Here is a 57,671-nt window from a genome sequence, read left to right as displayed (position 1 = left end):
AAATTATGCTCAGTTTTAAAATGATTGATCTCTTCAAAATCATGATCTTCGGTCGCCATCCAAAATATTGGTACAAATTGAGCTTCTGGAAATTTCTGAGAAAGAAAACTTGCAGTTTTTATGGTCTGCAAAATTTTATAAATAAAAAAAGCAGGACCAGAAAAGAGATTCAACTGGTGACCAGTCGTAATAGTAAATGTATTTTTCTTATTGAGCAGTTGTAAGTTTTCAGTCTGCTTTTCTCTTAAATGTACATTTGCCAATTGCTTTTTCAAACAATCTGCTAAAATTGATCTTTTTTCCGCGGAAAAGGAATTTTCTTTACGCTCTATTTTAGTTTGAAAGTTTTCTAAGGAAAACATATCGCTGGTAAAATCTGCCAAATCGCCCCGCAAAAAATCTTTAATTAATTGTGGAATATTATTTAAGTCTGTAAAGTTTATGTTTTCTAAAATTTTCAAATCGTAAATTTAATTGATGAGATACCATACGATACCAATATTTATTCTGAAATCTGTGTAGGGATAATTCGGTGCCGAATAAGTTTCATTTTTTATGAGCAGCGTATTGATGTGTTGACCCTCCAAAAATACGAAAAATCTTTTCACCTTCATATTAAAATAGGCATCAACAATTGGCTGTCCACCAATAGAAAAAGGACTAGAACCTGGCAAAATAAACTCATTTAAAACTGGAAAAAACTCTCTAGAATCAAATTTTGTAAAATAGTAAGCTTTTATACCTGTTTGAATTTCCGCAGCATCTTTGAAAGCCTTGGTTTGATAAAAAACATTGGCTCTTGCCACAACATCTGGAGCTGGAAAGAGCGCTTCATTATTTAGTGTATTTTGGAATTGCAATCTCGTGTTCAGTTTAAATTTTTTATAACTAAAAGTGGCATCACCTCCAAATTGAGCGATATTTACAGCTTCTTGGCTTTGTTTGGGAATACCTACATTATCAAAATAGGTAAAATTTTCTACCCGAAAATAATTTGCAAATAATTCTGTTTGAAACCACTTTAATTGAAGACTGCCACCAATTTCCGTTCGATTTTCATTTTTAAAATCTGTATTTTGGTAATTAAATTTTGTGAAAATTGAAGTATTTACCAGATAATTAAAGCTTGGAGAAGCGGTTTGAAAATTTACTTTTGCATTGATGAAATAATCTTTTATCGGTTCTAATTTTAAATTATTTGAAGATTTGAAAAAAGTTCCGAACTCTGTTCCATTAGAAAATTCTAGATTTGATTTAAGGTCAATTTTATCCCAGAGAAAAATCCCCAAATTTCCTACTGCACCTATTCTATTTTCATTTCGTTCGGTACCAATTTCAATATTATTAATGGTAATGGGATCCGAAACTCCTAATTTTATTTTCTGGTAACGAAGACCGCCATCCAACTTAAACTTTGCATTATCAAAAACTAAACTTACAGTATTGCTAAAATTTTTGGAAAATTTACTTGCCCCTAAAACGTAATTTTGCAAAGCATCTGTATTTGTATCTAAATAAAATGCCTCGGCACTCTCTTGTCCAAACTGATATCTGTTGGTTTGATGATAAACCGTGTAGCGAATTCTAAATGGATATTTTTCCGAATTGAAAGGAGTAAATTGACTGCTGAAATAATATCTTCGGTAGGCAAATTGTGAATTTGAACCTACAAGATTTGGAAGAAGGGAAATTCTGTTGCTGGTAGCTGTATTGTCTGAGAGAAAACTATCTCCGTTTTCTATACCGCCACTTTCTTCATTATTTATATTTTGATGAATAAAATGGGCAAAAGCCTCAAATTTTTTATTTTTAGAAATATAATTTCCGGAAAAAAGAGTCGTGTTGTTTGCTGCTAAAGTTCTTTGAAAATTTCCTGCAGACCTTAAGCCAAAATATTCTACAGCAAAGTTGATGCGATCTCCAATATTTTGAGTGTAGGTAGTTTGTAAAACAGCGCCATTGTTTACACCACTATGGTAGATAAATGAAGTTGTTGGTGTTTTTACATCATAATATTTAACGTCGTTAATAGAAAGGATATTATACGCTTTGTTTTCGGGTAATAGTGCAAGATTGGCTTCATCGTTATTTTTATATACTAACGGATTGTAACCACTACCCACATTTGCAAACTGTAATAATCCAAAATCATCTTCATTATTGTATTGAGTGTAGATGAACACTTTATTTTTTGATAAAACAGTATCTAATATTTTCTTTTCACTAAACTGTGTACGAAATTTATAATCTTGTATTGTTGGCTTGAAGATTTTAAGAGAATCTTTGGTGCCTGAATCTATTACCAAAGAATCATTTTTCCTCACTCTATTAGAGTCGGTTTTGTTTATTACTTGTGCAGATGCAAAAGTGGACCAAAGAGTAAGAATTAAAATAAAGTACTTCATTAAAATATGTTAAGTGCAAAAATAAGAAATTTAAGCAAATAAAAACCTCGCAAATTTGCGAGGTTTAAGATATAATTTAAGAAACTAATTACTAATATAAATTAGCTGGCCAGTTCTTTCCATCTGTTCTTGTTAATACAGTTGTACCATACTCACCATAAGATGTAGTCCAAGTAAATGTTAATTTAGTTCCATTTACAGATACGTTAGATATATTAAAAGAATCTCCGTACTGGTTGTTACCATCAAATGATAATTTACCACAGCTATCTTTTAATCTTACACCTGAAGCAAAATCTCCACCGTAGATTACATCATATGCTCCAAAACTTGCTTCTGAGATTAAATATAAACCATCAGATACATTTGTTAAAGTTCCAGTACCTGTTTTAGGTCCAGGATAATTAGATGCAGATGTTCCAAAATTTGTAGTTGAGAAAGAATATGCACCTGCTAAAGCAGATTCGCAACCAAAAATAAGGGACAAACTTGTTGTATTATTAAATTCTGCTTGAGTAATTGGAGAAGTTAAACTGAACACTAATGTTTTAGCAGCGTTTTGAGATAATGCTGCACCAAATACTTTGATTTTCACAAAACCTAAATTAGCACCTGCTGGAATAGTAACTGATCCACCATTTTCTACAGTATAATCTGTACCTTCAACTGCGTTACCACTAACTTTTGTAATTTTAAAAGTAGTAGCTGCACTAAGAGGAGCAATTGTACCAATTTGTACATTGTATTCTTTTGAACCAACATCCGGTCCTTTCACTACTGCGAACTTATCTAAAAAGTAAGCAGATGGTTCGCCATCGTAGCTAATAGTTTCTCTACTATCGTCGCAAGAACTTACAATGAAGAACAGTGCGAAAATAGAAAATAATTTTATAATATTTTTCATTTTATTTTATTTATTTGATTAATATCCTGGGTTTTGTACAATTGCAGTATTTACATTTACCTCAATGTTAGGGATTGGTAATGTAAATTTAAAGCTTGTTAAAGGCAAATTATTCGGGTTACCTCCTGGATAATTAGAAGTTAATGAACTATAATCTGCTGGATCTCTATCAATACCAGAGTTAGCTAATGTACCTAATCTTTTTAGATCTAAATATCTATAACCTTCGAAAGCGAATTCAATTCTTTTTTCGTCTAAGATCATTTTCCATGCAGCGACATCTGACGCAGGTGCAGCAAGTGTAGTAACCGCTCCATTTCTAGCATCTCTGATTGATTTGATTGCATCTCTAACACCGTTGTAATCACTTACTTTGGCTCTAGCTTCTGCTTTTATCGTATACATTTCTGCCAATCTCATGATTTTGAAAGAATTGTTATTACCGTTCGTAGATGTTCTTGCCCATGCAGATTCCGTTGCAGAGAATTTACCTCCATGTTTATTAATAATTAATCTGTCACCATTTCTATAATCAGGAGCATTCGTATAATTAGTATTAATAGATGAATCTGGTCCAATAATAAGATTAGCACGAACATCTGATAGAGAAGCTAAAGATGTTGCAGGCAAGTTACCTGGATTTAATTTATTATGCAAAGATCTACTTACCTCATACAATGGAGAACCAGCCGCTTGAGGACTAATAGAAAACCAAGCATTGTGCAAGTTTGAAGCTTGAGCATTTTGTTGAGCCGTTCTTTGAGCTCTAAAAATAACTTCAGAAACTACAGCATCTGTCCAAAAAATGGTGCGATATTGTGTTTTTGTAGCTAAAGTAAGACCACTGCTGATTACTTGATTTGCCCAAAGTTCAGCGTTTACATAATCTCCTTTATAAGAATATGCTCTTGCTTTTAAACCTCTTGCGAAATTTACATTTGCATAATTAGGATTTGCAGCAGCACCTTCTATAGCAAATGCAGCGATAGCATCTGTAAGATCTTTCTGGATAAATGCATACATTTCTCCATTGGTATTTCTTTTAAATGTATTTACATCTGCTGGCAAAATTTTATCAGCAATAATACCAGATAGTGCAGCGTCATTTTTCATATCAGTTGTGAAATATGACAATATTCTCAAATGATGGTAAGCTCTTAAAGTTAAAGCTTGTGCTTTAATACCTGCGATTACCTTTGCATTTGCAGCACTTGTAGGTACTACTCTATTATCTGCAGCATCAATAATTCTATTTAATCTAGAAATTGCTAAATAACCTTCCGCCCAAATAGCGGTTGGAAAATCTGAACCTGGATTAAGATTGAATACATATTCATCTGTAATACCTTGTCCACCGTTTGCAAATCCGATACCTACTTCATCAGTAAAAATAGATACATATTCGGATTCTGATCTACTGCTTCCAATTGCAAGAGCAGAATTCATAAGCAAACTCATATCTGCACTTGTATTAAGTGCATCTTCTTCAAATATAACTCCTGGTGCAAAAGGTTCAAATTGATCCCTATTACATGAGCTTGTAAAGAATAGCAATAAAGCTAAACCTGATATTTTAAATATATTCTTCATTTTATTATTTTATTTTAAATTAAAAATTCACGTCGATACCAAATGTGTAAATTCTTGGAGTTGGATAACCATATTGATCTCCTGTTCTTGTACTTTCTGCATCAAAACCTCTCCATCTAGACCATGTGTAAAGATTCTCTCCTTGTAGTCTTAATGTTAAACTTTTTACAAAAGTTCCAGCTAATACAGCTTTAGGTATAGAATATCCAATTTGTAAATTTCTAACTCTAAGGTAAGAAGCTTCTACTAAGAATCTATCAGATTGTGCTTCTACACCTCTATTTGACGCAGTGTTGGAAGGTACATTAGAATTGGTATTCGTAGGAGACCATGCATTTAACAAATCACTACTTACATTGAATGTACCAACATCATCTGGACTGTAATATCCTGATAAATCATAATCAAATCTGTAAATACCAGCAACATAATTAAATGTAGTACCGATAAAGAAATTACGATAATCTAAATCAAATCCAAATCCACCTACATATTTAGGAGTTCTGAATCCATATTCTAATTGTTTACGATCTGCATCTACTGGATTTTCAGTAACACCACCGTTTGCCGTTTCGAACAAAAGGTTACCATTATTTGCATTAACACCTAAATAGTGATAAGCAAAAGGTGCTTGATACATTTCTCCATTTCTAGATATTGTTTGTACCACATCTCCTGTTACATAAGGATCAGCATATAAATCATTCACCTCTTCTCTATTCAAAGCAACATTACCTCTTAGTGTAAAGTTTACACCTCTATCAGTTTTACTCTTTAATACATCGTATGCAAGATTAAGCTCTAAACCTTTATTTGTTAAATCTATTTGAGAGTTAGTCGTTAATGTTAACTGACCTAATTGCGGACTTTGAGGAATTGGGAAGAATGCATCTGTAGTTATTCTTTGGTAAGCATCAAACTGACCTCTTAAACGTCTGTTGAACATTTCAAAATCGAAACCTAAATTTGCAGATTTTGTTGTTTCCCATTGCGTATCTGGTGCACCGATATTAATACCTAGTCCATTACCAGTACCATAAACAGGAGTACTACCAATACTATACGTATTAAGGAATGGTTGTGGATTGATTCCTCCGAAAAGACTTCCAAAAGGTCTATCGTTACCTGCAAGACCATAAGAACCTCTTAATTTAAACTGGTTTACGAAAGCAACATCTTTCATGAAATCTTCTCTTTCAAGATTCCAAGCAGCACCAACTGACCAAAAGATTCCATCTTGATTGTCTCTAGAAAATCTACTAGTAGTATCAAAACGTGCGTTAGCAACAATTACATATTTGTTATCATAATCATATTGACCACTTACAAATGCAGACCCTTGATTTAATCTAGATTGACTAGCACTTACTCTTGGCAAGTATAAATCATTTGTACTTACAATATAACCTGTTCCAGTTCCCGGTACCCAAGTTCTTGCATTCAAACCATTTTGAGTTTGAGAAGTAGCTTGTGCCATATTGTTATTATATTCAAAATATGCAGTACCATCTACAGTAGATTTACCAAATCTTTTGTTATAATTTAAAGACACTAAATTATTAAAAGTGAAAATTCTCTGTTGACCGAATGTTTCAAAACCTAAAAATTCTTGTCCTGCACCAGCAAACAAAAGTGAATTAAATGCTCCAGGAGTCTGGTATACATTATCATTCAAGTTTCTGTTTGTCATGTTTACTCTTACAGAAGCAGTTAAATCATCCGTAAGTTCGTAAGATGCAGAAGTCGTGATATCTATCCTAGATTCATCAGTAGAAGATAAATACGTTTTAGTTTTATCGATTAAGAACAAAGGAGTAAACAAAAGCGTTTGATTAGCTACATATTTGTTAAAAAGTTGTAAACTGTTTTGATACTCATTTGGTGAGATATACGGAGCACTTTTCAAAGCACCTAAAGCTATATTTTGATTTACACCACCTGTATTTAAACTGGAAGCCTGTCTGTTTCTAGTTAAAGATAAAGCAGTACCAACAGAATATTTAAATCTTTTATCGTTAGATCTACCAGATAAATTATTTCTAAGTGTGAATCTTTTCAAATCAGTTGTTGCCAACAAACCTGCTTGGTCTAAATAACTAATACTTGTGTAGTTATTTAAATTTTCAGAACCTGCAGAAACTGATATATCATGAGATTGTAACGTAGAAGGCTGGAAGAAATAATCTAACCAATCTGTATTTACAGTAGTATCTGCAATTTGCTGATCAGTTAAAGTAAAACCTCTACCTTTTCCTAGTCTTTTTTCCAAAGTAAGCAATTGCTTGGAGTCTGCTAGATCATATCTATTCTTCTGCAAAGTTGAAACTCCATATTGAGTACTGTATGTAAAAGCTAAATCTTGATTAAACTTACCACGTTTTGTAGTAATAACTACAACACCGTTGGAACCTCTATTTCCATATTCTGCAATAGCAGATGCATCTTTCAACACATCAAATGTTGCAACATCATTAGGGTTTATATTTCTAAAACTCTCACTTGTACCAGGGAAACCATCTATTACATAAAGTGGTTCATTGTTTCCAAGTAAAGATCCTTTACCTCTAATATTGATACTAGGAGTAGAACCTGGTTGTCCAGTTCCAGTTTGAATATTAACACCAGCTAATTGACCTTGAGCAATATTTAAAACATTCGCGTTTGGACGATTGCTTATCGTTTCGCTACTGATTTGAGCTACAGAAGTAACTGCTTTTGGTTTTGCTACAGATTTATAACCTACAACTACTACCTCATCAATTACTTGAGTTTTGATAGGTTTTTTTGGAATAGTATCCTGTGCTTGCATGCTTTGAGCACCTAAAAAAAATAGTGCAGCTACACTTAGCACTTTTAAATTCACATTCATATTAACAAATTTTAATATTATTTATGTCACAAAGATGTTAAATTAATTTAACATTAGCAAATTATTTGTTATTTTATATTAAAATTTCTATTTTTTTATAAATTTCCAACTCTTTTCTTGATTTTTGTTATCTTTATATAATAACATGTAATTTCCAGCTTTTAGGGACTTGATGTTTATCTTTCCTTCTTTTGTTGTAGTATTTAATACTAGTCTTCCTGCCATGTCTAAAACCTTTAATTGTGCTTCTGCATTATTCGTGTTTTTGATAAAAATTACATCACTTGAAGGGTTTGGATATATTTGTAATTGATTTTCATCAATATTTGCTTCTGAGGTACCAAGTGTTGTTATATTTCTACCATTAGCTAGTAATGTAAAGTTTTGGCTACCATTAGTTAAAGTTCCTTTGTGCGAAACAGTAATTGTATAAGTTCCTGCAGTATTTGGGATATCAACTCTTTCAAAATTATCTACATTATTCGTAGAGTTATTGGTTGCGGATTGAAGTGTTCCTGCTAATCCTTGCAATTTCCATGGATAGTACACTGTTCCAGTTGCGGAAGTTACTTTTATATCCAAATCATTTACCAAATAAATCGTAGGTGGATCTATAGTTCCTGTATTTGCTACTGGAGCTGCTGGATCCGTCCAAGAAATAGAAATTCTTACTGGTGCATTACTCGTTGAAGTAAAAGTTTGGCTGTAAGTACCACCATTCGCTAAATTCCCTTCTCTAATGATGCTTCTACCTGTAGTTAAGTTTTTGTCTCTGATGATTTTTGCAGCTTCTGTTGCATTAACTAATCCCCAACCAAATCCGTAATCTGGACCAAGTGTTCCACCAGCTTCATCTGCAGAATGCATGATCAAACCTTTCACCGTTGCAGCTTTCATATAATTACCATAAAGAGAATTATAATATTGCTGCAGTAAGGTAACTACACCAGTAATACCTGGCGCAGACATAGATGTACCAGAACTGAAACCGGTAGACGTATCTGAATCGCTTGTTGTGGAAAGTACATTTACTCCTTTAGTAGAAATTTCTGGTTTTATTCTTCCATCATCTGAAGGACCATAGCTGCTAAAGCTAGACATCGTTACACTATCTTGATCTGTATATGTTGCTACATTATTAACTGCTGCAACTGTAAGTACATTTTTCCCAATAGCACTAGAAGCAACCAAATCGTAACCTAGCTTTTGAGTAATTTGTGTAGAGTAAGGTATATCTGTATCGTTTCTACTATTACCTGCGGACCAAACTGGAAGATAAAAAGGATTATTAAAACATATTTGATCTATTTGTTGTGCACTACTATTGTAAGCTCCTAGAACCCATAAACTCGCATTGCTCGTAAGACCAGGACCGTAGGAGTGGTTGGACATCAACAAACCTGCGGATGCTTCTAAAAGAATTTCTGGCATATCGTTGTTGAAATCGTACTCATTTATACTAGCATTAAATGCTAAACCTCTTACTAATGGATTGATACCCTGCGCTGCAATAGTACCAGAAACATGAGTAGCATGCCAAGAAGTTGGCAAACCAAAATTAAGAATATTAATTTTAGTAAAACCGTTAACTAAAAACTCTTGGTGCGAATCTCTAACTGGTCCACCATCCCAAACTCCTACCAACATCCCTTGACCTTGGATATTTAGACCTAGACTTCCTCCGCTATACAAACCTTTTGTTCTTGCTGTTGTTGCAGCTCCATCATTATAGGTTTCTGTATAAAATGGTTCTCCATTATCTAAAACATCTGTAAGTATTTCCGTACCTGCGTCTCCACTTCGTACTATTCTTTTTGCGGTAGGATTATCCTGCAAATATTTTGCAATACGAAATTCTTTGTCAGCACTAATTTGTTTAAATTCTTTAGCTAAAAGTTCATTTCCAGCTTTATTGGATTGACTTGCTATTATCTCTCTCTCTTCTTTCGTTTGCGAAAAGCATATTGCAGGAAGCAATAACGCTAAAAAGTAAGTTTTTTTCATTATATTATTTTTATCGAATTATTTTATTTTGTTTAAATTTTAATATTTTAAATACAAATATATAGTAAAATTAATTATTTTATATAATTTTATGGAAAATCACCATCAATAACAGAAATATCAACAATTGATATTCTCTATATTATAAAATAATTAAAACATAAATTATATTATATAAATATCTACGTTTTTAATATTATTTAGGATTTCTATTATTTACATTGCTGTAAAATACCATCTTTCGGCATCGATAGTAAAATATAACAAAAAAAAACTGCTCGCACAAATTTGTGCGAGCAGTTTTTTATATTAAGAAATTTATTTTATTTCAATTTTCTTTTGATAGAAACTTCTTCATAAACTTCCAAGATGTCTCCTTGTTCAATATCATTGTATCCTTTGATGTTTAAACCACATTCATAACCTTTTGTTACTTCTTTCACATCATCTTTGAAACGCTTCAAGCTTTCTAATTCTCCATCATGTTTTACGATACCGTCTCTTAAAATTCTTATTTTAGAGTTTCTAGTAATTTTACCAGAAGTTACCATACAACCTGCAATTGTACCTACTTTGGAAATTTTGAAAATTTCACGTATTTCTACATTACCAATTACTTGTTCTTTTATTTCTGCGGAAAGCATACCTTCCATCGCAGCTTTCACCTCATCAATTGCTGCGTAGATTACAGAATAAGTACGGATTTCAATTTCCTCTTTATCTGCTAATTCTTTTGCATTTACACCAGCTCTAACATTAAATCCTATAATAATAGCATCAGAAGCAGTTGCTAAATTCACATCAGATTCTGTGATTGGACCTACACCACTGTGTAAGATATTCACACTTATTTCTTCTGTAGATAATTTTTGTAACTGATTAGAAAGTGCTTCTACAGAACCATCTACATCTCCTTTTAAGATAATATTTAATTCTTTAAATTCACCTAATGCAATTCTTCTTCCTAGTTCTTCTAAAGTTGTATGTTTTGTAGTACGGATAGAAAGTTCTCTCTGCAACTGCTCTCTTTTTGTAGCAATTGTTTTAGCTTCACCTTCATCATTATAAACTTTAAATTTATCTCCGGCAGTTGGTGCACCATCAAGACCTAAAATCGTAATTGGAATGGAAGGTCCTGCTTCTGTAAGATTTTTACCTCTTTCATCTAGCATTGCTTTTATTTTACCGTGGTTTTTACCAGCTAGCAAATAATCTCCAATTTTTAATGTTCCTCTTTGTACAAGCATTGTTGCTACATAACCTCTACCTTTATCTAAAGATGCTTCTATAATAACACCTTGTGCATTTCTATCTGGATTTGCTTTTAAATCTAAGATTTCTGCTTGTAATAATACTTTTTCTAGAAGCTCATTTACATTCGTTCCTAATTTTGCAGAAATTTCTTGAGATTGTACATTTCCACCCCATTCTTCTACCAAAATATTCATTGCTGAAAGTTGTTGACGAATATTATCTGGGTTGGCGTTTGGCTTATCTACTTTATTGATAGCAATAATCATTGGAACTCCTGCAGCTTGTGCATGAGAAATTGCTTCCTTCGTTTGTGGCATCACATCATCATCTGCTGCAATTACGATAATCGCAATATCTGTAACTTGTGCTCCACGAGCTCTCATTGCCGTAAATGCTTCGTGACCTGGCGTATCTAAGAATGAAATTCTTTGCCCATTATCTAATTGTACATTGTATGCACCAATATGTTGTGTAATTCCACCAGATTCTCCAGCTATTACGTTTGTTTTTCTTACGTAATCTAGAAGCGATGTTTTACCGTGATCTACGTGTCCCATTACGGTAACGATAGGTGCTCTAGAAACCAAAGTATCTTCGGTATCTTCTTCTTCCACATCATCTACTTCAAGATCAGCATCTTGAAATTCTATTTTGAAACCAAATTCGTCTGCTACAAGCAATAATGTATCTGCTTCTAAACGTTGATTCATGGTTACCATTACTCCAAGAGAGAAGCAAACAGAAATAACTTCTGTAGGGCTTACGTTCATCAAACTGGCTAATTCGCCAACTGTAATAAATTCCGTAACCTTTAATGAAGTATCTTGAGCATCTTTTTCTTGTTGAATTTCATCTTGCTCTCTTCGGAAACTTCTTCTTTCTTTTCTATATTTAGAGCCTTTAGATTTACCACCTTTGTTGGTTAGTTTTTCTAATGTTTCTCTAATTTGATTTTTTACATCTTCTTCAGAAAGTTCTACTGGCATTACAGGACCATTTCTTCTTCCTTGTCCTGGTCTTGCTGGTCCTCTATTATTATTTCCTCCAGGTCCACCTGGTCTATTTCCACCTTGCGTTCCGGTTGCTGGAGTTGTAGTTCCAGGTTTTTTCGGTGCCGGTTTATCTATTCTTTTTCTCTTTTTGGCTTTTGGTTTCTCTGCAAATTTTGAAAGATCTACTGTTTCTTTCAATATTTTTATCCCTCCTAGTTTTTGATATACAGTTTTTATTACATCAGATTCTGGATTTTCTGTTTTTGCAACTTCTGGAGTTGGAGCAGGAACTGGAACTTCTACAGCTTTCGCTGCTGGTTCTATTCTTACAGATGTAACCGGCTTCACTTCTGGAGCTGGTATATCTTTTTTCTTTTCTTCTTCTTTTTTGGGAGTTGGTTTAGAAGATTTTCTACCAGAGGTTAATCCAGTAAGGTCTATCTTATCTAAAACTTTCAATTCTGATTTTTCTCCAGATGAAGCTTTTATAACTTCTGGCTCCGAAGGTTCTGCAGGTTTTTCAACAACTACCTCTTTAATTATTTCAGGTTTTTTTTCTTCAACAACTACAGGAGCAGGCTCTTCTTTCACTTCTGGCGCAGGTGCTGGTGCTGGCTTTTTCGCGTCGAGGTCTATTTTGCCCAAAACTTTCGTTTCGAGTGTTTCTGCCTTCGCTTTAATTACCACAGGTTCTGGTTCTTTCTGAATTACCAATTTTTCTTCTGGAATTTTAGAAATAACCACTTCATCAGAAGCTCTTTTTTGTTTACTGTCTTGGGCAAACTCATTTTCTAAAGCAACGTATGCTGCTTCATCTAACTGCGAATTGGGATTTGCTTCCACCTCAAATCCTTTAGATTGTAGAAATTCTACTAATCTTGAACTCGAAATATTAAATTCCTTTACCGCTTTGTTTAACCTGATCTTTTTTGGCATCTAAAAATTTACTTTATATTATAAGATATTTCAAAGTTAAAATAAAATTTAACTTTTCTATTAAGTATTTTGAATTAGTCTTCTAATTCGTCTCTTAAAATTTGTTTTACTTCATCAATTTGCTCCTCTTCAAGATCTACAAGATTCACCAAAGCCTCTGTATCTTTATCCAAAATACTTCTTGCCGTGTTCAATCCTATTTTTCTAAACTCTTGAATAATCCAATCTTGAATTTCATCTCCAAATTCCGTCAATTCTACATCTTCCCCTTCTACTTCTCTGTGCACATCTATTTCAAAACCAGATAGCCAAGAAGCCAAACGAATGTTCTGTCCTTGTTTTCCAATGACTCTAGAAATTTCTTCTATTGGAGTAAAAACCAATGCATAGTTTTTTTCTACGTTGATTTCTATTTTATTAATAGTAACATTCCCCAAAGCTCTTTTCACCATTATTTCAGGATTTTTAGACCATTGGATCACATCTATATTTTCGTTTCTTAACTCACGAACAACTCCGTGAATTCTAGAACCTTTCACCCCAACACAAGCTCCTACAGGATCTATTCTATCGTCATAGGCATCTACTGCAATTTTCGCTTTCTCACCTGGAATACGCACTACTTTTTTCAGCATTATCGTTCCATCTTGGATTTCTGGAATTTCTAATTCTAATAGTTTTTCCAAAAATACTGGCGATGTTCTAGAAATAATGATCACAGGTTTTGAACCTTTGAAATCTACTTTTTCTATGATTGCTCTTACGGTTTCTCCTTTTTTGTAAAAATCCGAAGGTATTTGATTTTCTTTTGGCAAGATAAATTCGTTTCCTTCTTCATCCAAAAGAATAGCATGTTGTTTTCTGATGTGGTGCACTTCTCCTAAAATAAGTTCACCGATTCTATCATGAAATTGATCGTACAAAAGACTATTATTATGCTCTTGTAATTTCGTGGAAAGTATTTGCTTTAAAGTTAAAATACTTCTTCTACCCAATTGTGCAATTGGAATTTCTACCGTATAATCTTCGCCAACTTCAAAACTTTCGTCTATTTTTTTTGCTTCAGAGATTTCTATTTCCAAATCATCATCTTCAGACATGTCGTCTTCTACGATTATTTTATTCAAAAATATTTGAAAATCTCCTTTGTCTGGATTCACAATTACATCAAAATGATCATCAGAGTCAAATCTTTTTCTCAAAAGAGTTTTCAAAGAATCTTCAATAATTGCCATAAGATCAATCTTGGAGATGCTTTTTTCATCTTTAAAATCGCCAAACGCTTCTATTAAGGCTAAACTATCCATCTATAATATCTTTTTATATGCTCAAAAGGTTTTTAATTAAAATTGAATTTTAACCAAAGCCTTTCTAATGTTTTTAATTTCTATTTCTTTCTCTTCCTCTACATCCATTTTCCCTTTGCCAATTTCTTTTGGCTTTCTATACCTCAACATCAACGTAATGGCATCATCTGTTACATTAAGTAATTCGCCAGTAATTTCTGAATCATCATTTAATACAAGCTCTAATTCTCTACCAACGTTCTTATGATATTGCCTATTATTTTGCAAGGGACCGGATAATCCGAAAGAATGAACTTGAAGACTAAAATCTTCTACTTCCCTATCCAAATTATTTTCTATAGCTCTACTCGCATCCAAACAATCTTGCAGCGTTACACCTTCATCACCATCTATTACCACGGTGATATCATTGGTAGGCGAAATTTTTAGTTCTATTAAAAATAGATCTTCTCTTTCTGCCAAAAAAACTTCTAAAAGTTGAGTTACTTTTGCTGTAAACGCCATAAATAGTAAAAAATTCAGTTACGAAAAAAGGCATCTCTTGCGAAAGCCTCCTTCTAATTTCCGTAAACAAGATGCAAATATACATTATTATTTTATTATTTACAAAATATGCTCTTCTTTGATAATATTATAAATAATATTAATGTAGAATTAATACAATTATTTTTCTAACCAATGGTATTTCAATCTTCAATAGTATAAAATATTTTATCTTTGCCAGAATTAAAAAACAAAGATTTTGAATATAACAATCGTTGGAACGGGATATGTAGGACTGGTAACAGGTACTACTTTGGCAGAATTAGGAAATTCTGTATTCTGTGTAGATATAGATGATAAGAAAGTAGAAGCAATGAAATTGGGCAAAGTTCCTATTTATGAGCCTAATTTAGAAGAAATGTTTCTGCGAAATATCCAAGCACAACGTTTATTTTTTACTACAAATTTAAAAGAAGCCTTAGATAAAAGTGATGTTATTTATCTTGCACTGCCTACTCCACCAGGAGAAGATGGTTCTGCAGATTTATCTTATATCTTAAAAGTTGCAAACGATATTGGAGAAATGATGACTTCCTATAAAGTGATCGTCAATAAATCTACCGTTCCTGTAGGTACCGCAGATAAAGTTCATGCTACCATCTCTGCAAAAACTACTGTAGAATTTGATGTAGTTTCTAATCCAGAATTTTTGCGTGAGGGTTTTGCTGTAGAAGATTCTATGAATCCGTCTCGTGTGGTGATTGGCTGCAGCTCGGAAAAAGCGAAAGATTTTATGTCTAAAATTTATCAACCCTTTACAAATACAGGAGTTCCTATTATCTTCATGGACGAAAAATCTTCGGAGCTTACAAAATATGCATCCAATTCTTTTCTTGCGGTGAAAATTACTTTTATGAATGAAATCGCTAATTATTGCGAAAAAGTAGGTGCAGATGTAGATAAAGTTCGTCTCGGAATGGGAAGTGATGATAGAATTGGGCACAGATTTTTGTTTCCCGGGATTGGATATGGCGGAAGTTGCTTCCCGAAAGATGTGAAAGCATTGATAAAATCTGGCAAACAAGAAGGTTTTAATTTCGAAATACTAGAAGCCACAGAAAAAGTAAACACATCACAAAAAGTAATTTTAATTTCAGAAATTGAAAAATATTTTGATGGAAATCTTCAAGGCAAAAAAATTGCACTTTGGGGCTTGGCTTTCAAGGCAAATACAGATGACATAAGAGAAGCATCTTCCTTAGATAATATAAAAATTCTACTAGAAAAAGGTGCAAAAATAGTTGCCTATGATGCAATTGCGGAAGAAAATATAAGAAAAATTTTGGGAGATACAATTTCTTACGCTCCAGATATGTATTCTGCTTTAGAAGATGCGGATTGTCTTTTGATAGCTACAGAATGGAGTGAATTTAAAAATCCAAATTTTAAATTGATGGCAGAAAAACTGACTAATAAAGTAATTTTTGATGGCAGAAATATGTTTGATCTAGAGACCGTGGAAAACGCGGGGTTCTTTTATAAATCTATTGGTAGAAAAACATTAGAAAAGCTTTAGGCTTTAGGAGTTAGGCTTTAGGCTTTAGGCTTTAGGCTTTAGGCTTTAGAGCAAATTATTTAAGTTAATTATAAAAAACCACTGTTTCATGAGAAATTTTCAAAATTATGATGTTTGGAAGTTAAGTCATTTATTTGTGCTTGATATTTATAAAGAAACAAGTAGATTTCCTGCATCAGAAAAATTTGGAATTATTTCTCAAATGCAAAGAGCAGCATATTCTATACCTTCAAATTTTAGTGAAGGATGTGGAAGAGGTTCAGATGCAGACTTCAATAGATTTGTTCAGATTGCTTTAGGTTCTGCTCATGAAATAGAATATTTTCTGATATTATCAAAGGATTTAGAATATTTGGAAGCAGAAAAATCTGAAAAATTACAAATAGACATCAATTTAATTAAAATGAAACTTTTTAATTTAAGTAAAAAATTAATATCAACATAGATCAATCTAGTAGCAGGTTCACGCAATTGCTTATTGCATAAAGCCTACCGCATAATGCTTTAAAAAAAATGAAAAACATAATAATAACAGGAGGAGCAGGTTTTATAGGCTCTCACGTCGTAAGAGAATTTGTAAAAAACAATCCAAATTCTAAAATCATCAATCTAGATGCTTTAACGTACGCTGGAAACCTTGAAAATTTAACAGATATTGAAAACGAACCGAATTACGTTTTCGAAAAAGCAGATATTACAAAACCTGAAGAACTTCGCAAAGTTTTTGAAAAATATAATCCAGACGCAATTGTGCATTTAGCAGCAGAATCTCATGTTGATAGAAGCATCACAGATCCAAACGCTTTCATCAACACCAACGTAAACGGAACTGCAAATTTGTTGAATTTAGCCAAAGAATTTTGGACTTTAAACCCCGATCATCAACACGGAAATTTCCCAGGAAATGAGAGAGATTTCTTGTTTTACCATGTTTCTACGGATGAAGTGTATGGAAGTTTGGGCGAAACAGGTTTCTTTTTAGAAGACACTGCTTATGATCCAAAATCCCCTTATTCTGCGAGCAAAGCAGCGAGTGATCATTTGGTAAGAGCTTACGGAAATACGTATGGAATGCCTTTTATCATTTCTAATTGTTCTAATAATTACGGTCCAAATCATTTTCCAGAAAAACTGATTCCGCTTTGTATTTCTAATATTTTGAACGGAAAACCTTTGCCAATCTACGGCGATGGGAAATACACTAGAGATTGGTTGTATGTGGTAGATCATGCAAAAGCAATTCATCAAATATTTAATGAAGCAAAAACCGGCGAAACCTATAATATCGGTGGTTGGAACGAATGGAAAAACATCGATTTAGTTAAGGAATTAATTAAACAAATGGATGCGAAATTAGGAAATCCAGCAGGGTTTTCTGAAGCATTAATCACTTATGTAAAAGATAGACCAGGTCACGATTTGCGTTATGCCATCGATGCTACAAAACTGAACAAAGAATTGGGATGGAAACCGAGTGTTACTTTTGAAGAAGGTCTCGGAAAAACGATAGATTGGTTTTTGGAGAATAAAGAATGGTTGGATAATGTAACGAGCGGGAACTATCAAGACTATTATGCTTCGCAATATGCGAATGACTCGAATTAAAACGAATTTCTCGAATTGTGGACGAAAAAATAATTTTTAAGGAAGAAAGCTATAGAATTGTAGGAATTTGTATGGAGATTCATTCTGGTTTGGGAAGTGGTTTTTTGGAAGCAGTTTATTCTGAAGTTTTAGCAAAGGAATTTATTAAACAGAAAATACCATTTGAACGAGAGAAAAAGTTAGATATCTATTACAATGGAGAAAAATTAAATAAGACATATCGAGTAGATTTTCTGTGTTTTGATGAAATTATAGTTGAAATAAAGTCCGCAGTATTTATGCATGACAATTTTTCAAAACAATTGCAAAATTATTTAAAGGCAACCAACAAAAAATTAGGAATTCTCGTCAATTTCGGCGAAAAATCTTTAAATTACAAACGTATTATTAATTTATAACAGTCGAATAATTCGAGGAAATTCGTTTTAATTCGCAAAATTCGCACAACTATGAAGGGAATTATATTAGCCGGAGGTTCCGGAACAAGATTGTATCCATTAACCATCGCTGTAAGCAAGCAATTGATGCCTGTTTACGATAAACCGATGATTTATTATCCACTTTCTACGCTGCTTTTGGCGGGAATTAAGGAGATTTTAATTATTTCTACACCACACGATATTGGTGGATTTGAAAAATTGTTAGGAGATGGATCTTCTATCGGCTGCAAAATTTCTTATAAAGTTCAACCAAGTCCAGATGGTTTGGCGCAAGCATTTGTGTTGGGTGAAGAATTTATTGGCGAAGATTCTGTGGCCTTAGTTTTGGGCGATAATATTTTTTATGGAGCCGGTTTGCCAGAACTTTTATCCAGTAAAACCACTGTGAAAGGAGGTTGCGTGTTCGCGTACCAAGTTTCTGATCCGGAAAGATATGGTGTGGTAGAATTTGATAAAAGTAACAAAGCCGTTTCTATTGAAGAAAAACCAGACGAACCAAAATCTAACTTTGCAGTTCCAGGCTTGTATTTTTACGATAATTCTGTAGTAGAAATTGCTAAAAACTTAAAACCTTCGCCTCGTGGAGAATTAGAAATTACCGATGTCAACAAAATTTATCTAGAAAAAGGACAATTAGAAGTGGGCGTAATGTCTCGCGGAACAGCTTGGCTAGACACAGGAACTTTCGATTCTTTGCATGATGCATCAGAATTTGTGAAAGTTTTGGAGAAAAGACAAGGTTTCAAAATTTCTTGTATAGAAGAAATAGCGTACAAGAAAGGCTTCATCAACAAAGAACAACTGCTAAAATCTGCCGAAAAGTATGGCAAAAGTGGCTACGGAGAATATTTGAAAGGCTTAGTTTAGATGGCAAACATTTCATTTTGGGGTAGATTATTTTTAATGATGGCAATCGCTTTTGTCATCAATACAATCATTTATTTTTCTTTCGCAAATGTATACTCTTCCTCAATTTTAAATATTCAAAGTTTTGAAAATCAGTTTAGTTCTGGCGTCTATCAATACCGGGTTTTAAGTGGGTATTTCTTTTTTTGGATCTATGATTTTCTCGGTACTTTAGACCTCAACTATCAAATTTTTAAATTAAAATTTTTAAACCCTGAAAGCGAATCTCAGGTTTATTTGGCTTTCTACAGTTTAAACACCATTTTTTTACTGGCAACTGTTTTCGTTTTAAATTTAATTTTAGAATGCGAGCAACTGATGATCAACGCGTCAGAAAAGCTATTCCTGAATTTTATTGTTATTTTCATCATCGGACTTACTCAATTCATCATCGTTCCTTATGATGTTTCTAGTTATTTTTTCTTGCTGCTTTTCTTTTTTGTATTCTTAAAATATCTGGAAAAAAAATCAGTTTTAAAATTAATTTTTTTATCAATTATCATCATCATATCAACTTTAAATAGAGAAACTGCGGCACTGTCTTTATCCTTGGCTGCATCACTTTTAATTTTCAAAGAAGGTATATCCATCAAAAGTATAAAACCGTTAGTTCCTCTGGTTTTAAGTTTTTTGTTGGTTTATGTTGGTTTACGCTATCTCAACAAAACATTTACAACCAACGATGGCAATTTATTATTGCAAAACTTCACAAATCCTAAAAATATTCTGGGAATAGTAGCTTGGTTGGTACTTTTCGCATTCAGTATGATGCTTTCAAAAAGCTCAGCAAATAGAAAACTAATTTTTTTATACCATGGTTTTGCGCTGCCCTATATTTTGATGTGTTTTTTTAGTGGGATTTTGTATGAGGTCAGATTGTATGTTCCATTATTTCTCGTTTCAATTTTATTAGCATTTATCAAAACAAATAATGTTACAAAATTTTAATTATTTATTTAGTATTTTTGCATGCTAAAACACAATAGTAACTTTGAAAACCGCAATTTATTCTTCAGATAAACAAACCCATTTTTTTCAAGAATTAAAAGGAATGTTTTCTGATATCAAATCTTCCAATTTTTTGGCCTATCAACTCGCTAAACGTGATTTGCAAGGACAATATCGTCAATCTTTTTTAGGATTTTTCTGGGCATTTGCACCCATAATCGTAAATTCCTTAGTTTGGATTTTTTTAAATAATTCTGGTACAGTGAATGTAAATGCAGATGGAAATATGCCTTATGTATTATTTGTAATAATTGGCACTACGGTCTGGAGTATTTTCACAGAAAGCATGTTGATACCACTAACCTCTGTAAATAGTGCCAAAGGAATTTTATCTAAAATAAATTTTCCAAAAGAAGCACTTTTAATGTCTGGGATTTATAAGATGGGATTTAATCTAATTTTAAAATTGGTACTTATTGCTATTTTTTTAGGAATTTATGGAGTACTGCCTAACCTAAATTTGCTATATTTCTTCCTATCATTAATTGTTATCATCTGTCTATCGATGTCGATTGGATTAATCCTCACACCTATTGGATTGATTTATACAGATGTTGCTAAAATTATCACAACAGCAGTTCCTTTTCTGATGTATTTTACTCCAGTAGTTTATGCAGTGCCTCACGCAGGATTTTTTAAAACTTTATTTGAGCTTAATCCACTTACATTTTTATTTAATGATGCAAGAAATACATTATTAGGCTACGCTCCAGAAAATGTGATATACGCAGTTGTCATTTTTGGGTTAAGTTTTTCACTACTACTAATAGGTTTGGTTATTTTTAGAAAATCTATGCCGATCATCATCGAAAAAATTGGAGGATAATGGAAGAGAATGAAGTACTTGTATCGGTAAAAAATGTATCTAAAAAGTTTTCTTTAGACTTAAAATCATCTTTAAAATATGGGGCATTAGATATTATCAAAAGTAGTTTTGGTGTACCTATAAAAAAAACATTGCGTCCAAAAGAATTTTGGGCGGTAAAAGATGTTAGTTTTGAATTAAGAAGAGGCGAATGCATTGGTTTAATTGGCCACAATGGCGCAGGAAAAAGCACCCTATTAAAGGTTTTAAACGGACTTTACAATCCAGATGAAGGAGAAATCATCATGAAAGGAAAAGTAGGTGCATTGATAGAATTGGGTGCAGGTTTTAATCCCATACTTTCTGGCAGAGAAAACATCTACAACAACGCTTCTATTTTGGGGTTTACTAAAAAGGAAGTAGAAGCAAAGATAGATTCTATTATTGCATTTTCTGAAATTGAAGAATTTATAGACATGCCAGTACAAAATTACTCTTCTGGAATGAAAGTTCGCTTAGGTTTTGCAGTTGCTTCTCATTTAGAACCAGATGTTTTAATTATAGATGAAGTTTTGGCAGTAGGAGATTTAGGGTTTACTTTAAAATGTTTCAACAAAATTGATAAACTTTTACCACATACCGCTGTAATATTCGTTTCGCATAGTATGCCAATGGTTTCTAGAATTTGTAACGAAATTATTTTAATGGACCATGGAAAAGTTTCCTATCAAGGAAAAGATACAGGAAAGGGAATAGATGCCTACTATGACATGTTTAAAACCGATGAAAACAGTGAAATTGTTTTTGATACCAAGGAAGTAAAATTACTCACTTCTCATATTGTTGATAATACTATAAGAAATAGCTGTTATGATGTGCAATGGAATACAGATTTTTTACTTGAAATAGAATTAGAGAATATAAATCTTCGTAAAATGCCTCATTTTTCTTTTGTTGTTTACGACAAAGAACAAAGAGCTATTGCTGAATTTATACCAGCAGATCAAGATATAACTGTGGATTATACACCAGGACAGAGAAAGAAATTTCAATTTAAAATTAAAAACTTCAACTTTTCTAAAGGTTCTTACACGATCACTATTACCCTACAAAAAAACTTTACAACTGAAGTATTTTATAAAGAACATCGCATAATAAATATTAATATTACGGGGTCAGATCAAATGTGGACGCCGATATTATTAGATTCAACCCAAATTTCGAACTAAAAACGGTGAAAAGCACTGCTAGAAAATGTTGCTATTTTAGAACAGATATTTATTATTAAAAATAAACATGCTCATATCCATTAAAAAATTTGTAAAAAGGCAGATAATAAAAAGAATTAACGTTCAAAAACATCTCAATAATTACACAATATCTACCATCCAAATTGCTATTCTAAATTTTTTACAATATCAACATAAAAGTGTTTATAAAGTTACAGGTTTAAAAAAGCTAAATCCTATTAAAAAAATCGTTTCAGGTTACAAATACATTAGTAAAAGTCAGAATAATGTTGAAGTTACAATTCCAGATTTAAATCTATATGAAATAAAAAACGCAATTATAAATTCAAGATCATCAGCAATTATTCAAGGTAAAAATATTTATTATGAAGCGATTAATGATAACGAACGTTTTAATGAGGGTTTTGTAGAATTTCACAATAACAAAAATGCTGTAGTAAATTTAAAAAGGACGGAAACAATAGAAGAAGGTTTTTTTTTAGCAGGAAATGGAAGTCACAATTGGTATCATTGGATGATAGAAATTATACCAAAAATAATGTATTTAAACGTCAACGACACCAAAACTATATTGGTAAACGAATCTTGTGAGAAAACGCAAAGTATGGCAGATTCCTTGCAGATTTTGACACGTAATTTAAACTTAAATATAATATACTTAAAAGAGGAAAATACGTATAAAATCAAAAAATTATATTTTGTAAATGAGGTTAATAAACTGATGTTCAATCCGCTTGATTCGAAAACTACTTCTCTACCACTGTACTACTTCAGAAAAGAAAGCTTGCAAAAGCTAAGTTCAGAGTTGCAAAAAGGATTTAATTATAAAAATACAAATGAAGTCAATATTTTTCTTGAAAGAAAAAACACGCATAGAATAGCTCAAAATGAAAGCGAAATTATTGAAACACTTAAACTAGCTAATTTCCGCAATATTGACATGACATCATTGTCGTTCGAAGAACAAATAAATCACTTTCAGAATGCTAAAATGATTGTTGGTACTACAGGTGCTGCATGGACGAATATTATTTTTTGCAAACCAAAAACAAAAATTATTATCTTTATGCCAGACAATTACAAAGACTATAATTTTTATGAAGAAATGGGAGAAATATTAAATATAGAAGTCCAATATTTATATTATAATAATGAGTATAAAGATCATGATGTAAGTGAATTCGTAATAAATATTGAAAGTCTAAAAAATCTACTAAGTACGTAATATGAACAAAGAACCTCACCTCACCTATTTCGACAAAATTGGTAGCCCAAATTTGGGGTACATTTCCGTCGCAGAAAATAATGAGAATATCCCTTTTGATATTCAAAGAGTTTATTGGACTTATTATACACCTCAAGACGTTACCAGAGGTGGGCATGCTCATTTAGAATTAGAGCAAGTGATTGTAGCTGTATCAGGAACAATTATTTTCACTACGGAAGATTTATTAGGAAACATACAAGAATTTGTTTTAAACAGTCCAGAAAAAGGTTTATTTATACCTCGGAAAATTTGGAGAGATATAAAATTCTCTCACAACGCCGTATTAATTTGTTTAGCCTCAGAAAAATATACTGAAAAAGATTATATCAGAGAATATGAAATATTTAAGAAGCTAAAAAATGGTATCTAACATCCATCCTTTAGCCGATGTTCAGTCAAAAAATATTGGAGAAAACACTTCTATATGGCAATTTTGTGTAATTTTGAAAAATGCCCAAATTGGAAAAAATTGCAATATTAATTGTCAAGTTTTCATTGAAAATGATGTAGTGATTGGTAACAATGTAACCATTAAGCCTGGTGTTCAAATTTGGGATGGGATGACAATAGAAGATAATGTTTTTATTGGTCCGAATGTTACTTTTACAAACGATCGATATCCGAAATCGCGGAATGTAAATTTTCATCTTCAAAAAACTATTATAAAGGAGAACGCGATTATAGGCGCGAATGCTACTATAATAGGTGGAATTATTATTGGTGAAAACTCTTTGATAGGAGCTGGAAGTGTGGTTACTAAAAATATTCCATCTAATGAAATTTGGGTTGGAAATCCCGCAAAATTCATTAAAGCAAATATTAACTAAATTAGAAATGATGATAGACTATTTAGGTAAAACAGCACATTTTAGCAAAACTGTAAGTGAGAGTGATGTGTATCTTTATGCAGGTATTACAGGTGATTTAAATCCAGTACATTGTGATGAGGAATATTCTAAACGTACAAAATTTGGAGCAAGAATCGCTCATGGATTACTAACAGCATCTTATATATGTATGCCTCTAGGAATGTATTTGCCTGGTCCAGGAACCATACAGATAAGTCAATATTTAGAATTTTTGAGACCTGTATTTATAGGTGATACCATTAATGTAAATCTTGAAGTAACTGATTTGTTGGAAAAAGGTAGGCTAAAAATTAGAACGCTTTTATTAAATCAAAATAATGAAGTTGTAATTGATGGCTATGCGATAGTTTTACCACCAAAAGAAAAATTATGAAGTTTAATAATAGAAACGTTTTTGTAGATCCATCGGTGAAAATTGGAGTTAATGTAAAGATTGGAGACAACTCAATAATTTATCCTAATGTTTTTATCGGTGATAATACTATCATATGCAATGATTGCATAATCGGAGAGCCTCCTTCTGTCTATTATAAAGATATGGACAATTATATTAATCCGCCAACTTACATTAGCGCAAATAGCATGATTAGGAGCCATTGTATTATATATGCAGGTTCAGAATTTGGGGAAGGCTTAATTACAGGACATCGCGCAACGATTAGGGAAAAATCCAAATTTGGCATCAATTGCTTAATAAGCACATTAGCAGATGTACAAGGAAATTGCGAAGTTGGGGATTATTCTAGATTATATAGTAATGTACATGTTGGGGAAAAGACAAAAATCGGTAAATATGTTTTTGTTTTTCCATATACAGTTTTTACAAATGACCCTTTACCACCATCCGATGTTTTACTAGGTGCGACAGTTGGAGATTATTCAATCATTACTATTCATTGCAATATCTTACCTGGAGTCCATATTGGAAGTAATTGTTTGGTAGGTGCAAATTCTGTAGTATCTAGAGATATTGAAGATTTTTCTTTTGCTATCGGTTCTCCCGCTAAAAGAAAAATGGATATACGTGAAATCCCTTCCAAAAAAGATTCATATACAAATTACTATCCTTGGCCTAACAATTTTGAAAGAGGAATGCCTTGGGAAAAAATAGGTTTCGAAGAATGGACTAAATTAAATACACAATCATGATCAAATTTCTAGACCTACAAAAAATAAATCTTCAACACCAAGAAGAAATAGAAGCCAAACTTTTAGAAACTTTCCGAAGTGGCTGGTATTTGATGGGAAGCCAAGTGAAAAATTTTGAAGAAAATCTATCTAAATACACCAGTTCGCCCAATGCAATAGGTGTTGCTAACGGTTTAGATGCTTTAAGATTAATTTTTAAAGCCTATTTAGAATTAGCACAAATGAAATTTGGAGATGAAGTGATTGTTCCTGCAAATACCTACATCGCTTCGCTTTTGGCAATTACAGACAATCGTTTGAAACCCGTTTTTGCAGAACCAAATATCGAAAATTATAATATTGATATTGCAAAAATAGAAGCTTTGATTACCCCAAAAACCAAAGCAATCATGGTTGTTCATTTATACGGACAAGTTTGTTGGTCAGAAGAATTAGAAACTTTGGCAAAAAAGCATGATTTAAAAATCATAGAAGACAATGCACAAGCAATTGGTGCAGAATGGAAGGGCATAAAAACTGGAAATTTGGGCGATGCTGCCGGTTTTTCATTCTATCCTGGGAAAAATTTAGGCGCTTTAGGTGATGCAGGTGCTGTAACATGCAAAGATGATCTTCTGGCAAGAACAATCCGAGCTTTAGCCAATTATGGTTCCGAAGAAAAATACGTGAATAAATACCAAGGATTAAATTCTCGTTTAGACGAAATACAAGCCGCAGTTTTAGATGTAAAACTGAAATATATAGATGCCGAAAACGGCAAAAGAAGAGAAATTGCAGAGCAATACAGCGCAGAAATAAAAAATGCGAAAATTATTCTTCCGCAATTGCCTTCAGATTCTAAAGAACATGTTTGGCATTTATTCGTAATCAGGACTTCAAATAGAGCTGAATTGCAAACCTATTTGCAAGAGAATGGCATCCAAACGCTAATTCATTATCCAATTCCGCCGCACAAGCAAAGAGCATACAAATATTGGAATAATTTATCTTTCCCGATTACAGAAAAAATCCATGAAGAAGTGTTGAGTTTGCCAGTAAGTCCGGTGATGGAAAATGAGGAAGTGCAAAAAGTAATTGAAGTTTTGAATAAATATTGATATGGAACAGCCATTAGTAAGTGTAGTTGTGGTTTCATACAACCAATCTAGATATATCGTAGAAATGCTAGATAGTTTGAAAAATCAAACCTACACCAATTGGGAATTGATTGTTGCTGATGATAAATCACAAGACAATTCTACAGAAATTTTTGAAAATTGGCTAACCGAACATAATGTAAACGCACAAAAAATTTTCCACGAGACAAATACAGGTTTGGCTACAACATTAAATGATTGTGTAGAACATTGTACTGGAAAATACATAAAACTAATAGCGGCAGATGATTTTCTTCATCCAGATTGTTTAGCGGAATCCGTCCAAATTTTAGAGGAAAAAGGTAAAAATTATGGAATGGTTTTCACTGATACTTTCTGTATTGATGATCAAAGTAAACTTCTACCAAATATTGCTGATTATAATGCATTAGGAGGAATACCCTCGGAAAATTTTAGAAAAGTATTAATAAAAGGAAATCGTATTGCAGCATTAACTGTGATGATGAGAACAGATGTTTTGAAAGAAACTGGTAAATATGATTCTAATTTCATAGTAGAAGATTACTACAGATGGCTGAAAATTAATGAAAAATATTTAATTGCCTACATCCCAAAAAAGTTAACATATTACAGATGCCATGATACAAATATTTCTGGTTTAAGAGCAGGAAAAATAGCTGAGGAAACTGTGATTTTACAAATGATGTTCGACAAGGATGGAATGGCAAAAACACAGATAGATAATTATTTTTACAAAGCTTATTTTCAGAATACACCTATCTCAAGGAAAGTAATAGATGATTATTACTGCTACCCTTTTAAAAATAGAAGATTACAACTATCCTTAAAATATAAAATCCCAATTGTATTTTATAAATTAATATCTAAAGTTGTTTAATAATGAGTTTATGAATTTGCCAGAAATCTCCATCATCGTTCCCTGCTACAACCAAGCTGAATATTTGGATGAGTGTTTGCAATCTGTTCTCAACCAAACTTTTCAAAATTGGGAATGCATTATTGTAAATGACGGTTCTCCCGATAATACAGAAGAAAAAGCAGAAAAATGGGCGCAAAAAGATGCGCGTTTTAAATATTTAAATAAAGAAAATGGTGGTCTTTCTTCTGCTAGGAATGCTGGGATAGAAATAGCAAAAGGAGAATGGATTTTACCTTTAGATAGTGACGATAAAATTGGAAATAAATACCTTGAACTGGCATCTCACGAATTCAACCATAATTACACCCTGATTTATTGTAAAGCAGAATTCTTTGGAGAAATGGAAGGACCTTGGGAATTAAGGAAATATTCTTATGCCGATTTACTCCTAAAAAATCATATTTTTTGCTCCGCATTTTACAAAAAAGAAGATTGGATCAAAGCGAACGGGTATGATTCTGCCTTTATTTATGGTATGGAAGATTGGGACTTTTGGCTTTCAATTTTAAATCCAAATTCGCAAGTACTTCAATTAAACTATAATGGTTTTTATTACCGAAGAAAGGAAGAGTCAATGGATATATTACTTTACGAATCGCAGAGAAAAATTTTATTTAGCTCTACATTAGTATACACTAAACATTTAACTAAATATTTACCCCTTAATAAAAATCCAATATCAAACTTTAACCTACAATTACAAAATGTAAAAAATATAGATAGAATCAAAAATGAAGTAAATAAAAATTATCTTACAAAACTATTATACAAATTTATTGAGAAATTAAATTCATGAATATCAGCATTTGCATCACCACATACAACCACGAAAAGTACATCGAAGAATGTTTGATGAGCATCTTTGCGCAAGAATTTTCCGGTAATTACGAAATAATAATTGGTAACGATAATTCTTCAGACGAAACAGAAAATATTATTCAAAAGCTTATTGCAAATCATCCAAAAGGAAACAAAATAAAATATTTTAAAAACGTTCCCAATTTGGGATACGTGAAAAATACACTCTTCACATTTTCTAATGCAAAAGGGAAATACATCGCTATTTTGGATGGAGACGATTCTTGGATAGATCATTTAAAACTTCAAAAGCAATTCGATTTTTTAGAAAAAAATTCAACTTATTCTGCAGTTGGCTGCAACTCAAAAACAGTGTATGCCGATTTATCAATTCTTCCTCATGCTTATTCAGAATTGCCTGATAGAAGTTTAGAGAAAGAAGATTTAACAGATATTTCGCTTTTCCAAACTTCTACTTTTTTCTTCAGAAAAGACATCTTAAAAAAAGATTTCCCCACGGATATTCTTTCTGCAGATCGTTGTTTGTATTTACTAGCAGGTTGTTTTGGTAAAATTTATTTTTTCTCAGACCAGATGGCAATTTACAGACAAATTGGTGAAAGCATCTCTAAAAATGTTTCTTTCGAAGTGATGAAAAAAGATTTCGCCATCATTCCTTTCATTAAAAAATATGGCGCAGATTATAAATTATCAAAATTAAAAACCTATTTCTATTATACTTTAATGACTTATCCGAAATCGGTATCCAAAAAGAATTTCGATTTCGCGGCTTTTGGTTATGCTTTCAACAATATTCTTTCTAAATTTACACTTCATCCTTTAAAATTATATTCCGCGATAAAATGGACCAAACATACCATACGTCAGAAATATGATTTTAAAAAAAATGAAAATCAATTTATTTAAAATATGATCATCGGAAACGGACTTATCGCACAATCCATGAAAAGCATCGATGCAGAATCTGTTCTGCTCTATGCTTCCGGCGTTTCAAATTCTTTAGAAACGAAAGAGAGTGAATTTCTGCGAGAAAAAAAATTAATTGAAAAATCCATCATAGAAAATCCAGAGAAATTATTTATTTATTTTTCTACTTGCAGCATCTACGATTCTTCAAAAAATAACAGTCCGTATGTATTGCACAAACTGAAAATGGAGCAATTGATTGCAGAGCAATGCAAAGATTACTTTATTTTAAGAATTAGCAACGCTGTTGGAAACGGTGGAAATGCAAATCTTTTGCTCAATTATTTGGTTAAAACGATTGAGAATAAAACCAAGATCACCGTACATACAAAAGCGACCAGAAACCTAATTGATGTTGAAGATATTGCGAAAATAACCCAAGAAGTCATGGAAGAATTTGCAAAAAATCAAATTGTAAATATCGCCTATCTTCAAAATTACACCATCATAGAAATCACCGAGAAAATTTCAAATATTTTGAACATTGAACCGGATTTACATTTAGAAAAAGAAGGATCTGGCTATCAAATTGAAACTTCAAAAATAGAAAATTACTTCAAAAAAAATAAATTAACAGATAAAGATCAATATCTTCAAAACCTGATTTCAAAATATTACACGCCTTAAAAAATGCCAAAAATCTACATCATCATCGTTACCTACAATGCCATGAAATGGGCAGAAAAATGTTTTTCTAGTTTGCGGAAATCATCTCTTCCTGTGCAAACTATTGTAATTGATAACGGCTCTACAGATGGTACTCAAGATTTTGTGAAAGCCAATTTTCCAGAGGTAGAATTCATTCAATCTCCAGAAAATCTAGGCTTCGGAAAAGCAAATAACATTGGCATAGAAAAAGCCTATAAACAAGGCGCAGATTTTTTTTATTTAATGAATCAAGATGCTTGGGTTTTTGAAAATTCTGTGCAGAAGCTAATCGATGTTTATAATCAGCTTCCGAATAAGAATGAAATAGGAATTCTAAGTCCGATGCATTTAGATGGAAGCGAAAAGAAATTAGATTTACATTTTGAAAACTATATAGGGAAATATGCAAAAACCAATAGACTGATATCTGACATTTTTCTAAAGCAGCAAAAACCTCATTATGAAATCGATTTTGTTAACGCAGCACATTGGTTCTTACCCAAAGACACCATAGAGCAAATTGGTGGTTTCAATCCTTTTTATTTCCATTACGGCGAAGATTATGATTATGTAAATCGCGTATTATTTTTTAAAAAAAAGCTCTTTGTCTGTACAGAAAGTCTTGTGGTTCACGATACAAAACAGACTTTTGCATCACCAAAAAACAATGATGATGCTTATAAAGAAAAATGGCTCTCATTACGACTGCAAAAGCAGACACAGTATATGAATCCTGCGCTGGATTTTGATCCGGTGAAGGAAAAAAAGAAACTTATGAGGGATTTTTATAAATTTCTTATTAAAGGCTATTCTAAAGAGCGTATTGAACAGCGTGAAATGATGAACTATTTTATACCACATTTAGATGAAATAAAGGAACATCGTGAGCAAATTTTGCAATCACCTCATCCTTTTTTAAATATTTAATAAATCTAAATGAGCAAAAAAATTCTTTTTGTATGCTACGGAGATTCTTCTTCACCTAAAGCATGGTCTAATGTACCGTTTCTTTTTTCTGAAAACTTGATGAATCAAGGTTTTGAAATTTTGCGACTAGACCTTTCTCCTAACGAAAAAAATGAAGCTTTATGGGACAAGTATCCAGGAAGAATTCTATCGCGTTTTTTTCCTAATCAACAATATAGTTTTGTTAAAACACCATTTGCCAGAAGAATTGCCTATCGAAAAATTAAAAATGCTGTTAAGAGTAATCCAGATCTTTACTTTACAATTTTTCTAAGTTTTGATTTTTATAATAAATTCAACAAAGTTCCATCATTAATCCTGCATGATTGGACTTATGATATGATTATTTTAGACAGACAAAAAAGAAAACCCTATTTTTTTGAAAAATGGTTTATCAACTATCAACATATTGCATTTCAAAATTCTGAAATAGTGATATCTCTTTTTAAAGATGCACAAAAACTTATTGCCGAACGACACGGTAAAGAAGTGCATCATTTAGGATCTAATGTAGTAAACGAAATCAATCCCAGTAAACCCACAACCAAAGAAATTTTAGCAAAGAAAAATAAATCTCAAGAATTACTTCTCATTGGATCAACAAAATATTTATTAGGTGCAAGAAAGTTAATACAAGCATTTAGAATTTTACAAAAAGAATTTCCAGATTTGGCACTCAACTTTATTAACCTACCAAAAGATAGACTCTTATTAGAGGAAACTGACCGGAATATAACGTGTTATAAATATTTAGACAAAGGAGATGTTGAAGAAAACAAGCAATATTATGAGCTCTTGACCAATGCTAAAATCTTGGTAAACCCTTCGGAGATTTGGGCCGCCTACTCCAGCACAATTGAATGTATGTTTTACTATACACCAATTATCATTGAACCTTATAAAGCATTTACTATGGATTACGGCGAAACAAATAATTTTGGCGTTTATTTACAGAATACCGAAATTTTTACCATTGTAGATAGTATAAGAGGAATTCTTACAATGAATGAAGAATCCTATACAGAGTTATGTATTAAAGCACATGAACTAGTAAAAGACCAAACTTGGGAAAATTATACTAAAAAAGTGGTAGACCTAATGGGCGATGTGAAAAATAAAAACAGCAACTAATTTTATGAAATCACTCCCAATCAGCATCGGAATTCTCGCTTGGAAAAGCACCAAAACACTAAGCAATACTTTGAAATCTTACCAGAAAAACGGTTTGCTAGATTTGGTGGAAGATATCACGATTTTGTTTCAAGAAGTTTCTACAGCTGACAAAAAATTAGCGGAAAAGTATTCTATAAAATACATTGGTTTACAAGAAAATATTGGTATCGGAAAAGGATTTATCCAACTGGCTGAAAATGCTAAATACAATGATATTCTATTTTTAGAACACGATTGGGAACTTATAGAAAACAAAGAAACCGTACAAAATCAATTACAAACTGGTCTCGATTTTTTGAATGAAGGATTTTCCGTAGTTCGGTATAGAAGCAGAAAAAAACCAGGTTTTCCACTCTATTCTTTGCAACATAAAGGCAACGAACTCAATTATTTTGATGATTGGCATCAAGTTACTTCGCCGCATTTATTGGAATCTTTACATTGGTTAGATCCCGCATCAGAATTTCCAGATAAAATTCAAAAAAAAGGTGATTTCTTTGTAACTACAAGTCGTTGGGCAAACTGGACAAACAATCCATTCTTCATCAAAAAAGATTTTTATTTAGAAAAAATTACTCCTTTTGCAGGAGAATCTGTTCATTTTGAAAAAAATATTGCAGCTTGGTGGGTGAAACAAAACTTCAAAATTGCGCAGGGTGAAGGTTTATTTATGCATAATGATTTGCAAAAACACCGCAAAGATTCTACTTTTACACAACTATTAAAAAGGATGAAAAGAAAAATACTAAAAACCTTCGGACAATGAAAATTCTTTTCCACGAGAACGAACTCAATTACCGAGGAACTTCTATTGCTCTTTTTGATTATGCAGATTTTAACGAAAAATATCTCGGCAACGAATCTGTGATTATTTATGATAAAACCTGCAAAACCAACCATCCTTTAGGTATAGAAAAATTTAAAAATAGATTTGAAGTTTTAGAATATACCAACTTTAAAGAAGTAGATTCTTTAATTTTAAAAAATAATATAGATTTGATGTATGCCATAAAAAATGGCGACAAAGACGGTGTAGAAACTAAAGAATGCAAAACTGCAATACATTCTGTGTTCAAACACTTTGAACCTCACGGCGATGTTTATGCCTACGTTTCTGAATGGCTTTCCCAAGAAATGACCAACGGAAAATCGCCTTTTATTCCACACATGGTGAATTTCACCGATGAAACTAAGGAAGATTTGCGGACAGAATTAAACATCCCGAAAAATGCAAAAGTATTTGGATATTATGGTGGTGCAACAAGTTTTAATATTGCTTTTGCGCAAAAAACCATAGAAGAAATTGCTCGGAAATACAAAGATTATTATTTTATTTTCATGGGTGTAACTTCATTTGTAAAAGAAAAATGGTGGAAATCTAACTTAAAAAATGTTCTATTTTTAGCACCAAGTGCAGATGTTTTGCAGAAATTAAAATTTATCAATACTTGTGACGCGCTTTTGCATGCAAGAGAACGCGGCGAAACTTTCGGGATTACTGTTGCAGAATTTGCCTTAAAAAATAAACCCATCATCACTTTTGCAGATTCCCCAGAGAAAGCTCACATAATGGAATTGAAAGAAAATGCGTATTATTACCGAAATCAAAAAGAATTGAAAACGATTATTTTAGATTCAGATTTAACATTAACGGCGCAAGAAAATTACCAGAAATTCTTGCCACATTCTGTGATGGATATTTTTAAGAAAGTGTTTATTGATGAGAAAAAACAAATTATAATTTAGCGACAATAATTAATTATGAACGTATTAAAATCACTTTCTTCCATTATTTTTGATGAGGGAATTATTAATTATGTCAAGCGGAAAAAAGATATTTACAATCTCCAAAATCATCAATTATTATATCCAATTCGCTATAATAATCAAATTACAAAGATTTATTTGCAAGAGAAATTCGGTTATGTAGATCTTTATATTTTTAAATTTGGTATTTATGAAAAATATATTATTGATGATATCCGAGCAACTTTAACCCACGAAAAAATACTTTTAGACATTGGTGGAAATATTGGCCAACACAGTTTGCTTCTTGCACCTTATTGCAAACAAATCTACGCTTTCGAACCCATTCCGGCGGTTTATCAATCTTTTGAAAAAAGCATTCACGCCAATAATTATAAAAATATCACGCTGCAAAACACGGCAATTGGAAGTAAAAAAGAGGTGAAAACTTTTAATTTCGTTTCAGATAATGCCGGTGCAAGTTCTTTTTCCGAAGTGAAAGGTAGAGAAACAACTTCATTGCAAGTGAAAATTGATACCTTAAAAAATGTATTGCCAGAAAATATTACATTTGATGTAGTGAAAATGGATGTTGAAGGACATGAGGCGGTGGTGATTTTGGGAAACAAAGAAATTTTCATAAAAAACAAGCCTATTTTCTTTATGGAATTTAGTCCAAGCAGTATAGAAGCAGAAGGAACGCACGATCCAAAAGAATTGGTGAATTTCTTCTTTGAAAATAATTATGAAATCTACAGTCAAAATTTAAATCAATCTTTTTACGAAGATCGTCCAGAACTTTATCAAAACGACAATTGGATTTTAAGACCTCAGAAAAAATAAATTATGTGCGGAATAGCCGGAATCATCTCTCCAAATGCCAGAAATTATTCTCAGGAATTACAAAAAATGACCGATGCAATTGCGCATCGCGGTCCAGATGCAGCACAGCATGAATTTTATGAAAATGCAGCTCTCGGACATCGCAGATTATCCATTGTAGATCTTTCCGAAACTGGGAAACAACCCATGTTTTCTTCTACGAAAAACGAATGCATCGTTTTGAATGGCGAAATTTATGGCTATCAAGATTTAAAGAAAAAATATGCGGATTATCCGTACCGCGGAACTTCCGACACCGAGGTTATTCTCGCAATGTATCAAGCAAAAGGGAAAAATTTACTAAAAGAACTTCCCGGTATGTTTGCGATTGCAATTTGGGACGAAGAAAAACAAGAATTATTCTGTGCAAGAGATCGCTTCGGCGAAAAACCCTTTTATTATTGCTTCGGAAAAAATGGCGAATTTATATTTGCTTCAGAAATTAAAGCAATTTTAGAATCAGGATTGATCACCCCAAAGGTTAATCGAGAAGCACTATATCATTTTTTACAATACGGCTACGTAAATGCACAGCAAACGATTTATTCTAATATTCACACCTTGCCTCCTGCACATTTTTTAGTTTTAAAAGACGGAAAGATTCACCAGGAAATATATTACAGCATACCAAAAGACGATGTGAAAATTAACCTTTCCGAGGCGAAAGAAAAATTTTCTCACTTATTGAAAAATGCTGTCGAAAAACAATTAATTGCAGATGTAGAAGTTGGAAGTTTTTTGAGTGGAGGTTTAGATTCCTCTACGATTGTAGCAATGGTTTCTGAATTTAAAGAAAAGCAAACCACTTTGAGTTTTGGATATTCAGGAGAAAATAGCGAGCTAAAATTTGCCGAAGAAATTGCAAATAAATACAAAACCAATCACATAGAAATTCACGAAAACAGAGGAGATATTGCCGCAGATTTGCAAAAAATTTCCCCCTTTTTTGATGAACCTTTCTCTGATATGAGTTATACTCCGCAATTTAAAATTTGCCAAGCCGCTTCTAGACATCTAAAAGTAGCTTTGGGCGGAGATGTTGGCGATGAATTGTTTGGTGGATATCATTTTTATACTGTTGAACAGCAACTGCGAAATCACTTTAGTTACAATAAAATTTTGCTAAAATTTGGTTTAAAACAATATGGCAAAATAAAAGAAACAACTTTTGTAACGCAACAAAATATTATCCATAAAAACATTTTAGATTTTCATCAAAATAAAGTTCGAAATTATTTTTCCTCCAAGGAAATGAAAGATTTAGGAATTACTTCTCCATTTCAGCAAGAATACAGTTTCAACATCAACCCAAATTCTGTGAATGATATGATGCGTGTAGATATGGAAAAATATGTTCCCGGAAATATGCTCGTAAAATCCGACAGAATGGCGATGGCAAATTCTCTAGAAGTGAGAACGCCTTTTTTGGATGTAGATTTTGCGGAATTTTGCATTCAGTTGCCAGAAAATTTGAAAATAAACTCTAGCCAAGACAAAATTATTTTGCGAGAAACAATGCAAAATTATTGGACAGACAGCATTAGAAATCGTGGAAAACAAGGTTTTGGATCTTCGGTAGAAAAATGGTTTGAAGAAGATTCTTTGATGAAATTATCTGATGATTTGCTAAAAAATAAGGAAAGTAAAGTTTTTGAATACATAGATTTTTCTACTTCTCAAAAATATTTAAATCAGGACAAAAAACATTGGAATTTGCTGCAATTGGCTTTGTGGGCAGAGAATTATAAAAAATATATTTAATTGAATTAATCCTTCAAGGATTTAAAATCCTTGAAGGATTGAATAAAAAATAATGGTAAACATTTCCGTGATTATACCAGTTTACAATGCTTCTGCTTTTTTAGAAAAAGCGGTAGCATCTGCATTGCAATTGGAAGAAGTGCAGGAAATTATTTTGGTTGAAGACAAATCCACCGATAATTCTTTAGAAATTTGCAAAAAATTAGCTGGGGAAAATTCAAAAATAAAACTTTTTCAACATCCAGACCAAGGAAATCATGGAGCTGGAGCAAGTAGAAATTTAGGTTTAGAAAAAGCTACGCAAGATTTCATTGCCTTTCTAGATGCGGACGATTATTATCTTCCCAACCGTTTTGAAGCGGAAAAAAAACTCTTTCAAAATTCAACAATAGAAGGAGTTTTTGGCGCAATCGGCACAGAATTTCTTTCGGAAAAAGGAAAGAAAGAATTCCAAGAAAAATTTAAAAATGTAGCATTAACTACTTTGAAAAAAGCTTGCGAAGGAAAAGAGATTTTTCGTGGATTAATTGGTTTAGACCCAGAAATCGGAACTTTTTTTCATTTGAATGCTTTAACAATCCGTCGAGAATCTTTAGCAAAAAACAAGTTGAAATTCAATGATCATTTGCGCGTTCATCAAGATTCTGATTTTATTACAAAATTATCTTATTATGTCCATTTAAAAAGTGGAATTATCGACAAAGCAATTGCCATTCGTGGCGTTCATGATGATAATCGGATTACGAAAATAAAACTGTATTCTGCAAAATATAATGAAAGGCAATTCTTACTTTGGAACTCACTTTTTGCTTGGTCTACAAATTTAAATTTGCCAAAAGAAGAACAAAATATTTTCTATTTAAATAAAAATGCTTTTCAACTTGCCACCGAAAATGGATTAAAAAAAGGTATTCATTTACTGAACGTATTTTTGAAAAACCCCTCTATTTTGAAAACTAAATATCGATTTACATATTTAAAAAGATGAGGCTGAACAACTTACAAATACTTCGAGGTATCTCTGCATTATTGGTTTGCTGCTTTCATTTTCGAGAGGAAATTAATTTTGAGCACTTAAAACTTGGCGATATTTTATTTAGCAGAGGAAGTATTGGTGTTCCTATTTTTTTTGTAATCAGTGGTTTCATCATGACTTTCACTACCAAAAAACTAAATTTTCAAGCAGGTAAAAATTTAAAAAAAACAATCGTAGATTTTTATAAAAAAAGAGCAATTAGAATTATTCCTTTATACTATTTCCTTACTATTTGCTGGATGATTTTGGATGGAAATTTCCTTTTATATTTTTCGGGAGATTTAGGTTATCGCCTTTTGCATTCCGTTTTATTTTTACCACAGAAAGACACATTTCCGGTTTTATATCTAGGTTGGTCGCTCAATTATGAGATGTTTTTCTATTTAATGTTTGGAATTTCTCTATTTTTTAAAAACAAAAGATATTATTTCCTTGTGCTTTTCTTCTTATGCACTTATGTATTGGGCTTATTTATCTCTTCAAAAAATGCTTTTTTAGAAATGATCTGCAGCAATCTCAATCTATATTTTGTAGCAGGTATTTTGCTTGCTCACTTTTTAGAAAAGGTGAAAGTGGCGAAAAAATGGTCTATTATACTCATCATTTTCGGGATTACTTCTTTCTGTTTGTTCTTTTTTAAAATATTGATGATAGAAAACCCCTTCATCATATTAGGTATTATCACGAGTTTGGTATTGGCATTTTTACTATTAGATTTCACTTTTCAAAAAGAAGGAAATAAATTTCTGGTATTTCTTGGCGACATTTCTTACTCTTTGTATTTATCGCATCCTTTCGTAGAAATTGTATTCCGTAGATTTCATGCAGATGGATATTTAAGCATTCCTTTTTTAGTTTTAAAATTGGCATTTGTGATCGCATTAGCTGCTTTTTTCTATTATGTAGTAGAAAAAAAAGTAACTGATTTTTTAAAAATTAAATTGAAAGTTTAAATGAAAATCTCCGTAATCATCCCAGTTTACAACGCCGAAAAATACATTGCACAAGCTGTAGAATCTTGCCTGCAATTTGAAGAAGTTTTCGAAATTATTTTAGTAGAAGATAAATCTCCTGATAATGCATTGCAAGTTTGTGAAAAATTAGTAGAAAAAAATAATCGCGTAAAATTATTTCAACATGCCGACAAAGGAAATCACGGAGCTGGAGCAAGTAGAAATTTAGGTTTAGAAAAAGCAACCGGAGATTTTATCGCTTTTCTGGATGCAGATGATTATTACCTTCCCAATCGATTTGACGCAGAGAAGGAACTCTTCAAAAATCCAGAAGTAGAAGGCGTTTATGGCGCAATTGGCGTTTATTATTATACGGAAAAAGCAAAACAACAATTCTATTCGCTTTTTGCAGATCGATTGACCACCGTTTACAAAAAACACGCACCAAAAGAAGTTTTCCGAGGGCAATTGGGAATGCTTGGAAGTTTTGGCTTGTTTAGTATTATTGCGTTAACCATCAGAAAATCTGCTTTAGATAAAAAACTTTCTCCGATGATGAAAATGCATTTAAGGCTTCATCAAGACACAGAATTTTTGTTCAGACTTTCCTATTATTTAGATCTTTATCCTGGGGTTTTAGAGGAAGCTGTAGCCAATCGTGGCGTACATGAAGACAACAGAATTACGCAAGTAGATAGCGGAAAGGTGAAAGCTTCTATTTCTAAAGTATTGCTGTGGACAGAAGTGAAAAATTGGGCAGAAAACGAGCCGAATTTCCCAAAAGAAGAGTTGCTTCACATCCAAAGAATGCAGCGCAGTTTTGATATAGCGAATTCCTCTTTTATAAAAAAATGGGGAAAGATTTTCAAATATTTAATTACAGATTTTCGAAGTATTCGTTCTGGTTTGTATAATATCAATTGGCGAAAAAGTTTATTTTAAATTTTTTCCAAGCAGGTATTTTTTCTCTAAAATTCCATTGATTTCAGAAACAGTTATGAAATTACTTTTTTTGTAAAAACCAAAAGCAGGATTGTTTTTCTCCACTTCTAATTCGTAATAATCAACCGTTTTTTTAGCTTCTTTTTCAAAAGCTTCTAAAAGAATTTTTCCTATTCCTTTTCCATTAAAATTTTGATCGACAACGATATAAACCAACTGACTTTGACATTGGTTTTCTATTTTTTGATGAAAAATTTTCCCTAATAAATGAATGAAATATACAGGATGTTTTACCAAGGCGACCATAGTTTCTTTGATGAAAAAACCTTTATTATTTTTCAAAAAATCATCAAATAAAAGGTCTAACTCATGGGTTCCAAAAACAAATCCTAATAATTTCCCTTCTTCAAATTTACCTAAAAATATACGGGTTCCCTTTTTGGCAAGTAAATGATTTTTATAAAACTTTTCGATAAATTCTACAGAATAATACGCGATGATACTCGGCAAAAACTTCTTGTGAATTTCGGCAACTTGTTTGAGGTCTATTTCTGTAATTTCTTGTATCATTTCAACACCTTATAAATGATTTTTGGTCCAAGAAAATTAGCAATTTTCAGTGGTAATTTTTTCCAAATTTGAATTAAAAATTGAACCATTTTATTTTCTTCCTCGTTTTGATGCGAAGACTTATTTAAATAATAATAATACAATTGAACTTGTACTGCTCCCCAAGATTTTTTGAAAGAGACGGTGCCCTGTTGCTTTTTACTGCGTCCTAAATCAAAAGTAGTGATCTTTTTTTCAATTGCGTGACAAATAATTTCCCAGTACATACCACTATTGAGCGATAGATGATTGTAATCTCTTAAAGTTGCAGCGTAAGGGTGATAAATAGAATGTGAATCTTGCACAAGGCAAGCCGCACCAGCTGGTTTTCCATCGATATACATTACGATAAATTCGGCGAAAAAATCTTTACTTTTACCTAATTCTACCACGATGTTTTTATAAAATTCCTTACCATGAGTTGGCGTTCCTAAATCTCGCCAAGCTGTAGAAATCACCGTGTAGAAATCATCTAACAAATCTAAAGTTCCAAATTTTACAGTATATCCAGATTTTTGAGCTTTTCGCACATGAGTACGTGCTTTTGCTTTTACAGAATTATTCCAAACTTCTTCTTTTCCAGCACTCAAATCTAAAGTAAAAGTGAAATAATCTTTTATCAAAACATTAGAAATATCATCTGATATATTTATTGGCGACCGGTATTTTAAAAGAATTGGAGTGGTAATTCCGTTCAAATCTTTTTTGGTTAAAGTAATGGTTTCGTCTAAAGTTCCACCATCGGTAATATAGGGCGAATTGACGAGCATTTCTTTGGTTCCGGAAAGTATGATTGTGTCTTTTCCGAAAGAAATTTCTTTGCTTTTCAGCGGATAAGTTTTCAATGCCATATCCTTCCAAGAATGAGAATCGGAAAACTTATTTTGTAATTTCATAAGTAACTATTATTTATTATTTGTCTTATGGTATCGCCCAAATTTTCCTATTATTTATTCGAAGACCTGTTAATGGCAATTTCATATTCTTTAAATTGAGTATTAAAGCATAAATCGAATTCAGATTTACGATGAGGATTTTCAAAAAACGCAACGAAACGTGGGTCTAAATTTTGGTAATATTCTGGTGAATCTAAATCGCTTAAAGCAGGGTGCAACATCACTTCTACGGTTTCATACGCCTTGCTTTTCTTTAAAAAACTGAACAAGTTTTCGCTATTTATTTCACAAGTATTTAACATTGAATAAAACCCAATTTTACCAGAATTATCGTTAAAAAAAGAAAGAAATTTTAATAATAGAAGTTTAATTACATTGCTTATTGAAGCAGTTTCTCCATTAAATTTCCAACTTTCAAAAAGACCTTCGTTGATTTCTCTAATTCTCGGGATCCCGTGTTTTTTGGCTAATTTTTTTACGATTTTATTGATGGACGGAATTACATGAACGTGTTCGTGCCCATCAATATGCGAAATTTCTATTCCGCTATTTTTAATTTTTAAAATCTGTAATTCAATCTCTTTTTCTATAGATTCCAGTACTTTTTTGCTTTTATTTTTAAAAAGTAAGCTTATAAAAGTATTATTAAGAATTCCTTTTTCTGATAGCATAGCACTGGGAAATAATGCTTTTGCGCAGGTTAAATTGACATGAACACCAATCTGAAGATTTTTAGCATTTGGAATTACATTTTTCACGGCATCTTCAAAATATTCTGTATTCGCCATCAAACTTGCGTGCGATAGAAAACCTTCCGTATTTGCTTTAAGAATGGCATGATTCACTCCCAAAGAAAATCCAAGATCGTCGGCATTGATAATGAGTTTTTTTACCATTATTTTTCTTTTATAGAGTGAAGATTGTAAAACAATTTCAGATTATTCTCTTCCGTAGTATCTTTTGCTGGGTCTTTATCAATGTAATCTTCACCAGATTCTAGAAAAATTTTCCTATTCAAATAATTTCCAAAACTTGATTGGAAATAATATAATTGATTATCCAATACGATGTCTTTGGATTGATTTCGCTTTTGCAAAATTTCCGTCACGATTAAATCATAATTCTGATTGGCTTTAAAGGTAAATAAAATACTGATGGTAGAAAATACGATAAGGAAACCGCATAAAAAAACATGCGCTGTATTTTTGAACTTCTCATTTCCTAGTTTTAATATAATTTGGTACACAACAATCAACAAAATACTGTTTGAAAAGAAAAGTAATCTTGTACCGATAAGTGGAGAAACCGCCACAATGCACAATGGGAGCACAAAAAGTAATATCCAGAATAAGATTTTCTCTCTTTCGTAGATTACTTTTTTAAATTTTGAATTCCAAACAACAATAGCTACAATTACAAAAAATACCAATCCTAGTAATTCTTGATTGTAATAAAAATAAGTCTTTAGAATCTTTACCCAATTTGCTATATAATCGCTAAATCCGATGTCCAAAACAGATTTTCCTACAAGCTCTTGCTTTATTTTATTTGAAGGTGCGAAAAACAATAGTGCGTACCCAACTATGATAAATAAAGGAGTAATCAATAATCTGAAATCCGGCAATTTCTTATTTTTTAGATAATATATTAGAGCAAAAAGGAAGGAAATTCCTACCAAAATTGGCGGCACATGTTCATTGCTCATTCCTATAAATACTCCAAAAATAGGTAGTACAAAATAGGATGTTTTTTTCAGCAAAGCTTTATTCCCGTGCAGAAAATACTCACTTAAAAGATAAACATACAGCAAATAAAAAACATGTGTAAAAGTGTAATTGGTACTAAAAGGAGTGTAATAAAACATTTCTCCAAAATAATTGATAAACAAAATAAAAAATCCTGCTATCCAAAGAAATTTTTTCACCATTTCTACATCTCTAAAATCTGGTAATTTGCGATAGATATTTAAAAATAATGCTGTTATAAATGCATTGAACAACAAAACGCCAAAAAGAACTTCTAAAAAAATATTTCTTGAAACCAAATTAGAGAAAAACTGACCGATTCGGGCATTTCCAAAGTAATACGAGATTATATACTCTTGTATTGCATTTGGATAATTTACTTTGTTCAAATAATAAAATTCGTCTCTAAAAACAGGATAAAAATAGCAACTTAGAGCAATTGCAATATTGACGAAAATTAAGACAAAATAGGGAATATTACTCTTTTTCATTCTTCAAAACTTCATTAAAATATAAGGGTCTATTTTTTACCTCGATATGTATTCTGCCGATATATTCTCCAATAATTCCTAAAAAGAAAATAATGAGCGAACAAAAGAAAATCATAACGGATAATAGCGTTAAAAACCCAGTTTTTGGCTCGTGATTGATGTAGCTGCTGTAAATAGAAAATGCCAGGAAAAAGATAGAAAATATACAACCTAGAATTCCAAAAAAAGTGGCTATTCTTAAGGGTTTTATAGAAAATTGTATCACACTATCTATGGCTAATTTATATAAATTGAAAAAATTATAATTGCTTTTACCAGCATTTCTTTTTGGCGCTACAAATGGAATGATGTGCGCATTTTGCAAACCTACCAAAGACAACATTCCGCGGAACATTCTATCCGTTTCGTTCAAACTATTGATCCACAGAACATATTTTTTATCTAGCAAGCGAAAATCTGGCATATTTCTCGGGATTTTCACATCAGAAAGGGTGTTTAAAATCCAATAATAGGTGTTTCCTAAAAAGCGATAGCGCAAACCTTTGTCTTCATTATCTGTTCTTTGGGTAAGAATTAATTTGTGCTTATTTTGCCATAGTTGCACCATTTCTATTGCAATTTCTGGTGGATGTTGCATATCTGCATCCATAAAAATAACCGCAAACTCGTGGTCTGCTTCTATATTTTGTTCTGCTACGTAATTTAATCCTGCCGTCATTGCAATTTCATGTCCAAAATTTTTGCTTTGGTTGATGATTACAATTCTATCTTCCTCTCTTTGAAGCTCTTGCAGCAGTGCTAAAGTTTTATCTTTGGATCCATCGTTTACAAATACAAGCTCAAAACTTTCGAATAAAATAGAATGCAATTCTTCCTTTAAACGTTCCGTAAGGATGAGCAAATTATCTTGCTCATTATAACAGGAAATGATAAAGTAAATTTTTTTCATAGTTAAATTCATTAAAAATATCTACCGATGCTTGGTTTTAATTTGCTTGACGGTTTGCTTTTTATGACTGCAAAAATACTGAAAAATACTTGATGCATGATTTGCAAATATTTTTTATTGTTTTCTTATCTCATTCAAATATATATTTACACTATCTGCAAATATTTTACTAAATTTTCTAGCACCAAGTTGGTTTAAATGTCCATTGTCTTGCGCATTTTTGCTGGTATAAAAATCTTTGAATTTCTTTCTAGCTGTAAAATCCAATACTTTTGTTTTAGAATTTTTTTTAAGGAAAGACATATCATAAGGTTCCGTAAAAAGTTGCGAAACAAGCACTAATTTTACACCTCTCTTGTCGCATTCTTTTATCAATAATTGAATGTCGTTTTCCCAAGCAGTATTCATTTTTTTGGGTTGCAATACAAAATTTCTTTGTGAATACAATTGCATGGTATCTTTTACGTAAGTATCTCTTTGTGTTTTCACGCTGGTAGATCTGTTGTATTCTTTTTCCAAAGGATAATAGCCATCTCTATAATCGGCAGAACCTTGATCAATAAAATAATCTGTTTGATCTAATTTTTTTAAATAAAAAATATTGATGAAGTAATGTTCCACTGCAGTGTAAACTCCCGCCCAATCTTTAGTCTCTGAATAATATTTGCTTTCAAAAATGGTAGAGGGAAGATCATGATAATACAAAGCTTTTGTAGATAATGCATTTCTTTCTAAGGGTAAAACACCTTGAATTTCAAAAAATACATACTTTATATTTTTATTCAGTTCTAGTTGTCTGAGAATATATCTGCTTTCTGTATAAAAACTTCCACCAGTAGCCATGTTGTATGCTTTTATTTGATGATGTGTTGCAGAATCTAAAACTACAGGATCTAAATGGCGGTACATTCTGCTGCTTCCCATAATAATAGCATTGTATTTTTCGCCATTTTTTTTGTAAAAGTCTACTTTCTGGCGAATTGTCCCATTTCCGTAAAATTTATATTTATTTGAAAATAAAAGACACAATCCTAAAATCAGAAATAAGCTGATCCATGCAACGAGTTTAAATACGAATTTTTTCATGTCTTAAAATTGAAAATATATAAATTCATTGTTGCCAAAATTCGCAAAAACTAAAATTAAAACCATGATAAAGGCATACAGAAATCTTCTTACCCAAGGATTCCACCTTTCAATTTCTAAACCATGGTTTTGCGCTCTATTGCTCCATTCTATACAAAGCATCACCAAAATAAGCGCAATTTCTTTTTTAGGAATTGGCTTTGGAAATTGCAAAATACTGCTGCTAAAAATATCGCCAATGTATTGCAAAGCAACCGTCATACTTTCTGCCCGAAAGAAAATCCACGCGAAGCAAACAAGTGCAAATGTGAGTACAATATTAAAGAAATCTCGGAAATTTGGTAACAATCTTCCCATTGCTACAACTTCTAAGTTATCTCTATTTTTATCTCTGATTAAAAGTGGTAGAAAAAATAAGGCATTCAAACCTCCCCAAACTATAAAAGTCCAGTTGGCGCCATGCCAAAATCCGCTCACTAAAAAGATGACGAAAGTATTGCGAATCTTCATCCACATTCCACCTCTACTTCCACCTAAAGGAAAATACACATAATCTCTAAACCAAGAAGACAGTGAGATGTGCCATCTTCGCCAAAATTCTGCAATATCTCTAGAAAAATAAGGGAAAGCAAAGTTTTTCAACAATTCCATCCCGAACAATCTGGATGTTCCTAATGCGATATCTGAATAGCCAGAAAAATCTCCATATATCTGGAAGGCAAATAATAGTACTCCTAAAACCAATCTGCTCGCAGGTTCTTGATCGTGGTTGGCAAAAATTTCATTTACAATTGGTGCACAATTATCTGCAATTACCATTTTTTTGAATAATCCCCACAAAATTTGTCGAATACCATTTGCGGCTTGTTCGTAATTGAATATTCGGATTTTTTTTACCTGAGGCAAAAGATGTGTGGCTCTTTCTATAGGACCAGCTACAAGCAAAGGAAAATAACTTACGAATAGTGCATAATCAATTGGGTTTTTCTCCGCTTTTATTTTTTTCTTGTACACATCTATAATGTAGGATAAACCATGGAACGTATAAAATGAAATACCAATAGGAAGTATAATTTTTAAAGTCCAAGGATGAATTACAAACCCAAAACCTCCTATTAAATCTGCAAAACTATCTATAAAAAAATTATAATATTTAAAAAAACCAAGGAAACCAAGATTTATAGCAATGCTAGTAACCAGCCAAAATTTTGCTGTTTTGTTGTTCTTACTTTTCTCTATTTGCAAACCCGAAAAATAATCTAAAGCTATAGAAAACATTAGTAAAAATAAAAAACGCCAATCCCAACAAGCATAAAAATAAAAGCTTGAGACTAAAAGCAAAATATTCTGCGCCTTCTTATTATTCTTAAATACAAACCAATACAGTAAGAATACAATGGGCAAAAAGATTGCAAAAGAAATAGAATTAAATAACATTTATATTTTTTTTGTTTTTAAATAAACTTCTTATTTGCTAATTTGAAATAATATCTTTCGCTAAAATTTCACAAAACTGATTCATTGATTTTGTATCCAAATGTACCTCATCTACATATTTAAAATTATTTTCAGAGAGGTTGTAATTTTTATAAGACACCTTTTTTTGCGAACAAATTTTATTCATTTGGGCATCAAAATCTGGATACGTATCGTTTTCAATATCATAAGGAACTTTCGCCATTGGTATTCTTAGAACCACAACTTTACCATGCTTTTTCAAAAAATCTATGGTTTTGGCCAAATATTGCAATCTAATTTTAGACGTTTTCAATCCTGCCATTTTAATCTTTAATAATTTCATGGCATTATCATTCCACTCTGCTCTGGTTTTATCTGAAACTTGCCTAATAATGGTAGTTTGTATTTTTCCATTATCTAGAATTTCCATTTTTCCGATAGGATCTTTTGGTGGTATAATTTTATTATTCAATTCTTTGGTGATAGAAAATTCAAAACTTTCCCATAAATATTCTACGTTGGGATTGATGGCAACCATAGAAGTTCTTGCCACAGATTTATCATTTTCTACAAAATTTTCTGGACGATCTGCTTGGCTTCTATCCACCATCAAAGCTGTGGGTTCTACGGTTACTATAAATAATCCATCCTTTGAATTCGGCTGAATTTTTTTCTCAATAGATTCCAAATATTTCGGACCAAACGGTGAATGCGCCCATGTAAAAGCATAATTGTACAATTTTACCTTCGGGAATTTACTTTTTGTAATGCTATCCAATATTGCAGGATTCATTCCAGCTGCTCTAGAACTACCAAGAATTAAAGAATTTTGCTGTGGCGATGTGAACCGCTTATAGAAATCGTCGGTTTTTTTTCCCGTAATGTATACGGCAAAACAAATTACCAAAAGTGGCAAAACCGAAAATAGCATCAAGCGCAAAATAGATTTTTTCATATTTAAAATTGTGCGTAAATAAAACCTTTTGGTGCAATATAAAATAGAAATACGAGAAAAATTAAAACGTAATAAAATCCCCATCTTAGGATAATACTTCGCTTCGCAAACAGCTCTTTTATGGCAAATTCCTTATCTCTTTGCAGCCATTCCAAAATCATCATCAAAAGAATTAGCAAAACAATTTCTTTCTGAATTGGGAAATTCGGAATTTGAAAAAATGATAAAGAAAAAATTCCTTTATAATAATTAACCGCCATTTCCATATCTGTGACAAAAAATAACACCGTAAGCAAAGAAAAAAGTACGAAAGTAATTGGAATATTCTTCATTTCTGAGAGGCTTGGAATGATGGTATGTTCAGATTTAATTTTTTTACTCATTTTTCCACGCCAAATAATAGGAATAAACATTATTCCACTTACCAAACCATGCACCACATAATGCCATTCTGCTCCGTGCCAAAATCCTACCGCTAGAAAATTGATGATAATTGCAGAAATTAGTCCGTATTTTCCATAATCTCTAAAGTTGATGGATAATGGTGTGAAAACATATTCCGTGAGCCAACCCGTTAAAGAAATATGCCATCTTCGCCAATAATCTGCAACGTTTTGCGCAAATAATGGATAATTAAAATTGGGTTGAATTTTGATGCCTAATATTTTAGATATTCCAATTGCCATATCGGTATAACCCGAAAAATCTGCATATAGTTGAATGAAATACAAAACGGCACCTACAAATAATGCACTTCCGTTTAAGGTATGATAGGTTTCGAAAAGTGGACCTGTAATCGTAGCAATATTATCTGCAACCACCAGTTTTTTAAATAATCCCCAAAGAATTTGCTTCAAACCATCGCTAAATTGCGATTGTGAAAAAGCTCTTTTTATTTCTAAATTTTTCAGGAAAGCTCCTGCTCTATCTATTGGACCAGCAATAATACATGGAAAAAAGGCGATAAATACGGCATAATTTATAAATGAAGGAATTTCTTTCAACTTATTATTTCGAATATCTAGCAAATAACCAATCATTCTAAAAGAATAAAAACTAATACCAATTGGTAAAATTAATTTCAAAACATTCAACTGATCTTGCATCCCGAAAACGTGCAATAAATCGTTAAAATTTTCTATAAAAAAATTAAAATATTTAAAATACAAAAGCTGGATAAGCACAAAAAAAACACCAAATCTCATCCAATTTCGTTTCGCGTTTCCTGCTGCTTCTTTTATCTTATTCCCAACAAAATAGGTGACTCCGGTGGAAAAAATAATAAGCGCAATAAATTCAAAACTCCAAGTACAATAGAAAATATAACTGGCAATAAGCAGCAGAATATTTTGCGCTTTGGATGTTTTGCACAGTAGAAAATATGCAAAAAAGAGAATGATGAAAAACAAAATGAAACTGTAGGAATTCAGCAGCATAAATAGATTCTATTTGGTTTGTAGCAAAGCGATTTCAGCTGAATTAGAGCATTTTTCGCATCATTTTTTAATTAGTGTATGTAATTTAATAAAGAATAAAAATACTGATCTACCCTCTTTTTAATCTTGTTTTTTAATAAATGCAGCGTACATCACAGGAACTTTAAATTTCGCAGCTTTTTCCGGTGTTATTTTTTCTGAAATCACTGTTTTTTCTTCAATTATTTCAAAACCAGCTTCATTGATTAAATTTCTAATTTCTTGCACGTTATTGAACAGGTAAATATGATCAATCATTGGCGCATTTACAGGCGTTGTCATATAACAAACTCCATCTTTCGCCAAATGTTTCCCAATTTTCATCAGCAATTCTTTAGGGTTTTCTACATGTTCTAGAACTTCCCCAATCGTTATAAAATCGTAGACATCATCATTAGCGAAATCGAAAATATTTTTTAAATAAAAATTAATTTTATCATTATTTAAAATTCCTTTGGCTATTTTCAATGAACTTTCGCTAATATCTACCAAATCAAATTTAGTAGCGATGGGCAAAATTTCTACCGCTTTATAAATATACAAACCGTGTCCTCCTCCAATTTCTAAATAATTTTTACCCGAAAGAAAATATTTATAAACATTATCTATGAAAAATTTTATCCGTTCGTATTGATCAAACCATAGAAATTGTGCTAAAACCAAACCGTGCATATGGTAAGACATCACTTCTGGCGTAGCATACACGTTTTTTTCTACCTCTTCAAAAGAAGTATTGGAATAGCGTCCATTTTGTATAAAAGCCAAACGCTCATCTAGCATCGCTTCTATCATTTTCAGATAAAAATCTACGCCATAATCTAAAGTTAATTGCTGAGATTTTAAATATTCCTCATACTTTTCGTAAAATGGATTGGCTAAATTAAAATACTCTTCACCCAAATCTTTCAGGTTTTCTTTTAATTTTTTGCTATGGCTCGGGTTTTTACGTTCTATGCTATCAATTATATATTCAATATAATTTTCCATCTAGTTCGTTTTGGCGGCAATAGAATTTATCATTTCACCTAGATTATTCCAACTTTGGATTTCTGCGGACGCAAAACGGATGCTGAAAGCTTTCTCTATAGCTACCACCAAATGAATATGCGACAAAGAATCCCATTCTTCTATATCTTCTGCGGTAGTTTCTTCGGAAAGTAAAATTTCTTCATTGTCTAATTCTTCTATGAAAATTGCGCTAAGTTTTGCTAAAATTTCTTCGTTGGTCATAATTTTTTTAGTTTTTTGTGGTTATATAGACTTCTGTTGGTTCAAAATTTTCTACTGTAAGTTTCCAATTATTTTCATCAACAGTAAATCCTAGTTTTTCGTAATGATTCTCTACCATTTGATTTTTTGCCGTTGGTAAATATTCTCCAATAATTTGTTCAAAACCATTCTTTTTAGCGAGTTCTACAATTTTATTTAAGGTAAAATTTTCCATTCCTCTTTTCAAAACACGGCAACTCATCAACCAAGTATTGATGAACAATGATTTTTCGTCTATTTTTTCTAAAATCACAGCGCAAATAAGTCCGTTTTCGCCGTATCTATCATTCAAAGTAAAAGAGAGCGAAAAATGATTTTCAGATTTCATCACCTCATCAATTTCTTGCTCCGTAAATCTTACAGTTCTTAAATTGAATTGATTAGAACGTTGCGTTAATTGTGAAACTCGTGGTTTAGAAAAATTGCTAAATGCTTCAACATCAGAAATCATTTCCAAATTTTTCAAGAAATCTTCTACGTTGGTAAAACTCTCAAATGCTACATTTCTTTCGGCTTCTATTTGGTATTGCTTGGTTCTTTCTGCATCATTTTCCGAGAAACTTGCCGTTTCAAAAAGATTTAATCCATAAATATATTCCAAATAATCTGCTGGATCTTCTGGCAATTCTGGTACGCAAACTTCTGGTAAATTTTCTCTTACCAAATTTCTTTCAAACGGATTGTCATCTAAAAAAACCATAGAATCTAACCCGATATTCAAAATATTTTGAATTTTTCTAATATTATCTGCTTTATTTTCCCAATTAGCCACAAAAACAGCAATATCTTCCATTTTCAAGACCATTTCTGGGTGCTTTTCAAAAGGTTCTTTAGCTTTGTCTTCATCATTTTTGCTACAAATCGCGAGAATTACGCCTCGTTTCTGCAATGCTTTTGCCCAATATTGAAATTCAGAAAATGCCTTCCCAATTCCCAAACTTCCGATTTGTATATTTTCTAAACCGTCATCACCAATAATTCCACCCCAAGTTGTATTGTCCAAATCTAAAATCAGACATTTTTTGAATTTCCCTTCCAAAGAAGAGATAATTCCCATCATATCTTGTGCAACAATTGGCAGAATATCTAGCGACAAAACCATTTCGGTATTGATGTAAATATTTGGCGAAAACATAGCGTTTCTTCCCCATTTATTCTGAATAGAAACCAAATCTACAATAAAAAGGTTTTCCTTTTTTAGGGCTAATTCAGATAGTAAATAATTAATTTTCTGCTGTTGAAAAACAAATGATGATTCTACTTTATGAGAAAAATTACCAAAAACTTGATTGTCAATTCCCGGAAAATTACAGAATAATATCCTGCTTTTTATTCTACTTTGTATCGTTTGATACATCTCTTCGATGTAGTGTATTTTGTTTTCTGCAAATGACAATTGAGAATCGTACTGTTTATAATACGAACTCAATAATTTATGAGAAGATTCAAAAATGATGGCATAATCGGCTTCAAATTCATAAAACTCCGAAGTAGGATCTAAAACTTGACGAGAAATTTGGCCGAAATCTGCTTCAAAAATTTCGAGTTCAAATCCAGAATTTATTGCAGTTCCTTTTAAAGCAACATTCAAAAATTGCGTTGCCGTATCTCCTAAAAGAGCAACTCTTATTTTTTTTAAACCTTCTGTGTTTTGTTTTAAAACTTTTTTAAGTTCAGAAAATGTTGGATGCATAGTATTTCTATTTTACAAAAATACCCACATATTTCCCCTCAAAATCTACAACTGTGGGTTGTATATTTTTAGACTCGCAAAAATCTTGAAATGCAGAATTGTCATTAATATCATCAGAAATAAAAACCCCACCTATTTTCAGTGGCGCATATAGTGTTTCATAAGCCCATTTCATGCCCTCATAAGATTTGTCGGAATCGTAATGGACAACGTCTATTTTTTGGGTTTCTTTCAAAATTTTTGGTAAAGATTCTCGATCTGCATGGCGAAAAAGTTTCCAGTTTTTCCTCAATTTTTCTGGTACGATACAACCAACAAATTGATCTCCATCTTGTCCTAAATAAGGCATATCTGAACTGTATAACGTTCCGTTTCTTTTCTCTAGAGATTGCAAAGAAGCAAAAGAACTCCAACCATAAGCTACGCCTGTTTCCACAACACTTTTCGCCTGCGTAAACTCACAAGCTGAATATAATAATTCCAAAGCTCCGGCGCCGCCCATTTTTATAGGACAATTATTTTGAGCTTTTTCTGCTTCAAGAAAATCTACAGAAAATTTTTGTTTAAAACTTTCGAAAGGCATTTTAAATAAATTTTCAATCGCATTCTCTTGGCTGATTGCGATTTTGGAAGCCCATAAATTTGTTTTTTCCTTACCCTTAAAAGCTGATTGTCTATTAAAAATATTTTTAATGATTTTCCTGCCCAACTCTGGATATAAATCTGGTCGTTTTATATATCCAATCAAGGTTTTCGCCACTCTTTTTAATTCGCTCACGGTGTTTTTTTATTTTGCAAAAATAGGTAAAATTCTAATGATTTTTAAAAATCTCCGTATCTTTGATTTTCAATCCAACAAAACATTAATGATAACTGCCTTAATTGAAAAATTTCAACGAAAAAAACAGAGAGATATTTTAAATAAACATCCTTCTATTTTTCTTGGTAATCAATTTAAATTAGGTATTAACAATCAATTTATTATCTATAAAAACATTGCTAAATTTTCTATCGGAGACCATGTTTCTTTTCGCAATTACATTCACATCATTTTACAAGACAAAGCAAAATTAACAATAGGAAATAAGGTTTTTTTTAATAACCATTGTTCTATCAACTGCTTAGAGAGCATTTCCATCGGCGAAAACACACTGTTTGGCGAAAATGTAAAACTCTACGATCACAATCATTCTTATGTACGGAATGAAAATGGATTATCGGTTTCTCACTCAGAATTTACAACCGCGCCAATTGTAATCGGCAAAAATTGTTGGTTAGGCAGCAATGTAGTTGTTTTAAAAGGCGTTACGATTGGAGACAATTGCATTATTGGTGCGGGTTGCGTAATTCACAAAGATATTCCAGCTAATTCTACCGTTTTAAATCAACAAGAATTGAACATAAAAACATATTAAAATGAAATTTTCTGTTCTCATCGCTCATTTTAATAATGCTAAATATTTTAAAGATTGCTATGATTCTTTATTGAAACAAAGCTATGAAAATTGGGAAGCCATTATTTTGGATGATGCTTCAAATGAGAACGAAAAAACTTTAGTTAAAAAAATTATTGAAGGAGATAATCGTTTCAAATTTTTTGAGAACACTAAAAATCAAGGTGTTGGATTTACAAAAAGTAAACTTATAGAATTAGCAAATGGCGAAATTGTCGGTTATGTAGATCCAGATGATGCGATTCTTCCGACTGCGATTGAAAAAAGCATTGAAATTTTCAAAAAAGATAAAAAAGTAGCGCTCACCTATTCCAGATTTATGTCTTGTGATGAGAATCTACAAGCAATTTCTCCCTTTAAATCTGCCAATCAAGTTCAAAATAACGATAAGTATTTTTTTAATTATCCTGTTCAAATTGCTCATTTCGTGTGTTTTAGTAAAGAAATTTATTCAAGTACAGAAAAAATGAATACGGAACTCAAAATTTCTGAAGATCAAGATTTATATTTAAAATTATACGAGAAAGGGAAAGTAATTTTCATTGATGAAACCAATTATTTGTACCGAACGCATTCTGGTGGAATTTCGCAAAATGATCACAAGAAAACATCTTACGAATATTGGGCAAAAGTTATCTGGAATGCGATGCAAAGAAGAAAATTGACAAGCATTAATGGAAAAAAAATACCAACCGAGTTTAGTTCTTCTGCAGAAATTTTCAATTTATTGACGTACCAAAATTCCATTCCTTATCGAATTAAAAAGAAACTAAAAATCTTATTTCAATCGCTTTTTTAAAAAATAAATGACTCAATCTACCAAAAAAATAAAAATAATATTTCGCCACCGTTCAATGGAAATGGGTGGTGTAGAAAAGGTGATGTTAAGTGTTTTGAATAATTTAAATCAGGATAAATTTGAAATGACGGTTCTTCTCAATTTAAACCAAGGCGAATTGCGAAACGAATTTCCTGCCCATGTAAGAAAAGTATATTTAACGGATGGAAAAGAAGATTTTTCTAAAAATATTTTACTTCAAAAATTTCAACTTTTAAAAAGAAAAACGAAACTAGAAAAACTTCAAAAAAATCCGCAAATAATTGATAAAGAGTATTTAAAAGACGAATACGACATCGAAATCGCGATGACTTACAATGATTTTGAACCGGTTTTAAATTCTACCAACAAGAAATCTAAAAAAATCGGTTGGTTTCATTCGGAAATCGATTTGCCCAAATTACAACCGTTAGTTCCAGATATTTTAAAACATTTTCCGCAGTTTGATCACATGATTTACTGTTCAGAAAAGATTGAAAAAATCATGCACGAAGTCTATCCAAATCTTCAATATCCAAAGGAAAGTGTGATTATCAATGCCATTCCGATTGAAGAAATTAAGAAAAAAGCAGAAGAAAGAATCACGGATTTTCCAAAAAGTCCAGTTTTTGTTTCCGTGGGAAGATTGCACACCAGAAAAGGGTATCACAAATTGATGGACGCACATTCCCAACTCATCAATGAAGGTTTTGAACATTCCATTTATATCATTGGAGATGGAGAAGAATTGCCGAATCTTTTGGCGCAACAGAAAAAATTAGGCGTCGAAAAAACTTTTATTTTTGCGGGAAATAAAATGAATCCATATCCTTATCTGAAAAATGCAGATTTTTTCATTATGCCTTCCGAATCCGAAGCTTGGCCTTTGGTCATTGCAGAAGCTTTAATTTTGCAAAAACCGATTATTGCAACCAAAGTTGGAGATGTAGAAAACATGATTAAAGATAGAAAAACGGGCTACCTCATCGATTATAAAACGGAAGAAATGTATGCTGCAATGAAAGAATTTCTTACCAGTAAAAACTTAATTTCGGACTTGAAAGAGAATTTAAAAGACATTGAAAAAGAATTCGACAATCAAAAAATATTTAATGAAATTGAAGAAATCTTACTTAATTTAGCAAAAACGAAATGATGAATTTAATCTATAGAATTTTTCTGAAACTTCATAACATTCGCACAGAATTTCGTGATAAATCTTACATCGAAATGTGCAAAAAACGCGGTTTGAAAGTTGGTAAAGGGGTCATTTTCATCGAAGCACCCAAATTTGGATCTGAACCTTACTTAATAGAAATCGGTGACCGCACAAAAATAACGGCAAATTGTACATTTATCAATCATGATGGTGCAATGTACACCATTCGTTCTATGGAAAAATACCGAGACGTCCGTAATTTTGGACGAATAAAAATTGGAAAAAACTGTTTCATAGGAAATAATTGCACGATTCTTCCTGGAGTTGAAATGGGCGATAATTGTATTTTGGGAGCAGGTTCTGTGCTGAATTCTTCTACGCCACCAAATTCGGTTTTTGCAGGAACACCGGCGAAATTTATTTGTACCATCGAAGAATATGGCGATAAAGCTCTAAAAAACAATGTGATGTATCCACGAGAATTAGAGGAAATTCGCCCGAATTTAGATGCTTATATTAAAGAAAATCTGCCTCATGTTTATAAACCGGTAAGATAATTCTGTGGAAAACAAAAAGAAAATCCTCATCAGAATTGGTTCTCTTCGTCATGGCGGAGCAGAAAAAGTATTGGTTACTTTTCTAAAAAATGTACCAAAAGACAAATATGAAATTGATCTTTTATTAAATTTATATTCTGGGAAATATTTAGCTGAAGTTCCGAGTTGGATCAAAATTTTGTATTTGAATAAAGGCGAAATGATTACCACCAATCGTTTGCAAGATATTCCACTGAAAGCTTTTCGGGTGATTTATCAGAAGGTTTTAAAGTTGTTTCCGGCTTTGCTTTATCAATTTATTTTAAAAGGGAAAAAGTATGATGTTGAATTTGCTGCAATTCATGGCTTTCGAGACGAAATTCTAAATTCACCCCAGAAATCTTCGAAAAAATTGATTTGGATTCACAATGATTTGAAGAAAACTGAATTTCACAATTACACCGATTCTGAAATCAGAAAATTTTTTGGTTTTGATAAAATAATGGTCATTTCTGAAAAAATTGAGCAAGATTTTGAAGTTTTAGCCGAGAATGATACGGAAAAAGATAAGATTGTAAGAATTTATAATGCTTTGGATACGGAGGAGATTTTGAGGAAAGCGGAAATTGGAAGTCCGAAATTGGAAGATGGGAGTCGGAAGTCGGAAGTTCCGATTTTCGTTTCGGTTGGAACGGTTTTTCCGCAAAAGGGATTTGATCGATTGCTGAAAATTCATAAAAAATTATTGGATGAAGGTTTTCTGCATAAAATAGAAATTTTGGGTGATGGTTATGATTTTGAAAACATCAAAAATTTGCAAAAAGAACTGAACGTTACCGAAACTTCTACGCTTTTTGGCTTTACAGACAATCCTTATCCTTATTTTAAAAATGCAGATTTTTATATTTTAAGTTCGCGGTATGAAGGTTTTCCGACGGTTTTATTTGAAGCCATCACTTTAAAAAAGAACATCATTGCAACTGATGTTTCTGGCGTAAAAGAAATGTTGAAAGATGGAAAACTGGGATTAATTGTAGAAAATTCTGAAGAAGGAATTTATTTGGGAATGAAAAAAGCACTTGAAAATCCGGAAAGTTTTGAGAAATATTCTGAAAATTTATCAGAATATGAAATGCCTTTTAACCTTGAAAATTCTGTAAAAACTATTGTTAAAATTATTGATGAATTGTAATAAATAATTGGAAATTTCAGAGAATTAAGATGATTTTTTTTTACCATTAAGAAAGATTTAAGATACATTAAGGAAAATCTAAAAATTTTTTGAGCATGGAAAATTTAATATAAAAACATTTAACTTTGTATGATGTCTGAAAACTCGATTGTTCAAAAAGATTTTTACCGCGAAAGTGGAAAGATGCTTTCTAAATTTCAAATTTGGAAAAAATGCTTCAACCCAAATTTGCATTTTATTTATCTAGTCAGCGCTTAAAAACACTATGATTTTCAATTTCTAAAATTTTAATATTGATATTTTCTGGAATTTTTGATTCCAAGTTAAAGTTATCACGGA

At 31.9% G+C, this 57,671-nt stretch carries 54 protein-coding genes and 1 pseudogene (1 of these 55 running past the window's edge); 33 read left to right on the top strand and 22 right to left on the bottom strand.

Annotated features, from left to right (window positions below; translation table 11 throughout):
* The 9 genes from bshC to rimP form a co-directional block, all read right to left on the bottom strand.
* On the bottom strand, window positions 1-461 hold the start of the coding sequence (gene bshC / locus HNQ03_RS08705) for a bacillithiol biosynthesis cysteine-adding enzyme BshC (protein WP_173779288.1). It extends 1,126 nt beyond the left edge of the window; the window shows 461 of its 1,587 coding nt (coding positions 1-461); the start codon lies at window positions 459-461; its stop codon lies off the left edge, out of view.
* A 9-nt stretch (window positions 462-470) separates the two neighbouring features.
* Window positions 471-2,405 (bottom strand): putative porin, encoded by a 1,935-nt coding sequence (locus HNQ03_RS08700; RefSeq protein WP_173779287.1) that lies wholly within the window; start codon window positions 2,403-2,405, stop codon window positions 471-473.
* 91 nt (window positions 2,406-2,496) lie between these two features.
* Complete coding sequence (locus HNQ03_RS08695; protein WP_173779286.1) at window positions 2,497-3,309, bottom strand: hypothetical protein; 813 nt, start codon at window positions 3,307-3,309, stop codon at window positions 2,497-2,499.
* 18 nt (window positions 3,310-3,327) lie between these two features.
* On the bottom strand, window positions 3,328-4,899 hold the full coding sequence (locus tag HNQ03_RS08690) for a RagB/SusD family nutrient uptake outer membrane protein (protein WP_173779285.1): 1,572 nt from the start codon (window positions 4,897-4,899) through the stop codon (window positions 3,328-3,330).
* 19 nt (window positions 4,900-4,918) lie between these two features.
* The gene (locus HNQ03_RS08685) at window positions 4,919-7,768 is read right to left on the bottom strand and encodes a SusC/RagA family TonB-linked outer membrane protein (RefSeq protein WP_173779284.1); all 2,850 of its coding nucleotides are present in this window, start codon (window positions 7,766-7,768) and stop codon (window positions 4,919-4,921) included.
* Window positions 7,769-7,855: 87 nt separating this feature from the next.
* A complete protein-coding gene (locus HNQ03_RS08680; protein WP_173779283.1) occupies window positions 7,856-9,772 on the bottom strand; it encodes a S8 family serine peptidase in 1,917 nt (638 codons plus the stop codon).
* Between the two features lie 323 nt (window positions 9,773-10,095).
* Window positions 10,096-12,954, bottom strand: a complete 2,859-nt coding sequence (gene infB / locus HNQ03_RS08675; RefSeq protein ID WP_173779282.1) for a translation initiation factor IF-2 — start codon at window positions 12,952-12,954, stop codon at window positions 10,096-10,098.
* A gap of 74 nt (window positions 12,955-13,028) precedes the next feature.
* Window positions 13,029-14,261: a transcription termination factor NusA gene (gene nusA / locus HNQ03_RS08670; protein WP_173779281.1), complete on the bottom strand. Its 1,233-nt coding sequence runs from the start codon at window positions 14,259-14,261 to the stop codon at window positions 13,029-13,031.
* A 36-nt stretch (window positions 14,262-14,297) separates the two neighbouring features.
* Window positions 14,298-14,765 (bottom strand): ribosome assembly cofactor RimP, encoded by a 468-nt coding sequence (gene rimP / locus HNQ03_RS08665; RefSeq protein ID WP_173779280.1) that lies wholly within the window; start codon window positions 14,763-14,765, stop codon window positions 14,298-14,300.
* 238 nt (window positions 14,766-15,003) lie between these two features.
* On the opposite strand from rimP, the gene HNQ03_RS08660 reads away from it, so the two are divergent.
* The 27 genes from HNQ03_RS08660 to HNQ03_RS08530 all read left to right on the top strand — a co-directional run bounded on the left by HNQ03_RS08660 (window position 15,004) and on the right by HNQ03_RS08530 (window position 39,548).
* Entirely contained in the window at window positions 15,004-16,320 is a 1,317-nt protein-coding gene (locus HNQ03_RS08660; RefSeq protein WP_173779279.1) for a UDP-glucose dehydrogenase family protein, read from the top strand.
* An 88-nt stretch (window positions 16,321-16,408) separates the two neighbouring features.
* Window positions 16,409-16,765, top strand: a complete 357-nt coding sequence (locus HNQ03_RS08655; RefSeq protein ID WP_173779278.1) for a four helix bundle protein — start codon at window positions 16,409-16,411, stop codon at window positions 16,763-16,765.
* 68 nt (window positions 16,766-16,833) lie between these two features.
* A complete protein-coding gene (rfbB, locus tag HNQ03_RS08650; RefSeq protein ID WP_173779277.1) occupies window positions 16,834-17,925 on the top strand; it encodes a dTDP-glucose 4,6-dehydratase in 1,092 nt (363 codons plus the stop codon).
* Window positions 17,926-17,942: 17 nt separating this feature from the next.
* Complete coding sequence (locus tag HNQ03_RS08645) at window positions 17,943-18,323, top strand: GxxExxY protein (protein ID WP_317170362.1); 381 nt, start codon at window positions 17,943-17,945, stop codon at window positions 18,321-18,323.
* Window positions 18,324-18,374: 51 nt separating this feature from the next.
* On the top strand, window positions 18,375-19,232 hold the full coding sequence (gene rfbA / locus HNQ03_RS08640) for a glucose-1-phosphate thymidylyltransferase RfbA (RefSeq protein WP_173779276.1): 858 nt from the start codon (window positions 18,375-18,377) through the stop codon (window positions 19,230-19,232).
* On the top strand, window positions 19,233-20,219 hold the full coding sequence (locus HNQ03_RS08635) for a hypothetical protein (RefSeq protein ID WP_173779275.1): 987 nt from the start codon (window positions 19,233-19,235) through the stop codon (window positions 20,217-20,219).
* 43 nt (window positions 20,220-20,262) lie between these two features.
* Window positions 20,263-21,105, top strand: a complete 843-nt coding sequence (locus HNQ03_RS08630) for an ABC transporter permease (RefSeq protein ID WP_173779274.1) — start codon at window positions 20,263-20,265, stop codon at window positions 21,103-21,105.
* Window positions 21,105-22,313: an ABC transporter ATP-binding protein gene (locus HNQ03_RS08625; RefSeq protein WP_173779273.1), complete on the top strand. Its 1,209-nt coding sequence runs from the start codon at window positions 21,105-21,107 to the stop codon at window positions 22,311-22,313. Before HNQ03_RS08630 ends, HNQ03_RS08625 begins: the two co-directional genes overlap by 1 nt.
* 67 nt (window positions 22,314-22,380) lie before the next feature.
* Window positions 22,381-23,559, top strand: a complete 1,179-nt coding sequence (locus HNQ03_RS08620) for a glycosyltransferase family 61 protein (protein ID WP_173779272.1) — start codon at window positions 22,381-22,383, stop codon at window positions 23,557-23,559.
* A 1-nt stretch (window position 23,560) separates the two neighbouring features.
* Window positions 23,561-23,971, top strand: a complete 411-nt coding sequence (locus HNQ03_RS08615; protein WP_173779271.1) for a sugar 3,4-ketoisomerase — start codon at window positions 23,561-23,563, stop codon at window positions 23,969-23,971.
* Window positions 23,961-24,428, top strand: a complete 468-nt coding sequence (locus HNQ03_RS08610) for an acyltransferase (RefSeq protein ID WP_173779270.1) — start codon at window positions 23,961-23,963, stop codon at window positions 24,426-24,428. The genes HNQ03_RS08615 and HNQ03_RS08610 overlap by 11 nt, the downstream gene beginning before the upstream one ends.
* A 10-nt stretch (window positions 24,429-24,438) precedes the next feature.
* Window positions 24,439-24,843, top strand: coding sequence for a MaoC family dehydratase (locus HNQ03_RS08605; protein WP_226927468.1), 405 nt, complete (start codon window positions 24,439-24,441; stop codon window positions 24,841-24,843).
* Window positions 24,840-25,619 carry an acyltransferase gene (locus HNQ03_RS08600; protein WP_173779268.1) on the top strand — a complete coding sequence of 260 codons (780 nt, stop codon included), beginning with the start codon at window positions 24,840-24,842 and terminating at the stop codon, window positions 25,617-25,619. Before HNQ03_RS08605 ends, HNQ03_RS08600 begins: the two co-directional genes overlap by 4 nt.
* Window positions 25,616-26,716, top strand: coding sequence for a DegT/DnrJ/EryC1/StrS family aminotransferase (locus HNQ03_RS08595; RefSeq protein ID WP_173779267.1), 1,101 nt, complete (start codon window positions 25,616-25,618; stop codon window positions 26,714-26,716). Before HNQ03_RS08600 ends, HNQ03_RS08595 begins: the two co-directional genes overlap by 4 nt.
* 1 nt (window position 26,717) lies before the next feature.
* The gene (locus HNQ03_RS08590; protein WP_173779266.1) at window positions 26,718-27,614 is read left to right on the top strand and encodes a glycosyltransferase family 2 protein; all 897 of its coding nucleotides are present in this window, start codon (window positions 26,718-26,720) and stop codon (window positions 27,612-27,614) included.
* A gap of 10 nt (window positions 27,615-27,624) precedes the next feature.
* Window positions 27,625-28,452 carry a glycosyltransferase family 2 protein gene (locus HNQ03_RS08585; RefSeq protein WP_226927467.1) on the top strand — a complete coding sequence of 276 codons (828 nt, stop codon included), beginning with the start codon at window positions 27,625-27,627 and terminating at the stop codon, window positions 28,450-28,452.
* Window positions 28,449-29,381 (top strand): glycosyltransferase, encoded by a 933-nt coding sequence (locus tag HNQ03_RS08580; RefSeq protein WP_173779265.1) that lies wholly within the window; start codon window positions 28,449-28,451, stop codon window positions 29,379-29,381. Before HNQ03_RS08585 ends, HNQ03_RS08580 begins: the two co-directional genes overlap by 4 nt.
* A gap of 3 nt (window positions 29,382-29,384) precedes the next feature.
* Window positions 29,385-30,068, top strand: coding sequence for an NAD-dependent epimerase/dehydratase family protein (locus HNQ03_RS08575; RefSeq protein WP_173779264.1), 684 nt, complete (start codon window positions 29,385-29,387; stop codon window positions 30,066-30,068).
* A gap of 3 nt (window positions 30,069-30,071) precedes the next feature.
* Window positions 30,072-31,016 carry a glycosyltransferase family 2 protein gene (locus HNQ03_RS08570; RefSeq protein ID WP_173779263.1) on the top strand — a complete coding sequence of 315 codons (945 nt, stop codon included), beginning with the start codon at window positions 30,072-30,074 and terminating at the stop codon, window positions 31,014-31,016.
* A 9-nt stretch (window positions 31,017-31,025) separates the two neighbouring features.
* Window positions 31,026-32,186, top strand: a complete 1,161-nt coding sequence (locus HNQ03_RS08565; RefSeq protein WP_173779262.1) for a glycosyltransferase family protein — start codon at window positions 31,026-31,028, stop codon at window positions 32,184-32,186.
* Between the two features lie 4 nt (window positions 32,187-32,190).
* Window positions 32,191-32,994, top strand: a complete 804-nt coding sequence (locus HNQ03_RS08560; protein ID WP_173779261.1) for a hypothetical protein — start codon at window positions 32,191-32,193, stop codon at window positions 32,992-32,994.
* A complete protein-coding gene (locus HNQ03_RS08555) occupies window positions 32,991-33,974 on the top strand; it encodes a glycosyltransferase (protein ID WP_173779260.1) in 984 nt (327 codons plus the stop codon). Before HNQ03_RS08560 ends, HNQ03_RS08555 begins: the two co-directional genes overlap by 4 nt.
* Before the next feature lie 15 nt (window positions 33,975-33,989).
* Window positions 33,990-34,817 (top strand): FkbM family methyltransferase, encoded by an 828-nt coding sequence (locus tag HNQ03_RS08550; RefSeq protein ID WP_173779259.1) that lies wholly within the window; start codon window positions 33,990-33,992, stop codon window positions 34,815-34,817.
* Between the two features lie 3 nt (window positions 34,818-34,820).
* The gene (gene asnB, locus HNQ03_RS08545; protein ID WP_173779258.1) at window positions 34,821-36,617 is read left to right on the top strand and encodes an asparagine synthase (glutamine-hydrolyzing); all 1,797 of its coding nucleotides are present in this window, start codon (window positions 34,821-34,823) and stop codon (window positions 36,615-36,617) included.
* Window positions 36,618-36,669: 52 nt separating this feature from the next.
* Entirely contained in the window at window positions 36,670-37,605 is a 936-nt protein-coding gene (locus HNQ03_RS08540; RefSeq protein WP_173779257.1) for a glycosyltransferase family 2 protein, read from the top strand.
* Window positions 37,602-38,606, top strand: a complete 1,005-nt coding sequence (locus HNQ03_RS08535; protein WP_173779256.1) for an acyltransferase family protein — start codon at window positions 37,602-37,604, stop codon at window positions 38,604-38,606. The genes HNQ03_RS08540 and HNQ03_RS08535 overlap by 4 nt, the downstream gene beginning before the upstream one ends.
* A complete protein-coding gene (locus HNQ03_RS08530) occupies window positions 38,607-39,548 on the top strand; it encodes a glycosyltransferase family 2 protein (protein ID WP_173779255.1) in 942 nt (313 codons plus the stop codon).
* Here the strand turns inward: HNQ03_RS08530 and HNQ03_RS08525 are convergent.
* The 13 genes from HNQ03_RS08525 to HNQ03_RS08465 all read right to left on the bottom strand — a co-directional run bounded on the left by HNQ03_RS08525 (window position 39,540) and on the right by HNQ03_RS08465 (window position 52,952).
* Window positions 39,540-40,118, bottom strand: a complete 579-nt coding sequence (locus HNQ03_RS08525) for a GNAT family N-acetyltransferase (protein ID WP_173779254.1) — start codon at window positions 40,116-40,118, stop codon at window positions 39,540-39,542. The two genes, HNQ03_RS08530 and HNQ03_RS08525, sit on opposite strands and share 9 nt — an antisense overlap.
* Complete coding sequence (locus HNQ03_RS08520; RefSeq protein WP_173779253.1) at window positions 40,115-41,053, bottom strand: GNAT family N-acetyltransferase; 939 nt, start codon at window positions 41,051-41,053, stop codon at window positions 40,115-40,117. Before HNQ03_RS08520 ends, HNQ03_RS08525 begins: the two co-directional genes overlap by 4 nt.
* A gap of 50 nt (window positions 41,054-41,103) precedes the next feature.
* Window positions 41,104-41,949, bottom strand: coding sequence for a carbohydrate deacetylase (locus HNQ03_RS08515; RefSeq protein ID WP_173779252.1), 846 nt, complete (start codon window positions 41,947-41,949; stop codon window positions 41,104-41,106).
* Window positions 41,949-43,289 carry a DUF6056 family protein gene (locus HNQ03_RS08510; RefSeq protein WP_173779251.1) on the bottom strand — a complete coding sequence of 447 codons (1,341 nt, stop codon included), beginning with the start codon at window positions 43,287-43,289 and terminating at the stop codon, window positions 41,949-41,951. The genes HNQ03_RS08515 and HNQ03_RS08510 overlap by 1 nt, the downstream gene beginning before the upstream one ends.
* Window positions 43,276-44,238: a glycosyltransferase family 2 protein gene (locus HNQ03_RS08505; RefSeq protein ID WP_173779250.1), complete on the bottom strand. Its 963-nt coding sequence runs from the start codon at window positions 44,236-44,238 to the stop codon at window positions 43,276-43,278. The genes HNQ03_RS08510 and HNQ03_RS08505 overlap by 14 nt, the downstream gene beginning before the upstream one ends.
* A 114-nt stretch (window positions 44,239-44,352) precedes the next feature.
* On the bottom strand, window positions 44,353-45,324 hold the full coding sequence (locus HNQ03_RS08500; protein WP_173779249.1) for a hypothetical protein: 972 nt from the start codon (window positions 45,322-45,324) through the stop codon (window positions 44,353-44,355).
* A 3-nt stretch (window positions 45,325-45,327) separates the two neighbouring features.
* On the bottom strand, window positions 45,328-46,761 hold the full coding sequence (locus tag HNQ03_RS08495) for an MBOAT family O-acyltransferase (protein WP_173779248.1): 1,434 nt from the start codon (window positions 46,759-46,761) through the stop codon (window positions 45,328-45,330).
* A 37-nt stretch (window positions 46,762-46,798) separates the two neighbouring features.
* Window positions 46,799-47,737: a hypothetical protein gene (locus HNQ03_RS08490; protein WP_173779247.1), complete on the bottom strand. Its 939-nt coding sequence runs from the start codon at window positions 47,735-47,737 to the stop codon at window positions 46,799-46,801.
* A 2-nt stretch (window positions 47,738-47,739) separates the two neighbouring features.
* A complete protein-coding gene (locus tag HNQ03_RS08485; RefSeq protein WP_173779246.1) occupies window positions 47,740-49,173 on the bottom strand; it encodes an MBOAT family O-acyltransferase in 1,434 nt (477 codons plus the stop codon).
* A 120-nt stretch (window positions 49,174-49,293) separates the two neighbouring features.
* Window positions 49,294-50,199, bottom strand: a complete 906-nt coding sequence (locus HNQ03_RS08480) for a class I SAM-dependent methyltransferase (RefSeq protein ID WP_173779245.1) — start codon at window positions 50,197-50,199, stop codon at window positions 49,294-49,296.
* A complete protein-coding gene (locus HNQ03_RS08475) occupies window positions 50,200-50,442 on the bottom strand; it encodes an acyl carrier protein (RefSeq protein WP_173779244.1) in 243 nt (80 codons plus the stop codon).
* A gap of 7 nt (window positions 50,443-50,449) precedes the next feature.
* Window positions 50,450-52,174, bottom strand: a complete 1,725-nt coding sequence (locus tag HNQ03_RS08470) for an HAD-IIIC family phosphatase (RefSeq protein ID WP_173779243.1) — start codon at window positions 52,172-52,174, stop codon at window positions 50,450-50,452.
* A 7-nt stretch (window positions 52,175-52,181) separates the two neighbouring features.
* Window positions 52,182-52,952, bottom strand: coding sequence for a class I SAM-dependent methyltransferase (locus HNQ03_RS08465; RefSeq protein ID WP_173779242.1), 771 nt, complete (start codon window positions 52,950-52,952; stop codon window positions 52,182-52,184).
* Between the two features lie 88 nt (window positions 52,953-53,040).
* Here HNQ03_RS08465 and HNQ03_RS08460 point away from each other — a divergent pair, with 88 nt between their 5' ends.
* The 6 genes and pseudogenes from HNQ03_RS08460 to HNQ03_RS16110 all read left to right on the top strand — a co-directional run.
* Window positions 53,041-53,589 (top strand): acyltransferase, encoded by a 549-nt coding sequence (locus HNQ03_RS08460; RefSeq protein WP_173779241.1) that lies wholly within the window; start codon window positions 53,041-53,043, stop codon window positions 53,587-53,589.
* A gap of 1 nt (window position 53,590) precedes the next feature.
* The gene (locus HNQ03_RS08455) at window positions 53,591-54,427 is read left to right on the top strand and encodes a glycosyltransferase family 2 protein (RefSeq protein WP_173779240.1); all 837 of its coding nucleotides are present in this window, start codon (window positions 53,591-53,593) and stop codon (window positions 54,425-54,427) included.
* Between the two features lie 7 nt (window positions 54,428-54,434).
* Window positions 54,435-55,601: a glycosyltransferase gene (locus tag HNQ03_RS08450; protein ID WP_173779239.1), complete on the top strand. Its 1,167-nt coding sequence runs from the start codon at window positions 54,435-54,437 to the stop codon at window positions 55,599-55,601.
* On the top strand, window positions 55,598-56,161 hold the full coding sequence (locus tag HNQ03_RS08445) for an acyltransferase (RefSeq protein ID WP_226927466.1): 564 nt from the start codon (window positions 55,598-55,600) through the stop codon (window positions 56,159-56,161). The genes HNQ03_RS08450 and HNQ03_RS08445 overlap by 4 nt, the downstream gene beginning before the upstream one ends.
* A gap of 4 nt (window positions 56,162-56,165) precedes the next feature.
* Window positions 56,166-57,332 (top strand): glycosyltransferase, encoded by a 1,167-nt coding sequence (locus HNQ03_RS08440; RefSeq protein WP_173779238.1) that lies wholly within the window; start codon window positions 56,166-56,168, stop codon window positions 57,330-57,332.
* 132 nt (window positions 57,333-57,464) lie between these two features.
* Window positions 57,465-57,575, top strand: a pseudogene (locus HNQ03_RS16110) (serine acetyltransferase); the annotation flags it as partial.
* Between the last annotated feature and the right edge of the window lie 96 nt (window positions 57,576-57,671).

Source organism: Frigoriflavimonas asaccharolytica (assembly GCF_013294015.1).
GTDB classification, from domain to species: Bacteria; Bacteroidota; Bacteroidia; order Flavobacteriales; family Weeksellaceae; genus Frigoriflavimonas; species Frigoriflavimonas asaccharolytica.
Note: the sequence above shows the minus strand (reverse complement) of the source record. Positions and strands in the feature narration are given on the sequence as shown.

Coding starts and splice junctions, on each gene's coding strand:
- rfbB (WP_173779277.1), top strand. CDS start 16,834: ATGAAAAACATAATAATAACAGGAGGAGCAGGTTTTATAGGCTCTCAC.
- HNQ03_RS08635 (WP_173779275.1), top strand. CDS start 19,233: ATGGCAAACATTTCATTTTGGGGTAGATTATTTTTAATGATGGCAATC.
- HNQ03_RS08615 (WP_173779271.1), top strand. CDS start 23,561: ATGAACAAAGAACCTCACCTCACCTATTTCGACAAAATTGGTAGCCCA.
- HNQ03_RS08585 (WP_226927467.1), top strand. CDS start 27,625: ATGAATTTGCCAGAAATCTCCATCATCGTTCCCTGCTACAACCAAGCT.
- HNQ03_RS08540 (WP_173779257.1), top strand. CDS start 36,670: ATGGTAAACATTTCCGTGATTATACCAGTTTACAATGCTTCTGCTTTT.
- HNQ03_RS08550 (WP_173779259.1), top strand. CDS start 33,990: ATGAACGTATTAAAATCACTTTCTTCCATTATTTTTGATGAGGGAATT.
- HNQ03_RS08500 (WP_173779249.1), bottom strand. CDS start 45,324: ATGAAAAAATTCGTATTTAAACTCGTTGCATGGATCAGCTTATTTCTG.
- HNQ03_RS08515 (WP_173779252.1), bottom strand. CDS start 41,949: ATGGTAAAAAAACTCATTATCAATGCCGACGATCTTGGATTTTCTTTG.
- HNQ03_RS08595 (WP_173779267.1), top strand. CDS start 25,616: ATGATCAAATTTCTAGACCTACAAAAAATAAATCTTCAACACCAAGAA.
- HNQ03_RS08535 (WP_173779256.1), top strand. CDS start 37,602: ATGAGGCTGAACAACTTACAAATACTTCGAGGTATCTCTGCATTATTG.
- HNQ03_RS08525 (WP_173779254.1), bottom strand. CDS start 40,118: ATGATACAAGAAATTACAGAAATAGACCTCAAACAAGTTGCCGAAATT.
- HNQ03_RS08480 (WP_173779245.1), bottom strand. CDS start 50,199: ATGGAAAATTATATTGAATATATAATTGATAGCATAGAACGTAAAAAC.
- HNQ03_RS08445 (WP_226927466.1), top strand. CDS start 55,598: ATGATGAATTTAATCTATAGAATTTTTCTGAAACTTCATAACATTCGC.
- HNQ03_RS08605 (WP_226927468.1), top strand. CDS start 24,439: ATGATAGACTATTTAGGTAAAACAGCACATTTTAGCAAAACTGTAAGT.
- HNQ03_RS08700 (WP_173779287.1), bottom strand. CDS start 2,405: ATGAAGTACTTTATTTTAATTCTTACTCTTTGGTCCACTTTTGCATCT.
- HNQ03_RS08575 (WP_173779264.1), top strand. CDS start 29,385: ATGATCATCGGAAACGGACTTATCGCACAATCCATGAAAAGCATCGAT.
- HNQ03_RS08470 (WP_173779243.1), bottom strand. CDS start 52,174: ATGCATCCAACATTTTCTGAACTTAAAAAAGTTTTAAAACAAAACACA.
- HNQ03_RS08625 (WP_173779273.1), top strand. CDS start 21,105: ATGGAAGAGAATGAAGTACTTGTATCGGTAAAAAATGTATCTAAAAAG.
- HNQ03_RS08610 (WP_173779270.1), top strand. CDS start 23,961: ATGGTATCTAACATCCATCCTTTAGCCGATGTTCAGTCAAAAAATATT.
- HNQ03_RS08655 (WP_173779278.1), top strand. CDS start 16,409: ATGAGAAATTTTCAAAATTATGATGTTTGGAAGTTAAGTCATTTATTT.
- asnB (WP_173779258.1), top strand. CDS start 34,821: ATGTGCGGAATAGCCGGAATCATCTCTCCAAATGCCAGAAATTATTCT.
- HNQ03_RS08565 (WP_173779262.1), top strand. CDS start 31,026: ATGAGCAAAAAAATTCTTTTTGTATGCTACGGAGATTCTTCTTCACCT.
- HNQ03_RS08485 (WP_173779246.1), bottom strand. CDS start 49,173: ATGCTGCTGAATTCCTACAGTTTCATTTTGTTTTTCATCATTCTCTTT.
- HNQ03_RS08530 (WP_173779255.1), top strand. CDS start 38,607: ATGAAAATCTCCGTAATCATCCCAGTTTACAACGCCGAAAAATACATT.
- rfbA (WP_173779276.1), top strand. CDS start 18,375: ATGAAGGGAATTATATTAGCCGGAGGTTCCGGAACAAGATTGTATCCA.
- HNQ03_RS08505 (WP_173779250.1), bottom strand. CDS start 44,238: ATGAAAAAAATTTACTTTATCATTTCCTGTTATAATGAGCAAGATAAT.
- HNQ03_RS08455 (WP_173779240.1), top strand. CDS start 53,591: ATGAAATTTTCTGTTCTCATCGCTCATTTTAATAATGCTAAATATTTT.
- HNQ03_RS08685 (WP_173779284.1), bottom strand. CDS start 7,768: ATGAATGTGAATTTAAAAGTGCTAAGTGTAGCTGCACTATTTTTTTTA.
- HNQ03_RS08600 (WP_173779268.1), top strand. CDS start 24,840: ATGAAGTTTAATAATAGAAACGTTTTTGTAGATCCATCGGTGAAAATT.
- HNQ03_RS08570 (WP_173779263.1), top strand. CDS start 30,072: ATGCCAAAAATCTACATCATCATCGTTACCTACAATGCCATGAAATGG.
- HNQ03_RS08460 (WP_173779241.1), top strand. CDS start 53,041: ATGATAACTGCCTTAATTGAAAAATTTCAACGAAAAAAACAGAGAGAT.
- HNQ03_RS08555 (WP_173779260.1), top strand. CDS start 32,991: ATGAAAATTCTTTTCCACGAGAACGAACTCAATTACCGAGGAACTTCT.
- HNQ03_RS08495 (WP_173779248.1), bottom strand. CDS start 46,761: ATGTTATTTAATTCTATTTCTTTTGCAATCTTTTTGCCCATTGTATTC.
- HNQ03_RS08590 (WP_173779266.1), top strand. CDS start 26,718: ATGGAACAGCCATTAGTAAGTGTAGTTGTGGTTTCATACAACCAATCT.
- infB (WP_173779282.1), bottom strand. CDS start 12,954: ATGCCAAAAAAGATCAGGTTAAACAAAGCGGTAAAGGAATTTAATATT.
- HNQ03_RS08620 (WP_173779272.1), top strand. CDS start 22,381: ATGCTCATATCCATTAAAAAATTTGTAAAAAGGCAGATAATAAAAAGA.
- HNQ03_RS08560 (WP_173779261.1), top strand. CDS start 32,191: ATGAAATCACTCCCAATCAGCATCGGAATTCTCGCTTGGAAAAGCACC.
- HNQ03_RS08450 (WP_173779239.1), top strand. CDS start 54,435: ATGACTCAATCTACCAAAAAAATAAAAATAATATTTCGCCACCGTTCA.
- HNQ03_RS08490 (WP_173779247.1), bottom strand. CDS start 47,737: ATGAAAAAATCTATTTTGCGCTTGATGCTATTTTCGGTTTTGCCACTT.
- HNQ03_RS08695 (WP_173779286.1), bottom strand. CDS start 3,309: ATGAAAAATATTATAAAATTATTTTCTATTTTCGCACTGTTCTTCATT.
- HNQ03_RS08475 (WP_173779244.1), bottom strand. CDS start 50,442: ATGACCAACGAAGAAATTTTAGCAAAACTTAGCGCAATTTTCATAGAA.
- rimP (WP_173779280.1), bottom strand. CDS start 14,765: ATGGCGTTTACAGCAAAAGTAACTCAACTTTTAGAAGTTTTTTTGGCA.
- HNQ03_RS08680 (WP_173779283.1), bottom strand. CDS start 9,772: ATGAAAAAAACTTACTTTTTAGCGTTATTGCTTCCTGCAATATGCTTT.
- HNQ03_RS08690 (WP_173779285.1), bottom strand. CDS start 4,899: ATGAAGAATATATTTAAAATATCAGGTTTAGCTTTATTGCTATTCTTT.
- nusA (WP_173779281.1), bottom strand. CDS start 14,261: ATGGATAGTTTAGCCTTAATAGAAGCGTTTGGCGATTTTAAAGATGAA.
- HNQ03_RS08510 (WP_173779251.1), bottom strand. CDS start 43,289: ATGAAAAAGAGTAATATTCCCTATTTTGTCTTAATTTTCGTCAATATT.
- HNQ03_RS08580 (WP_173779265.1), top strand. CDS start 28,449: ATGAATATCAGCATTTGCATCACCACATACAACCACGAAAAGTACATC.
- HNQ03_RS08520 (WP_173779253.1), bottom strand. CDS start 41,053: ATGAAATTACAAAATAAGTTTTCCGATTCTCATTCTTGGAAGGATATG.